Source organism: Thioalkalivibrio sp. ALE11, assembly GCF_000381205.1.
In the GTDB taxonomy this organism is placed as follows: Bacteria; Pseudomonadota; Gammaproteobacteria; order Ectothiorhodospirales; family Ectothiorhodospiraceae; genus Thioalkalivibrio.
Window position 1 is genome coordinate 1 of sequence record NZ_KB906167.1, and the last position, 55833, is coordinate 55833.

Below are 55833 nucleotides of genomic sequence, written 5' to 3' on the forward strand. Positions count from 1 at the left end.
CGAGACCTCCCCCGGCCGTAGGAGGCCAGCCCTCTGGCCGATCGGGCCAGCCCCGGCGCCGGATCGCGCAGAGGGCTGCGCTCCTGCGGGGCACACGGGGCAGCGGCGCCGGGGGAAAGCGCGCACAAAAAAGCCGCATCGACACCCAGCCAAGAAAAAGCGTCGATGCGGCGGGGGACTCCCTTCCAGCGGCGTGTCGGGACACCACCCCGACGTGCCGGTCCAACGGAGATGTCACGCAGATACAGCAGCATGTCAGCCGCGTGGCAGGCTCTGCCGCCCCGGGGCCTCGATGAAGGCACCACGGCGGGTGAGCACGAGGGTTAGTTTCCACCCTGTCCACGCATGAGTAAAACAAGTTTTTGTCACGTAGTATGTGAGACAGGCTCATGAAGGAGGGCGGCATGCTGGAGATCCGGCATTTGCGGGCACTGCACGAGATCGTGCGCCTGGGCAGCGTGACGGCGGCGGCCGAGTCGCTGTGCGTCACCCAGTCGGCGCTGTCGCATCAGCTGCGGCAGCTGGAAGAGCGCATGGACGTGGTGCTGTTCGAACGGCGCAGCTCGCCGGTACGGCTGTCGCCGGCGGGCACGCGCCTGCTGCAGGCCGCCGAGCGCGTGCTGCCGGAGGTGGCCGCGGCCGAGCGCGACATCGCCCGCATCCGCGACGGCCGTGGCGGGCGGCTGTACCTCGCGCTGGAATGCCACAGTTGCTTCCAGTGGCTGATGCCCTCGCTGGCGGCCTTCCGCGAACACTGGCCCGAGGTAGAGCTGGACCTGAGCCTGAGCCATGGTTTCGATGCCCTGAATGCCCTGCGCGAACGCGAGGTCGATGCGGCGGTATCGCCCGATCCGGTGGAAGACCCGGAGCTGATCGCGCTGGACCTGCTGGAGTACGAGAACCTGCTGATCGTGCCGCGCGGCCATCGTCTGGAGGGGGCCAACTACGTGGAGCCCGCCGACCTCGAGGGCGAGACCCTGATCACCTACCCGGTGGCGGAGGAGCGCCTGGATATCTGCCGGCATTTCCTGCACCCGGCGGGCATCTCGCTGCCCCGGCGCACCACCGAGGTCACCGCCATGCTGCTGCAGCTGGTCGCCAGCGGGCGCGGCGTGGCCTCGCTGCCGGAATGGGCCCTGCCGGAACTGGAGGCACAGATGCAGGGCGCCGGCACCGGTTCGCGTGGCCCCGGGCGTTCCGCCATCGCGCGTCTGCGCATGGGCCCCGACGGCCTGTGGAGTACCCTGCGCCTGGCCATCCGCCGCGAGGACGAAGGCCTCGCCTTCATGCAGGACTTCGTCGGCATCGCCCGTGACGAACTCCACCAGGCCTCCGTGCGTCGCGGCTGATCGGCGCGGGGTCAGCAGCCGCCACCACCGCCACCACCGCCTCCGGCGGCCCCTCCGGCGGCGACGCTCGAGTCGCCGGTGCTTTGTTCCAGCCACATGGCCATATGGCAGGCAATGGCGATGGCTCCGACCGGACGCGGATGGATGACCTCGACGAACCAGCCGCCGGTCAGGCCGGTTTCCTGCTTGGGGCGGAAGGTGGCGACCATGTCGCGGTTGTCGCGCAGGGTGTAGCTGAACAGCCCGCGCCGGTCAGTGCGTTCGCCGTTGAGCTGGTAGTGATCGTCGCGATAGCTGAACAGCCCGCTGAGCGTCTTGCGGTCGGTGCTGGTCTCCTCGATCTGCGTGACCGTGCCCGCGCCGGCACGCCAGACCTCCTGGCGCTGCGGCATCCCGAAGAAGCCGACATTGCGCTGAAGCTGCTGGAAGAACCCCGCGTCCGGCGGGTCGGCCAGGCGCATGCGCGTGGTGGCGAAATGCAGCTCCGGCTTGCCGAACCACGCCGCGAGCCCGCCCGAAGGGCGGCGCAGCCGGGCGATCGGCGTGCCGGCCTGGCGCAGTTCCGCGATGCTGCGGGTCTTTTCGCCAAAAAACGGCAAGCGCTTGAGCGGGGAGATCTTCACGAACTCGAGCTGGCCTTCCACCGGGCTTTCCTCTCCCGGCGGCGGGGACCCGGGGCCCGAGGAGGCTTGGGCAACCCCGCTAGCGGCGCTCGGGGAGGGTTCGTTCGGTTGCCACTGGGCCGCCGGCCCGTAACCACGCCTGGCCATGCTGATCTCCTTCCCGGATTGCGGAGGGGTGTGATTCAGCCCGAGTATAGGCACGGCAGGCCTCGCCGCACCCCGCATGAATGCATGGGGTGCAATGCCGGTCCCTGGCTGCGAATCGTTCTCTCGGCCCCCGGGCTATACTCGAGGCCCATTCCTCGGGGAGGCGTCATGAGCCGGCTGTTCGAAAAGACCTACCTCGCGCCCGGGGCGGCGCCCGGCCACGGGGTCCATGCGCACCACCATGCAGGCAAGGGCGCCCGGGTTTGTGCGTGGCATTATGATCAGGAGTGCCTGACGGAGCTCGATGGCGACCGGATCCTGTACGAAGGCGCGGGCGATACCGGCAGGGGGTTCATGTGGCTGCACCTGCAGGGCACGCCCGGGCCCGAGCAGCTGTATGCCCTGGGGAGTGCGTTCGGCCTGCATCCGCTGGTACTGGAAGACATACGGCACCAGGGGCAGCGCCCCAAGGTCGATTTCTTCGACAACACGCTGATGGCCATCCTGAGCCACCCCCGGCACGAACAGGGCCGCATCGAAATCGACCAGTTCAACCTGTTCGTGGCCCCGGGCCTGATCATCAGCATCCACAGTGGCGAGCAGGACCCCTTCGAGCCCGTGCGCGACCGCATGCGCGGCGCCAACCGCAACTTCAACCGCCTGGGTGCCGCGTACCTGGCCTACGCACTGATGGACGCCGTGGTGGACCAGAGCTTCCCGGTGCTGGAAGAGATCAGCGAATGGCTGGAACGGCTGGAAGCGGCGGTGCTGGAGCGCCCCGACGCCACCACGCTCGCGGAAATCCACGGCCTGCGCCGCGAACTCCTGGTGCTGCGTCGCCAGCTCTGGCCGGCACGCGACGTGATCGCGCGGCTGATGCGCGACGACCTCGAACCCTTCACCGCCGAGCTGTTCCCGTACCTGCGCGACGTGCACGACCACGCGATCCAGACAGTGGACCTGCTGGAGTCCTACCGCGAAATGGCCGCCACGCTGATCGAGGCCTACATGTCCGCGATCAACCAGCGCTCCAACGACGTGATGCGCGTGCTCACCATCATCGCCACCATCTTCATCCCGCTCACATTCGTGGTGGGGATCTACGGCATGAACTTCGACCACCCCGACAGCCCGTGGTCGATGCCCGAGCTCTACACCTACTACGGTTACCCCGTGGTCTGGCTCGTCATGCTCGGCGTGGTCGCCGGCATGCTCTATTTCTTCCGCCGCCGCGGCTGGTTGTAACACCCGGCACGAATCGGCCGGAGGGCCGGCCTCCCACCGCCCCCGCGCGCAGGAGGCCAGCCCCCTGGCCGATCGGGCCCCGACAACCCACCGGGCCGGATCGGCCGGAGGGTCGCCCACCCTGCGTAGACATGATGGATTGACCTGCCCGACCTCGAGAGCGTGGGTTATGTTCTCGGGGTTGGGATAACCACCTTCAACACAGAGCCAATATTGAGGGGGCAGGAGGCCAGCCCTCTGGCCGATCGGGCGCTCCGTCAATGTTCCAGTTGGGCGACGTACTCGCCGACCACGACCAGCTCGGACAGGCTGTCCTCTTCCAGGATGATGGGCTCGTAGCCGGGGACGCTGGAATCCGGTTTCAGGATGATTCGCTGGTGGCGCCACTCAGTGTCCGGGTCCGCCGTCTTCTCGCTGTGATAGCGCTTGATGGTAAAGCTGGCGCCGGTGTCCGGGTCATTGATGTCGCGGTGCTGCACCAGCACGATCTTGCCTTCGCGCGTTCCGCCGCCCGGCGCCCGGAACAGACACCATGCCCCGTTCGCGATACGGCGGTTCATTGACTCGCCGACCACCTGGGCGATGAACATCCCCGGTTGGGGTGTAATGAAGTCCGGGGGCATGACCCAGTCGAATGCATCCGGGTTCTGGTCCACGGTCTGCAGGTCACTGAAACTGCCCGCCGCCGCCTTGATCGGCACCACCGGCAACGCATTCACGAATGGCTCGACCTCCTCCGGCGCCATCTTCTCGAACGGCAGGAGATCCGCCGGTGCGGGTTCGCCGGGGCAGACTGAGGTTCGGGCGTGTGCTGGTCGATCAGCGCGCGGAAGTAGGCGTGCGTCTCCGCATCCGCCGACCAGATGAGGCAGCCCTTCATCCCGCGACTCATCAGCGTGCGATAGGTGTTCTTGATGATCCGGTCGGCTTTCGCTCGCGCCGCATCCGGATCCTCCTTCAGCGCCTTCTTGTAGCCCTTGATGGAGGCGTCATTCTTCGAACGCGCTTCGGGCACCGTGATTACCTTGCCGTCCCGCACGATAAGGTCGGGCCCGATGATTACGCCCACATAGTCCAGCTCCAGCCCCTGACTGGTATGGATACAGCCGATCTGGTGGACCGAGTCCGGCTGGATCATCCAGGTGGAACCGTCCTTGTCGAGGTTCCACTGCATGGCGAAGTTGTGTTCGGGAAAGCGGATGTCCATGGCCTGTCCATCCTTCTTGCTCTCCCAGTCCCAGCAGTAGCCCGCGAGCATCCGTGCACGGTTGGCGTGCACGTTCAGCGCGAAGATCCGGTCGCGCATGGCGGTCGGCGAGTCGACTACCTCGACCGAATAATCCAGTTCATCCAGATCCTCGTTCGCCGTCTCGCGAATCTGCAGCGCCTGATCAAGCCAGGCCAGGTAGCCGTCGGAGCCGGCACAACGGAACTGCGAGCGCAGCTCGGCGTAGTGCACGGTAGCGCCCGCCGCCCGTGCCCAGCGCTCGATCTCCTCCCGTGACCCGGTGTCCTTCCAGTGAATCCGCTGATCCTCGTCCAGGAAGAACACCGCCGTACGCGCCGCGTTAATGATCTCCTTGGTCTGGTTCTCGCCCAGGTTCTGGAAGATCCCCGACTTCTCGTTCAGGCGGTGTGCCTCGTCCACCAGCAGGGTGTCGAAGGTGTTCGTGTCGGTTTCGTGAAATGCACCGGAGCTACGGAACAGGTTGCTGATCCGGCTCTTTTTCATGGTGCCGGTCAACCTGGCCTCATAGACCGCCCGTGGGGCTGCATTGCGGGTCACATACTGTGCAACCTTTTCGCGGCGGGTCAGCTCTCCAAGCAGGTTCACGGCCACTACCGATTTTCCGGTACCCGGCCCGCCCTCCACGATCAGCACCTGCTTGCCGTGTCCCTCGGCAATGTCGGAAAGCTCCAGCGCGCTTTCGAAGACCAGCTTCTGGTCGTCGACCATCACGAACTCGGCGTTCCCCTCGAGCAGCGATGCCAGATGGTCCGCGAGCGACTTCGAGGGGCGAATCCGGCCATGCTCGACCCGGTAGAGGATGTCGTTGGTATCCCCCTTGCGCACATGCTGGCCGAGAAAACGGGCGAGCTTTTCGGCATCCGCTTTCAGAAAGGCCGGCGCGCGCTCCAGGTGCTCGTGGTACCGCGCATCGGAAATCGCGCCCGACACGCTGTTGTGGAGATAGGCACAGGGGTGCAGCCCGATACCGTCGGTCTGCACGGTCTCGTTGTAGTCCTCCAGCAGCGCCGCATACGACCACGCCTGGTAGGAGGGATGCGTCACCTCGCGTTCCTTGCCGCCCACGAAGGTGCGCACGATCGCGTCCTTCTCGGTCGCCTCGACCTGCTCCCACTGCTTCAGTTCGACGATCACCGCCGTATCCCGGCCATCGTCATTGCGTCCGGTCAGGATGAAGTCCACCCGCTTGGAGGTCTGCGGGATCATGTACTCGATGGCGACACCGGCATCATCCGGGATCCCCGATGCGTTGAGCACGTTCTCCATGTACTGCATCGAGTTGCGCCACGAAGTGATCTCGTTGGACGAGGGCTTGCCCTTGCCGGCACCCAGCATCCCGGCGAGGATGCGATCCTCGATCTGGTTGTGCTGGACATGCTCGACGAAACGGCGCTTGTCAGCGGTATAGATCAGCATCGTGACTTGCCTTTTGGCTACAGATCCGTGTACTTGCGCGCACTGCCCCGCGCCTTGTCGACCGGATACTTCTGCTCGTTCACGGTCAGCTTTTCGTTCGCTGCCTGAACCACGTCGATTCCCAGCCCCCGCGCCAGCAACAGCAGATAGATCTGCACGTCCGCGATTTCCGCCTGAACGGCCTCCCGCTCCGCATCCGACAGCTCACGAGACCGTTCCTCCGTCAGCCACTGGAAGTGCTCGATCAATTCTCCCGCCTCGCCCGCAAGCGCCATCGACAGGTTCTTCGGCGAATGAAACTGCTCCCAGTCGCGCTCCCGAACGAACGCCTCCAGGCGGCCCGCCAGATCATCCAGCTCCGTTGAGGTTCGTGACTCCGTACTCATCGATCCCTCGCCTGTTCCGTTCTTGCCTGCCGGCATCGTACCGAACTCGGTCAGCCCCAAATACCGGCACAACGCCGGTCAAGGCCGCAGGATACGTGTCAGATCTCGATCGAACGGTACAGCCAACCGTTAACAGGTCGATCAAATCGGGAGCCAAGCCCTCTGGGCGATGGGGACCTGGACGCACCTGATCGGCCAGGGGGCTGGCCTCCTACTAAACCCGTGGGAGCCCAGCCCTCTGGGCGATGGGGACCTGGACGCACCTGATCGGCCAGGGGGCTGGCCTCCTACTAAACACGTGGGAGCCCAGCCCTCTGGGCGATGGGGACCTGGACGCGCCTGATCGGCCAGGGGGCTGGCCTCCTGCGGTGGTCGGGCCCCAAGCCCGCGGTGGGGAACGGGCGGTGGTGGAGGCCGGCGCGCTGCGCCTGCGTCCGATCCTGATGACCAACCTGACCACGGTGCTCGGCATGTTGCCGCTGGCGATCGGCCTCGGCGCAGGCGCGGAGATCAAGCGTACGGTTTACGGGACGTACGTCACGGCGTACTCTTAATCGGAGCCCACACACGCGCGAGGTGCGCCATGACGGGGATTACGGCTACAGAGGCGCGCAGCAACCTCTACCGGCTGATCGACGAAACGGCGGAATCCCATGAGCCGATTGTCATTACCGGCAAACGGAACAACGCAGTCCTGTTATCCGAGTCGGACTGGTCGGCCATTCAGGAGACCCTGTACCTGCTATCGGTGCCGGGTATGCGCGAGTCGATCCGCGAGGGGATGGAGACCCCGGCGGATGAATGCGACGAGGAGCTGGATTGGTGACATGGACGCTGGTCTACACCCGACAGGCTCAAAAGGATGCGAGGAAGCTGGCGGCGAGTGGCCTGAGGCCGGAGGCACGGGAACTGCTGACGCTGCTCGCGGAGGACCCGTATCGGAAGCCCCCGCCTTTCGAGAAGCTGGTGGGTGATCTCTCCGGCGCGTACTCGCGGCGCATCAATATTCAGCACCGGCTGGTGTACCAGGTGCTCGAGGACGAGAGGGTGGTCAAGGTGATCCGTTTATGGAGCCATTACGAGTAACCCGAGTGCACGATCCCGCATAACCGCTGCGCGGTTTACGGGATGATCGCCCATTCAGAACACCGAAAGCCCGCAGGCGCTTGCAAGCAGGATCCTGCGCGCGGGCTCCGGCGTCTGGTCTTGTCCCTTCGCATTGCCTACGACTCGTTTCCCTCCCAGTCTTCGTGCGCGTGGCGAACACGGATGATCAGGATTTCATCACCTTCGATCTGGAACAGCACGATGTTTGCGCCGACGGGGTGAACCCGAACGGGTGGTGAGATTTCCTTACGCTCACGCGCTGCACGAGGGTTTTCCGCCAGAAACTCGAAGGTTGCAGCCAGCAGGCTGTGGTAGCGCTCTGCCTGTTGCAGGCCGAATTGCTCGACGCTACTGCGGAAGATCTCGATGACGTCGTCTTCCGCCTTGCAGGTCAGGGCATATCGCATGCTGTTAGTCTTCGGGGTCGCTCCTGGCGGCTAACTTCAGCTCTTCCATCGTTCGCTCACCGCGGCCGCTTTCCAGGCCTTCCGTGGCGAGCGCCTGCAGGTGCGCGATCTTCAGCGCCCGCTCCCGGTCGCGGCGGATCAGGTCTCGCACGTAATCACTGCTGTTGCTGTACTGGCCGGTTTGCGCCTGTTCTTCTACCCAGGATTTCATGGGATCGGGTAGCGAAATGTTCATTGTGGCCATGGAGGCCTCCGCGTCTCGGGTTGGCAATCTTTGCCATAAGTATAGGCCAGCAACCCCGGATCGTCGATCATTGCGGTCGGTCACAAGGGCCACGAGCGGGACCGAGCGGCGGCCGATTGCCGCGGCCTCTGCGAGGCGTCGCAATGACGGAAGGTCCGTACGCTTTACGGAACGCAGGAGCTTCGCTTGCAAGCAAGCACCCACGGGTTTGGTTGTCTCGGGCTTTCCGGTTCCGAGCGCCGGTAGTATTTCCCGCAGGGCGCTCATCCCGAACCTGCGCGTCAGGCGGGAGCGGCAGCGGGTGAAATCAGCGGCTCCCTGGCGATCATGCGATCATGGGCGAGCACACGGATTCGAAGAAAATAAAGGGGTTCGATGGACTGGGTCTTTCCGCTAATCCTGATTGGCGCCGGGCTGCTGGTGTTCGCGGTATTGACCTCAGTGCTGTCGTTCCGCCTCGGGGCTCCGCTGCTGCTGGTCTTTCTGGCGGTGGGGCTGATGGCCGGCGAGGACGGGCTGGGCCTCAAGTTTGATGACCCGAATGCGGCATTCCTGATCGGGAGCCTGGCGCTGGCGGTCATCCTGTTCGATTCGGGCTTTAACACCCGGTTGCGGACGCTTCGGCGGGCGGCGGCTCCGGCCTTTGTGCTGGCGACCATTGGGGTGGCTCTGACCACCGTTGTATTGGGGGCTGCAGCCCACTGGCTGCTGGATCTGCCCTGGGCCTACGCGCTGCTTCTGGGAGCGTTGATCAGCTCCACGGATGCCGCGGCCGTGTTCTTCCTGCTGCGTGTGGGCGGGGTGCAGATCAACCGGCGGGTTCGTTCCATTCTGGAGGTCGAGTCGGGTTCCAACGATCCGATGGCGATCTTCCTGACCGTGGTCTTTATCGAGTGGATCCTGTCCGGCACCACGGCGGGTGGCCTGGCCACGCTGTTCGCCACGGAATTCCTGTGGCAGATGGGGCTGGGTCTCGCGCTGGGTGTGGCGGGGGGCTATCTGCTGGTGGAGATCGTGAACCGCATGCCGCTCGAGGAGGCGCTGTTTCCGATCGCGGTGATGGCCGGGGCCGTCAGTCTGTTTGCACTGACCGGATGGATGGGCGGCAGCGGGTTCCTGGCCGCCTATGTCGCGGGCATCGTCGCCGGGAACCGGCAGCTGCATGGCGCGAGCCGCCTGCGCCGGCAGCAGGAGGGACTGACCTGGCTGGCCCAGATCAGCATGTTCCTGACCCTCGGACTGCTGGCCACACCCTCGGAGTTTCCGTCGCTCGCATTGCCAGCCCTGGCGCTGGGGCTGTTCTTGATCCTGGTCGCGCGTCCGGTAGCGGTCTGGCTTTGCCTGCTGCCGTTTCGTCAGGACTGGAGGACCACGGCCTTCGTCTCCTGGGTCGGCCTGCGTGGGGCGGTCTCTATCCTGCTGGCCATATTGCCGTTGGTGGCTGGCATCGAAGGCGGCGAGATGTTCTTCAACATCGTGTTCATGATGGTGCTGGTTTCCCTGTTGGTGCAGGGCTGGACGATTCGACCGGTCGCGCGCTGGCTGGGGCTGGTGGTCCCGCCGAAACTGGGCCCGGTGGAGCGCGTGCAACTGGAACTGCCCGGCAGTCCCCGCCACGAACTGGCGGTCTATCGCGTGATCGAGGATAGCCCGGTCCTGCGCGGCGCGCGCCTGCCGCGCTGGGCCCGGCCCTCGTTGGTAGTGCGCGACGGGCGGTCCATCCGCTATCAGCAGGCCCGCCACCTGGTCCCGGGCGATTATGTGTACATCTTTGTTGTGCCCGAATACGTGTCCCTGCTGGACCGACTGTTTGCCAGCCCAAGAATCCCGGGCAAGGACGATGCGGAGTTCTTCGGCGAGTTGCCATTGAATCCGGAAAAGCCGCTGGCGGCCCTGTGCGCGATGTATGGCGTCAGCTGTGATGTCGACGATCCGGAGCTCAGCATCGGCGCATTCCTCGAGCGCGAACTGGGTGGCCAGCCGATCGCCGGCGATCGGGTCAGTTTCGGTGCCGCCGATCTGATCGTGCGCGAGGTTGGCGAGGATGGGCGTGTGGCGCAGGCGGGGCTGGCCTTCATGCGCCGCGGGGCCGGGGGCGACGGGCTCACCCTGCCGTGGCACGGCTGGTGGCGGGCACTGCGCGGCCGGCGTGCCCGGAACCGTTAGCCCTGGAATGTTTCGTGGCGGGCAACTGGCAGGGGCAGCCTCAGCGGCGCACGCCGAAGATCGCCAGGACGAGGCCGACGACGGTCATTATCCCGCCAAGGATCAGGTACAGGCGCGTGTCATCGGTGTAGCGGCCGGTGAATTCCTGGTGCAGCTCCTCGGTCAGGCTTTCGGTGGCGTTGAAGCCCATGACCAGGAGGATAATCCCTCCTGCCAGAAGGGCGAGCCCCAGAATCCGGGTCCAGTGCATGTTGCATGCCTCGGTTGGCGAGTGATCCCCTGACGCTAGCACGGATTGGCGCGTTCGCAGCGTGCGGTAGGCCGCATCGGGGCTACACTGGGCACGTGTTCCACGCCCGTGGCGTATCCATCATGTTGCTGACGTTGCTGTTCATGTTCGCCGTGCTGGCCCTGGGGGTCGCGCTGATGCTGTGGCACGCACGGCTGGTGTTTACGGTGGAGCTGCGTGACGGAACGGCCCGGGTGCGGCGCGGCAAGCCGCCGAGGGCGTTCCTGCGCGGCTGCGAGGACGTGGCCCGCCAGTACCGTCTCAAGCGCGGGCGGATCCATGCGGTGCGCACGGACGGCGGCGTTCAGCTGCGTTTCTCCCGGGATCTCCCGCAGAACACCCACCAGGCCTTTCGCAACGTCTGGCCCCCGCCACCGGGCGGTGGCGGGGGCGGCGGCATGCGCGCGACGGGGTAGGGTCCCGGGCTACTGCGCGCAGAGGCCGCCGTCGACGACGTAGGTGTTGCCGGTGCAGCCGGAGGCGGCGTCGGACAGCAGGAACGCGGCCATGCCGGCGCATTCCTCGTTGTTGACGTAGCGCCCCAGCGGGATGCGCGCCTCGAACGACTGGTGCACCTCGTCGGCGTGGCCGGGGTTCGCCTGTTCCTCGATGGATTCCATCATGCGGTTGGCGACCGGACCCGGGTTGAGCGTGTTGACGCGGATGTTTTCCGGCCCGAGTTCGGCGGCCAGGCACTTCATCATGCCCACCACCGCGTGCTTGCTGGATACGTACGGCGAGAGGCCGCCGAAGCCGCGCAGCCCGGCCACGCTGGAGGTGATGACGATGCTGCCGCCGTTGCCCCGGCGCAGTGCCGGCAGGGCCGCCTCCGCACCCAGGCGCACGCCCTGCACGTTGACGGCGAAGACCTTGTCCCAGGCGGCATCGGTGCGGCTGTCGAACGGGCCGATCTCGCCCTCGATCCCGGCGTTGAGGAACACGCCATCAAGGCGGCCGAAACGATCCAGGGCGGTGGCGACCATGCGCTCGTTGTCCTCGCGCCGGGTCACGTCCACTGCCAGGCCCACCGCGCGCTCGCCGAGCGAGCGGGCGATGTCTTCCACCGGGCCCGCCTCGCGGTCGGTGATGACCAGGCTGGCGCCCTGTTCGTACAGCTTGCGCGCCGTGCTCTCGCCGATGCCCCCGGCGCCGCCGGTGATGGCGATGACCTTGCCTTCCAGACCACTCATGTCGCTTCTCCGTGTCGTTGACCGTGTGGTGAATTCGATGGGACCAACGTATCAGTTTCCGCCGCGGGTTCGCAGATGGAGCAGCCGGCCGATGAATGCGATCCCGAGGATGATCCAGCCGACGGGATACGGCAGCACGCCGGCGAAGAAGGCGGCGAGGGTGGCGAGCAGCAGCAGGCCGATGATCAGCAGCGGGATGTCCATGTACGTTCGAGCCGTGGGTCAGGCGAAGGTTCGTTGTGCCATCGTCCATAATGAGGGGTGTGGCAACGGACGGACGTGACAGGTCGCGGACTCGGGAGGGGAGCTTGGCGGAGCCGCTGCGGGTGGTGGTGTGCCCGGACAGTTTCAAGGGCAGTCTGGCGGCGGAGGAGGTGGCCGCGGCGATGGTGCGCGGCGTGCTTGCGGCGCGGCCGGATGCCCGGGTGCAAGCCCTGCCGATGGCCGATGGCGGCGAGGGCACCGCATGGCGTGTAAGCCGGGCGGCGGGCTGGGAATGGCGCCAGGCGCGGGTCACCGGCCCCGACGGAACGGCGCTGCAGGCCGGCTGGGGACTGGACCCGCAGGGTCGCCGGGCGGTGCTGGACGTCGCCGCGGCCTGCGGTCTCGACCGGATCCCCGCGGGGCGCCGCGATCCCTGGCAGCTGGATACCCGGGGCGTGGGCGAACTGATGCGCGCGGCGCTGGATGCGGGGGCCCGGCATCTGCTGGTGGGCCTGGGCGGCAGTGGCACGGTGGACGGGGGCGCGGGCCTGCTGGCAGCACTGGGCGTGCGGTTCCGGGATGCGGACGGATGTGCGCTGGCGCCGCATCCGGCGGCGCTGGGGGCCCTCGTGCAGGCCGATTTCGCGGAGCTGGATCCTTGCCTGGGCGAGGTCGATATCACGCTGCTGAGCGACGTGGACAACCCGCTGATCGGCCCGCAGGGGGCGGCGGCGGTGTTCGGACCGCAGAAGGGCCTGGCGGTGGACGACGTCGCGGCGATGGATGCGTGCATGCAGCGGCTGGCAGGGGCCATCGAAGCGGCCGGGTGGCTGCGGCGGCCGGTGGATGCCCCGGGCGCCGGGGCGGCCGGCGGGCTGGGCTTCGCACTGGGCTGCGTGCTGGGCGGGACCGCGCGCATGGGGGCGATGTACGTGGCCGACCTGATCGGTCTGGATGCGGCGATGCGTGGGGCGGACCGGGTGATCACCGGCGAGGGCCGGCTGGATGGCCAGACCGCGCATGGCAAGGTGGTGGCCGAGGTGTTGCGTCGCGCCGGGGGGCTGGGCGTGCCGGTAGCGGCGGTGGCCGGTTCCGTGGACGCCGATGCGGACGAACTGGCCGCGCTGGGCCTGACCGATGCGCGCGCCCTGTGTGACGGGAGCCTGTCTCTGGAGGAGGCCATGGCGCATCCGGCCGATGCCATCGCGGCGCGCACCTGTTCCCTGATCGAAGAGGCATGACCCCATGGATCTCGACTCCGTCATCCGGAACTGGCTGGAGCTTGCCGCGCAGGCCCCGTCGTCGCACAACAGCCAGCCGTGGCGGTTCCGCGTGGCGCGTGATGGGGTGGAGGTCTGGACCGACCCGGAGCGGGTCCTGCCGGTCTCCGACCCCGGCGGGCGCGAGCGGGTGATCAGCGTGGGCTGCGCGGTGATGAACCTGCGGGTGGCCGCGGCGGCTGACGGCCGGGGCCTGAACGTGCGTCCGGAACAGGCCGGTCCCGGACCGTACGTGCGCCTGCTGAACACGACCCACGCAGGCGCCGATCTGCAGACGCTGCCGTCGCTGAAGGAGTGGATCCCGCAACGGCGTTCGTGGCGCGGGCGTTTCCGTCCGGACCCGGTGCCGCCGGAGGTGGTGGATGCGCTGGTCGCCGTGGCGCGCCAGGAGGGCGTCTGGCTGCGGCCGGTGACCGGGACGGAGTCGCGCCGCGAGGTCGTGCGGCTGGTGCGGGAGGCGACGCGCGAGCAGTGGCGCAACCCGGCCTGGCGTGCCGAGCTGGCGCACTGGATGCGCCCGGCGGCTGCAGGCGACGGGCTGCCGGTGGGCCGTCTGACCGGCGGTCTGACCCGCTGGGCGGTGCGCCGGTTGGTGTCGCCCCGGCGGATGGCCCGTGCCGAGGCTCGGGTGGCGAGCCGGGCGCCGGTCCTGCTGGCGCTGGGGACGGGGATCGACGGGCCGATGCAGTCGCTGGCGGCCGGGCAGGGGCTGCAGCGGGTGCTGCTGGAGGCCGCGCGTCACGGGTTCTGCGCGCGCTACCTGAATCAGCCGCTGCAGCTGCCGGAGCGACGCGCGGAGCTGGCAGAGCCGCTGGGTGGCGGGCATCCGCAGCTGCTGTTCGCACTGGGGTGCCCGGACGGGACGCCGCGGGCGACGCCCCGGCGGTCGGTGGAATCGTTGCTCCGGACATGACGCCGGATCGGCCAGGGGGCTGGCCTCCTGCGGGGTGTCGGGTCGGCCAGGGGGCTGGCCTCCTACTTGCCCCCGTGGGAGCCGGCCCTCCGGCCGATTGTGCGTGCGGGCAATCGCCCGTGGAGGAATCAGGCCTCCGGCCGACCGTGGTGCAGCCGGAGGCGGGCCGGATGGTTTCAGGGCCGGCTGTAGGTATAGCCGTTGTTCTGCAGGTGCGAGATGTGGGCAACACCGCTCGGAATGATATCCGCCTCGCGAGCATCGTACAGATCTTCGTGGAGATCGATATTGCGCCCGGCCAGCGTGTTGGCGCAGACCTGGAACTCGACATCCTGGAGTTTCAGGTTGTCCACACGGGCACGCAGGTCATCGTGGTTCCGGGCCGTGTCGAGCAGGCCGAGGCCGTCCCCGTGCATGACTACTTTGATCTCCATGTTGTCTGCGCCGACAGCATTGATGTGATTCTGAATGTTGCCCATCGCCCCCATATACCGGTCGGTGTCGTCGTAATTGACGTGATAGACGACCTTTTGCGTGCCATAACCGTTGTCGTTCGCGAGCGCCGTACCAGACATTGCGAGAGCGGCGGCTGCGGACAGAGCCAGCGGGATCATCATCCGGTTTTTCATGAGCGTACCTCTTCTTGTCATTTTTCTTTTGCACCCACGGGTGCCTGTCGCGTTTGCCAGGGGCTGTTTATGTTGGCGCCCCTGGTACAGGAAGGGACGGGGTGAAAAAAAGTTATATTCCTCATGCATGAAAGATTAGAATTTTAGCTCATGACGATGAAGGCCGTGGTCTGGACGGATCGGCCAGGGGCTGGCCTCCTGTGGGACCGGGACGGCGTGTACGGCGCCGGTCGACTAGCCTATGCTTGAGACGGAAATGATCAGGGAAAGACGGGGGAAGAATGATGCAGGTTGTGGTCCGGGGAGTGAAGATCGAGTGCGTGACCGGCAACATCGTCGAGCAGCACGACATGGACGCCATCGTCAACGCGGCCAATGCCTGGCTGCGCCCGGGCGGGGGCGTGGCCGGGGCCATCCACCATGCGGCGGGGCCGGAGCTGGAGCGTGAATGCCAGGCGCTGGCCCCCATCGAACCGGGTCAGGCCGTGCTGACGGACGGGCACCGGCTGCGCAACCGTTACGTGATCCATTGCCTCGGGCCGGTGTACGGGCGTGACGAACCGGCCAGTCGCCTGCTGGCCTCGTGCTATCGCGAGGCCCTGGCGCGCGCCGAGGAGGCGGGGATCTTCAGCATCGCGTTCCCGGCGCTGTCCACTGGGGCGTTCGGCTACCCCATCGAGGACGCGGCGCGGGTGGCCCTGGAGACGGTGGTGCACCGGACCCCGCATCTGGAATCGGTGCGCTACATCCGCTTCGTGCTGAGCAAGGACGAGGACCGCGACATCCACGCACGCATCCTCAAGGAACTGACGGAGTAATACGGGCTCCGCGGTTCCCCGCTCAGGCGGTCAGGTCGATCTGCTGGACGCTGCCGGTTTCCCCGTCTTCGTTGATCCACAGTCCGGTGGACTCGACCTGGCCGAGCAGGGTGTTGTCTCCGCTGTGCCGCAGGTCGAACGGGGTGCTGACGTGGCCCAGGTAGATGGCGCCGACCCCGACCTCTCCCAGGGCGAGTAGCTGGTCGCGCCCCTGTTCGTCGCGCGTCCACACGCGCAGGCGGTCGTAGACCGGGTCGTCCGCGTCGATCCAGCCGTTGCCGTCGTGGTCGTGGCGGCGCAGCTCGGCAAAGCCGTCGCCGGTGAGCGGGCCGAACAGCTCCGAGCCGTCGTCCACCTTGCCGCTGCCGGAGCGATCGATGGCCAGGAACCCGCTGCCGGGCTGGAGAAAGGCCACCTGCTGTTCGTGGCCGTCGGCATCCAGGTCGAACTCGAAACGGGTGTCGGTGAGGGCGGCCGCCGGTGCATCGAAGTTGATGACCAGCGGATCGTGCAGCTCGGCGTCCATGCCGGCGCTGACGCGGGTGTGCTGCATGAACTCGCGGCTCATGCTGACGGAGAGGTCGATGTCGATCGCCTGGCCGTCGGCGGTGCGCACCATGCCCCGGGCCTCGAAGGACGTGTGCTCGACCTCGATCCGGGTTTCCTCCACCGACCAGGCGATGCCGGCACGGGCCACCGGGGCGGGTCCCCGTGCGTGAGCAGCGGGCGGCGAGAATTCGACCGCCTCGGCATCCTCGGCCGGGTCCGGGCGCAGCTCGGAGGGATCCAGGACCTCGATCTCCCGGCCGGTCAGGCGTTCCACGATCAGGCGCAGCAACTCCATGCGCATGTTGTCCAGCGGGGTGAGCTCGGCATCCGCGGGTGCGGCGCCGACCGTGGAGCGGGCTTCGGTGTGCGGGGTGGCGGCCGGGGCTGACAACGATGGCAGGGCCCTGGGGGATTCGCCGGTTGCCGCGACTGCCGCCGGGGCTGCCGGCGGTGCTGGCAGGTTCGCCGCGTCGGCGCGGGTGGCGGTGACACGTGCCGAGCGGTGCGTGGCCTCGAAGGCGACGCGCTGGCTTGAAAGTTCCAGGGAATGTTCTGCGATGCGCATGGGCGGTGGCCCTCCGGGTACACAACTTCCCGGAGGTAACGGCTGGCGGGCGGCAAACTTTAGCCGCATGGCGGCAAATGGTTGCCGCCATGCCAGGTCAGGCGTGTCGGTCAGGCGGGCGAGTGGTCCGTCTCCCCGGCGGCGAGGCGGTCGGCGTAGTGGTCCCGCGCGAGGTAGGTGTAGATCGCCGGGACCACGAACAGGGTGAACAGCGTGCCGATGGCCATGCCGGCGGCGATGACCAGACCCATGGCGAAGCGCGAGCCGGCGCCGGCGCCGGTGGACATCAGCAGCGGCACCATGGCCACCACGGTGGCGGTGGTGGTCATCAGGATCGGCCGCAGGCGCAGGCTGGCGGCCTCCTCGATCGCGTCGCGCAGCGGGTGCCCCTGGCGCTGCAGCTGGTTGGCGAACTCCACGATCAGGATGCCGTGCTTGGCGATCAGGCCGATCAGCGTCAGCAGGCCCACCTGGGTGTAGATGTTCAGCGAGGTCACGCCCAGGCTGATGAAGATCAGCGCGCCGGCGATGGACATCGGCACGGTGGTCAGGATGATCAGCGGGTCGCGGAACGACTCGAACTGCGCGGCCAGCACCAGGAAGATCACGAGCAGGGCGAAGAAGAACGTCACCACCAGGTCGCCGCCCTCGGCCTTCAGCTGGCGGGATTCACCTGCGTAGTCCACGTTTACGTCCGGCGGCAGTACTTCGGCGGCGATCTCGTCGATCAGCTCCAGCGCCTCGCCGAGGGTCACGCCCGGGGCCGGCACGCCCTGCAGGGTCACCGCGTTGAGCTGCTGGAAGCGGTTCAGCTCTCGTGGCGTGACGGTTTCCTCCAGGGTCACGATGCTGGACAGCGGCACCGGTGTGCCGTCGGCGGTGCGGGTGAACAGCTCCTCCAGCTGCTCCGGGGTCAGGCGGTCGGTGCGCTGCACCTGGGGGATCACGCGGTAGCTGCGGTTCTCCATCGCGAAGCGGCCGGTGTAGCCCCCGGAGAGGAACGTGGCGAGGTCGGCGTTCAGCGTGGTCATGTCGATGCCCAGCTGGGCCGCGCGCTCGCGGTCGATCTTCAGGTCCACCCGCGGCTTGTCGAAGTCGAGATCGGTATCCAGGAAGATGAAGCGCCCGGTGTCCATCGCGCGTTCGGTGATCTCGTCACTGAAGGTCTCCAGCTCCTCGAACGAGGCCGTGGAGTTGAACACCACGCTGACCGGGGCGCCGTCGCCCGGGGTCGGCAGCTGCGGTGGCTGGACCGCGAACACCTCCAGTCCCGGGATGCGGTCCAGTGCCGGCTGCAGGTCTTCTTCCAGGATCGTGTCGGTGTCGCGCTCGCGTTCCTCCCATGGGCTCATCACGAAGCCGCCCAGCGCCTGGTTGGTCGCGCCGGCCATGCCCGGACCGCCGCCGAAGCCGTTGACGATGAAGATGTTGTCCATCTCCGGGATCTCGTCGAACAGGCGGTCGGTCAGGGCCGTGTTCCGTTCCAGGTGGTCGATGCCCATGTGCGGGTCGCCCTCCATGATGGAGAAGGCGAAGCCCTGGTCCTCGGGCGGTTCCAGTTCCGACTGCGAGGTGACGAACAGGAAATAGCACGAGACCAGCACGATCGCGCCGAACATCGCGATGGTGAAGCGGTCGTTGAGGGCCCCGTGCAGGCGCCGCCGGTAGCGCCGGCGCAGACCGTCGAAGCGGTCGTCCAGCCAGGTCTCGATGCGTCCGCGCTGCTGGCCGTCGCCGTGGCGCAGGATCTTCGAACACATCATCGGCGACAGGGTGATGGCGACGATCCCCGAGATCACCACGGTGGCCGCCAGGGTGAAGGCGAACTCGATGAACAGCGTGCCGGTCAGCCCGCCGATGAAGCCCAGCGGCAGGAACACCGCGACCAGCGTGGTGGACATCGCCACGATCGGCCAGGCCAGCTCGCGCGCGCCCTGCAGCGCGGCCTCCATGCGCGACATCCCCTCCTCGATATGCCGCGAGATGTTCTCCAGCATGATGATCGCGTCGTCCACCACGATGCCGATCGCCAGCACCATCGCGAGCAGGGTCAGGAGGTTGAGCGAGAAGCCCATCAGCAGCATCAGCATGAAGGTGCCGACCAGCGACAGCGGCACCGCCACCGCGGGGATGATGACGCTGCGCAGCGAGCCCAGGAAGAGGTAGATCACCACCAGCACGATCAGCAGCGCGAGGGCGATGGTGATCAGCACCTCGTTGATCGCGCTCTCGATGTAGTCGGTGGAGTCGTAGACGATCTCGCCGTTCAGCCCCGACGGCAGCCGTGGTTCCACGCGCTCGTCGAAGACCTCGCGCACCTCGGCGATCACGTCCAGGGCGTTGGCGTCCGGCGCCAGCTCGATCCCCATGAAGGTGGCTGCCTGACCGTTGAAGCGCACCGAGGAGTCGTAGCTCTCCGAGCCCAGTTCCACCTCGGCCACGTCGGCCAGGCGCACCAGGTCGCCATCGGCCTCGAACAGCACCAGCTGCTCGAATTCCTCGACACTCTGCAGGTCGGTGTCGGCGGTGAGGTCGAGGCTGACCATCGAACCCCGGGTCTGGCCGACCGCGGAGAGCACGTTGTTGCCCTCCAGCGCCTGGCGCACGTCGCGCCCGCTGACCCCGTACGAGGCCATGCGGTCGGCGTCCAGCCAGGCCCGCATGGCAAACGCCTCGCCACCGAGGATCTCGGCGCGCTGCACGCCGTTGACGGTGGACAGCTCCGGCTGCACCTCGCGCACGAGGTAGTCGGTGATCTGGTTGTTGTCGAGCTGTTCGGAATAGAACGACAGGTACATCGCCGCGACGTCGTCGCCCACCGACAGGTCCACCACCGGGTCCTCGGCCTCGGCCGGGAGCTCGGAGCGGATCTTGTCGACCTGTGCGGAGATCTGGGTCAGCGCCTCGTTGGGGTCGTAGTCCAGTTCCAGATGCGCCTGCACGGTGCTGGTACCCGCCATGCTGGAGGAGACGATGTAGTCGATGCCCTCGGCCTCGGCGACCTCGCGCTCCATCGGGGTGGTGATGAAGCCCTCGACCAGATCGGCTTCCGCCCCGATATACGAGGTGCTGACGGTCACCACCGCGTTCTGCACCTCGGGGAACTGGCGGACGTTCAGGTCCACCACCGCGCGGATGCCGAACAGCAGGATGAACAGGCTGACCACCGTGGCCAGCACCGGTTTCTGAATGAAGACGTCGGTGAAACGCATGCTCGTGGCCCGGGTCAGCGAGTGTCCGGGTGCGGGTCGCGCTCGGCATCCGGCCGGGCGTCTTCGGTGATGTTCACCGGGGTGTCGTTCTGCAGCTTGAGCAGGCCGCTGGCGGCCACGGTGTCGCCTTCCTCCAGCCCGTCGCGGATGCGGATCAGGTCGCCGCGCCGTTCGCCGGTCTCGACCAGACGCTGTTCCACCCGCTTCTGCCCGTCATCGTCCTCGAACACCACGAACGCCGACTGGCCCCACGGGGCGTGGCGGATAGCGGTCTGCGGCACCACCAGTCCTTCCTCGGCCTCGCCGCGTTCCAGCGTCACGCGGGCGAACTGTCCCGGGCGCAGGCGGTGGTCCTCGTTGTCGAGGGTGGCCTGCACGCGGAACATGCGCGACGCGGGACGCACCCGCGGCTCGATGGCGGTGATGACACCGGTGACAACGGCGTCGTGCGCATCGGTGCGGATACGCACTTCCTGGCCCGGTTCGACTTCGCTCAGGCGTCGTTCGGGCAGGGTGAAGTTGAGGTGGATCGGGTCCAGGGTCTGCAGTTCGACCACCGGATCGCCGGGGCCGACGAACTGCCCCTCGTCGATCTGGCGGATGCTCAGCTGGCCGTCGAACGGCGCGCGCAGGCGCTTCTGCCGGATGCGCTCTTCCTGCGAGCGCACGGCGGCGCGCGCCTGTTCCGCTTCGGTCTGCCGGCGCTGCAGTTCGGAGTCGGAGATGCTGTCGCGCTCGGCCAGCCCGCGGGCGCGCTGCAGCTCGCTTTCGGCCAGCATGGCCGCGGCCTGCAGGCTCTCCAGCTCGGCGCGGTCGAGGGCGGTGTCCAGCTCCACCAGGGTCTCGCCTTCGACTACTTCGGTGCCACTGGAGAACAGGATACGATCCACCAGGCCCTGGCTCTGGAAGCTCAGGGTCGCGCCGCGCACCGCCTCGAGACTGCCGATGGCGCGGGTCTCGGGCGTCCAAGCGTCGGTCTCGACGGTGGCCGCGTTGATGGTCGCCTCGGGTTCGGGCATCTCTTCGAAATATTCGGCGATCTGCTGGTCCATGAAGGCCTTGAACCCGAAGATCCCGCCCAGTACCACGGCCACGCCGAACAGCATGTAGAAGAAACGGCGGCTCACTGGAAGGTCTCCTGCAGCACGGCGCGCACGCGCTCGGTCTCCGCGCGCACCACCGAGGGTTCGTCGGGGTCCACGCGCGGTTCCCAGCGCCAGCCGGTCATCAGGGCGTGGAAGTGCCGGATCAGGTGATCCAGCGGCTGGCCGATGTCATAGGCCTCCAGCAGGCCGCGCGCATTCGCGAGGTTCTGCATGCCCAGGTTCAGGGCCCAGGGGCCGAGCCCCATCTCTTCGGCGGAGATCTCCTTGGGCGGGGGCAGGTCGCCGTTTTCGCGGGCCCTTTCCACCACGCCACTCACGGCATCGCTGATGGGCTGGGCGGCCGTGAGCAGGGCCTCCCGGCGTTCCTGCGAGATCTGCGCCCAGACCGCTTCGGTGAGCAGGTACTGCATCAGGCGGTAGTGGTCCGGGTTGGCGGCGGCAAAATCGAGATCCGTCAGTACGATCGCCAGCATCTGCGAGCGCGTGCCCAGGGGCAGCTCCGGCAGCCGGCGGAAGCGTTCGGCGTGCTGGATGGTGGTGCGTGTCGCCACCGCGGCCAGCAGATCCTCCTTGGAGGCGAAGTGCTGGTACAGCGTGCCAGTGGCGTATTCGCAGGCGGCCGCCAGCTTCGACATCTGCAGGGCCAGCAGGCCGTCCGTGCGGATCAGCTCGTGGGCCTTGTCGATGAACAGCTGTTCGCGTGCCTGGCGCTCGCGTTGCTTGCGGTCTTCGGTTCCCATGAGGCGGCAGGCTAGCGAACCCGGAACGGTTTGTGAACCAGGTTCATGGATTGTGTCGGGTTCGTTCTGTCGACTGGAACACGCTGCGGCTGCTCGACGTCTGCCGGGGGACCGGTTCCATATCCCTGCCGGCCAGCGGGAAAGTATCCTTGAGGGGAAGGCAGGCCACGAGGAAGGCCCATGAAGACGCTGCGCGAACGGATGGCCGACAACGGCTTCGAATCGAATATCGACTATGCCCATCATGTGGACTGTGTGCTGGCCCAGGCGGGCGGTTCGATCCCCACGCTGAACGTGGAGGGGGACTCGGGGCGGCGCAAGACCGCTTTCGCCAACGCCCTGGCCGCGGCACTGGAAGTCCCGCACGTGCTGTATCACGACTTCACCCAGGCGCATGATCCGGCACCGACGGCGCAGCCGCCGTCCAACCCGGAGGAGGACGGAGTCGAGGAACCGCCGATCCCGGCCTTCGACCGCGAGGTCTCCAGTGCCTGTGCGTACTCCGAGGGCGAACGCACCATCCTGATCCTGGATCAGCTGCAGGCGGCGGACTTCCGCGAGCACCTGCGGCTGTACCGCTTCGTGGTGGATGGCGAGTGGTCCATGGGCGGGGCGTCGTTCGTGGCCAGTCGGGAGCGGCTGATGCTGGTCCTGATCTCCGAGGAACCGGTCTATCATTCGTTGAAGAAGGTCGGTTTCAGCGTGTGGGTGCCGCGTGCCTCGGTGGGCGAGTCGGATTATCGCCCGGAGGACTTTGGCCTGGGGCCGGAGGCCGAAGGGCTGATGAACGGGCTCGGGGAGCTGTTCCGGGCGCTGGGTGTGCAGCCCACGCCATCGGAGTTCCAGCGGCTGCTGGACGACATCCGCAACCGCGTGCGGACCCGCGAGGAGCTGACCCATTCGATCTTCGGCCGGACCGAGGGGATCGACCACACGCTGCTGGTGTCCGATGCGATCCAGCAGCGCATAGAGCGGCTGATGCCGGAGCTGTGGGAGTTCGTGGGGTCGGAGCACGTGGAACTTTCCGGCGTGCCCCCGGATCCCGAGTAGACGGATACCGGGCCGCAGGGCCCGGGTCGCACGCAGGGGAGGATGGCCATGGTACGGACGGGACGGACAGTGGCCGCGGGCTGGCGGCTTGCGGGTGTGGCGGGACTGATCCTGTTGCTGGCGGGCTGCGGACGGGCCTTTCCCGAGCCCGCTCCCGAGCGCGAGTTTGCCGACGGGCTGTCGGCGCAGACCCTGTTCGACCGCACGCTGGAGGCGCACGGGGGCGATCTACGCGAGGATCCGCGCGATTTCAACATGGCCACCGACGGCGAGTGGGGACGCATGATCCAGCGCGTGCAGCCGCTGGTGGCGGATACCGGTTTCCGCGGACGCTCGGAAGAACGCTATCGCCCGGCGGATTCGCTGTATGTGCGCGAGTACACCGGGCCCGAGGGCGTAAAGCACGTGTTCCGCCACGAGGGCACGATCAGCGTGTACTACAACGGGGAGTTCGAGACCGATCCGGACCGGGTCGCCGCCACCGCAATGACCATCGACGCCGGCGAGCTGTTCCATTTCGGCCCCAGTTTCGTGAAGCACCGCGCCACCGATCTGCAGCGCCTGCCGGACCGTCGCGAGGACGGGGTGGATTATCACCGCGTGCTGGCGACCATCGAACCGGGCTTCGGCTTTGCCGAACGCGACGAAGTGGTGATGTGGATCCATCCGGAGACCGACCGGCTGTACCGCGTGCACATCACGCTGGAGGGCTTCGAACGCACGCAGGGGGCGCACGTGGACACCACGTTCCTGGAGTACGAGGAAGTCGGACCGTATGTCCTGCCGTCGCGCTTCGAGGAACGGGTGCGTGGCCCGCTGCGCCTGCACGTCCACGACTGGTGGGTGACCGGACGCGACATGGACCGTGGCTGGGACATCGAGGACGTGCGCGGACCGGGGTTCTCGGGCGCGGCCGAGCCGCCGGCCGCCGAGGAATAAGCCGTTCGCTGATAGACTGGCGCCTTTTCCGGATACGGATAACCGCAAGAGGGCGTGATGGCGCAGGGTTTCTGGGCACGACTGGGGCGGCAGATGCCGCTGATCCTGGCGGTGGCAACGGTGATCTCGCTGCTGGGGGCCATGCTGGTGCGTGGCGGGAGTTCACTCGGGTTCGTGGCGGCGTTCGTGGTGCTGCTGCCGCTGACACTGGCGGCGGCGCTGATCCGCTGGTGGCCGGGCGGGCGTTCGGCCCGCGAGGTCTGTCGTGGCGAGCGCGTGCGCCGCGCCCTGTGGATGCTGGCGGTGGCGCTGATGCTCTCCGCGGTCATCACCCTGGTGGCGGGTGTGGCCTGGTCCGGGGCGCGCGTCGGCAACATGCTGCTGGTGGCGGGCATCCTGCTGTTGCCGCCGGCGGTGCTGATCAGCCTGCTGGTGATCCTGGGGCGGCGTTCCATCGAACTGCGCGAAGAGCTGGAGCCCGGGGCGCATGTGGAGCTGGAGACCAATGCCCACTGGGCGGTGTTTCTGCCGGCGTTGGGGGTGCTGGGGCTCACGGCGCTGCTGGCCATCGGCCCGCTCGGGGTGTGGGGGCTGGGCGCGGCCGCGGTGCTCTACCTGGTGGTCCTGCCGGGGCTGGCGATTCGGGGGCTGGCCAGTTTCGTCAACTCCGAGGCGGTGCTGACCGATCGTTACCTCCACGTTGCGAGCGGGCTCCTGTGGCAGCGCGCGGTGCGCTTCGATCTCAAGAGAGTCGGCGACATCGGCGTGAAGCAGCACTGGCTGGGTCGGCGCCTGGGCTTCGGCAAGGTCACGGTGGTGGATGCCGACGGGCACGCGAAGGTGGTGCCCGGCCTGCGCGACCCGGCCGGTCTGGTGCAGCGGGCCCGGGCCCGGCTCTAACTTTTCGATTGCCCAATAGGTGAGATCTATCAAAGTCATGTGAACTCGATAATGGCTTTTATGGCTGCTCCTGCTATACCTCAGGACAGGGATACGCATGGATCGAACGAGATCGCTTGCGTGCGTGTCCACGAATACAACGCAAGAAGGAGAGAGAGATGGCAGGAGACAAAGCGAACGCCGAAGGCAAGTGCCCGGTGATGCACGGAAGCCGTACCCGCAACGATGCCGGCGGCGGTGGCCCGCGTGACTGGTGGCCCCACCAGCTGAATCTGGGCATCCTGCACCAGCACGGGATCGAGTCCGACCCGCTGGGGCCGGAGTTTGACTACGCCGAGGCGTTCAGCCAGCTGGACCTGAAGGCGGTCAAACAGGATCTGGCCGATCTGATGACCGACTCGCAGGACTGGTGGCCGGCCGACTACGGCCATTACGGCCCGTTGCTGATCCGCATGGCCTGGCACGCCGCCGGGACCTATCGCACCGCCGACGGCCGGGGCGGGGCGTCCACGGGCAACCAGCGGTTCGCCCCCATCAACAGCTGGCCGGACAACGCCAACCTCGACAAGGCGCGGCGTCTGCTGTGGCCGATCAAGCAGAAATACGGCAACAAGATCTCCTGGGCCGACCTGTACATCCTGGCCGGCAACGTGGCGCTGGAGTCCATGGGCTTCGAGACCTTCGGCTTCGGTGGCGGTCGCGAGGACATCTGGGCGCCGGAAGAGGACATCTACTGGGGTGCCGAGGACGAGTGGCTGGCGACCAGCGATCACGCGAAGAGCCGCTACTCCGGCGAGCGTGAACTCGAGAATCCGCTGGCCGCGGTACAGATGGGCCTGATCTACGTGAACCCCGAGGGTCCGGACGGCAACCCCGATCCGCTCAAGTCGGCGCACGACATCCGCGAGACCTTCGAGCGCATGGCGATGAACGACTACGAGACGGTGGCGCTGACCGCCGGCGGGCACACCTTTGGCAAGGTGCATGGCGCGGGGGATGCCGCCCACGTGGGACCGGAGCCGGAGGCCGCGCCGCTGGAGGAGATGGGTCTGGGCTGGAAGAGCAGCTATGGTTCCGGCAAGGGCCGCGACACCATCACCAGCGGGCTGGAGGGATCCTGGACCCCGACCCCGCGCCAGTGGGACATGAGCTACCTGGAGGTGCTGTTCAAGTACGACTGGGAGCTGTCGAAGAGCCCGGCCGGGGCCTCGCAGTGGGTGCCGAAGAACCTCGCCGACGAGGACCACGCCCCGGACGCTGAGGACCCGTCGCAGAAGGTGGGCATCATGATGACCACCGCCGACATGGCGATGCGCGAGGATCCCGAGTACCGCAAGATCGCCCTGCACTTCAAGGAGAACCCGGAGGAGTTCGCCGACGCCTTCGCGCGCGCCTGGTTCAAGCTGACGCACCGTGACATGGGGCCGAAGGATCGCTATCTCGGACCGGAAGTCCCCGCCGAGGACCTGATCTGGCAGGACCCGGTGCCGCCGGTGGATCACGTGCTGATCGACGAGCAGGACGCCGAACGGCTGAAGGCCGGGATCCTCGCGACCGGGCTGACGGTGCAGGAGCTGGTGGCCACGGCGTGGAACTCGGCCTGCACCTTCCGTCAGTCGGACAAGCGTGGCGGGGCCAACGGGGCCCGCATCCGCCTGGCGCCGCAGAAGGACTGGGAGGCGTTCGAGCCGCAGCAGCTGGCGAAGGTGCTGGACCGGCTGGAGGGCGTGCGCAAGGCCTTCAACGACGAGCAGTATGGCGACAAGCGCATCTCCCTGGCCGACATGATCGTGCTGGGCGGGGCGGCCGCCATCGAGAAGGCCGCGGCGGATGCCGGGCATACGGTGTACGTACCGTTCGTCCCCGGACGCACGGATGCGACCGAGGAGCAAACCGACGCCGAGTCCTTCGAGCCGATGAAGCCCGAAGCCGACGGTTTCCGCAACTACCGCCGGGCGCGCTTCACCGTGGCCGAAGAGGAGATGTTGCTGGACCGTGCCCAGCTGCTGGGCCTGACGGCCCCCGAGATGACGGTGCTGGTGGGCGGCATGCGGGCACTGGATGCCAACCACGGCGGCTCGAAGGACGGCGTGCTGACCGAGCGTCCCGGGCAGCTGACCAACGACTTCTTCGTGAACCTGGTCGACATGGGCATCGAATGGCAGCCCGTGGGCGAGGAGGCCGATCGCTTCGAGGGGCGTGACCGCGCCACCGGCGAGGTGAAGTGGACCGGGACCCGCGTGGACCTGGTGTTCGGCTCCAACTCGCAGCTGCGGGCCCTGGCCGAGGCCTATGCCCAGGACGACGCGGCGGAGAAATTCGTCTGGGACTTCGTCGATGCCTGGAACAAGGTGATGAACGCGGATCGCTTCGATCTGATGTAAGACGAGTGCCGTAAAACCGGAGCCCGCCCCGCTTTGTTCGCCTGTGGGAACCTGCTTGCAGGCGAACAGGGGGCGGGCCCCGGTTCCTTTTTCCCGGCCCTACTCCTGTTCGGGCAGGGTGGTGTCGAACTCCACCTCCACCGAGCGCGTGCGCGACGGATCCGTCTCCTCGCTCAGCGGATTCTCCCGGTGGTGCAACTCGCCCGAAACCCGGCCGCTGATGCGGGCGGTGTCCCCGTCGACCTCCAGGCGGTCGAATTCGTACTCCACATTCTCGAGCTGGTCGTTGCCCACGAAATCGGGGCCGCCGGCCTGTTCGTGGTAGTAGCTGATCTCCACCCTGCCCACGTTGTCGTTGAAGGTCGTTACGCTGACGATCAGTGAACCCAGGGGGTTGGGCGTGCTGCCGTCGCGCAGCCCGTGCAGGTTGAACAGGCGGGCCCCCGCCGGCAGGTCGGTGAAGAAGGCCGGTCCTCCGTCATCCGTGTCGAAACGCTCCCAGGTCCGTTCGTCGCCATCGATCGTGCCGCTCATCACCACCTCGCCGGCGAGGGCCTGTCCGCCGGCCAGCGCGAGGGCGGCACCGGCCGCCAGACCCGTCAGAAGGGTCGCTCGGGTGCGGGTATTCGGTTTCGTCGGCTGCATGCTGCCTCCAGTGGAAGGGATATTGCGAACAGCCTAAACTGCGCCCCTCCCGCCGTCGCCCCTCAAACGCAGGGGACATCGATCTTCGCCGGCTGCGTGGCGCTGCTCTACTGGATCAAGGGCACCCAGACATCCGCAACGCCCTCGATCGGGCTGCCTGACGCGGGGCTGCCCGGCGCGCATCACTCGCAGGTGCCGACGGCTTCGGGCGGACAGCGCGAGCCGTCCGGCCACAGCGCACGGCCCAGGCGGGCCCCGCTCAGTTCGGCGTCCTGCGGGTTGGCTTCGCGAAAGTCCACGTGGCGCAGGTCGGCGCCCGAGAAGTCCGCACCGGCCAGCTCCGCGCCACGCAGGGTGGCGCCCCGCAGCCGGGCGTCCGTCAGGCGTGCGTCGGCCAGGCTTGCGTGGGTCAGGTCGGCGAATTCCAGCAGGGCCCCGTCCAGTCGGGCCCCCTGCAGGCGGGCGCCGGGCAGTCGGGCCTCGCGCAGGCTGGCCCGCGTCAGATCCGCCTCGCGCAGGTCGGCCACCGGTATCTCGCAGCGATTCCAGTTGACCTCCGGAGCGGGCGCGGCCGAGCAGTCGCGGCCGGTGGTCTCCGGCGGCGGTTCGCGCAGCAGCCACAGCAGGAGGATCGCCACCGCCAGCGTCGCCCCCAGCGTGGCCCAGCGGCGAGGCCCGCGGAGGATCGCGGGCACGTGCCGTGCCGGGAGGGTCAGCAGTTCCGCCCACTGCTGACGATGGGTCACGGTCTCGGGCGATTCGGGCCGGCGCCGCTCGCCCTCACGACGTTCAAGGAGTTCCGGCGGGGTGTCTTCGTCCGGGGCCCGGCGTTCGCGCAGGCGCTCGTCCTCGCGCAGTCGGGCCTGCTGCAGCCGTTCCAGCCCCTCCGGGGTGTCGGCATGCAGCAGTTCCTCCGGGATCAGCCCGGGCACCTCGCGCAGCGGGTACCACAGGTGCGGCGTCGGCCCGACTTCGTCGTCCGGAGTGAGCCGACCGAGGATCAGGTAGCGCCGGATCAGGTGGGCAGGAAACGGCCCGTGCACCTCGCCGTCGCGCCGGGTGTACCACAGCTCGTAGCCCTCGCTGTCCCGTTCCGGCGTCTCGTCCGGCTCCCCGCTCATGGCTGTCTCCGTGCTCGTCTGTCTGCAGTGTAGTGGCCGCCCGCCCGGGTGGCGACACCGGGGCAATGTCGTGGTGGCAAGGCCGGGGCCCGCAAGACCACCCGGTTTGCGCGGTTGTGTTGCCGGGGGTGTGATGGCGTTCGCATAGTGCATTTCGCGCGTCGTTCGTGGGGGATGCATGCAGTTTTCGCAACGGGTGCAGCGGATCAGCGGGCGCCTGGTGAATGCGATCACCCTGGCGTTCGTGATCCTGCTGGCGGGGATGCTGGTGGTGGTGGCCAACAGCGTCTGGCAGAACCAGCGGCTGCTGGACGAGCTCCACCACATGACCGAGGAACGGGCCCAGCGGATCCAGCTGGCGTCCGATCTGCTCGAGGCGGCCTACAACCGGCACCAGACGATGGTGAATCAGGTGCTGACGGATGATCCGTTCGAGCGCGACGATCTGTTGATGGAGTATCACCGCTGGGGTCACCACGTCGGCGAGGTCCGCGAGGCCCTGGACGAGCGCGTGACCGAGGCGGTGGCCCGCGAGCGGCTGGAGGAGCAGGATGCCCTGATCCCGGAGATCGTGGAGCTGCAGGACGAGGTGGTGGATCTCGCAGCGCGCGACGAGATCGAGCCGGCGATGGCGATCCTGAGCGACCGTCTGTTCGATCTGGACCGGGAGTTCGACATCTCGATCGAGGAGCTGCGGGCCCACGAGCGGGCGCAGATGGAGGCCGCGGCCGAACGTGCGCGCGAGGTCGGGGCCAATACGCAGCGGTTCATGCTGGTGTTCGGGGGAGGCGCCGTGCTGTTTGCCCTGGCCCTGACGCTGGTGACCCGCCGGACGCTGGTGGCGATGCATCATGACCTGCGGGAACAGGCCTCCCGGCTGGAGGAGGCCGGCCGTCGGCTGGAGCACGAGGCCACGCACGACGCCCTGACCGGCCTGCCCAACCGGCGTGCCTTCTATCGACAGCTGGAGGACGCGATCGAGCGCGGCCGCGAGACCGGCGAAACGTTCTCGGTGGCCTTCATCGATCTGGACCAGTTCAAGCCGGTGAATGACCGCCTGGGGCATGCCGCGGGGGACGAGCTGCTGGGCGTTGTGGCCCGGCGGCTGCAGGAGGCGGTTCCGGAGGCCGCGTATGTGGCGCGGGTGGGCGGCGACGAATTCGCCGTGCTGCTGGCGGGCGAGGGGGCGTCGGAGACGGCCGGCGAGCGGCTGAAGGCCGCGGTGAGCCGGCCGGCGCAGCTGGCCGCAGGCGAGGTGACGCCCGCGATGACCCTGGGCTGGGCCTGCGGCCCGGGAGACGGTGATCCGGATACGCTGCTGGGGCGCGCCGATCGCGAGATGTACGCCCGCAAGGCGGGGCGTACCCCGGCGCCGTCCTTGTAGCGACGGGTCACCGTGCGAAGAGGTCCACCAGAGCCCGGCCGGACCTTGCGGACGCACTTTCCCGGAGGTTTCCATTTCCTTTGACCTTCGGGGGCGCCTACCATATGCGCTCCGAAGTACCGAGAACCGGGGCCGGTGGAAGGCCACGGCGCGCAACGATGAACGATCCCTATACTGTCCCGCCACGACCCCGTCTGGGGGTCTCGCGCTGCCTGCTGGGCGAGCGGGTGCGCTACGATGGCGGCCACCGCCGCGACGACTGGCTGACGCAGGTGCTGCTCCCGCATGTGGAGCCCGTGGCGCTGTGTCCGGAGGCCGAGGCCGGTCTGGGAACGCCGCGCGAGCCGATGCAGCTGGAGCGCGGCCCCGGCGAACGGCTGCGTCTGCGCGGACGCGAGAGCGGGCAGGACCATGCGCCGGCCCTGAAGGCCTGGATCGACCGGCGGCTGTCGGAGTTGGAGGGCGCGGACGGGCCCGACGGGTATCTGCTGAAGGCACGTTCGCCCAGTTGCGGGCGCGCCGTGCCGGTCAACGGTCAGCGCGAGCCGCGTCCGGGACTGTTCGCCGCGGCGCTGGACACGGCCGACCCGTCACGGCTGCTGGTGGACGAGAGCGTGCTGCACGATGCGCCGGCGCGCGAGGCGTTCGTGATCCGGCTGTTCGCGCTGTCGCGGCTGCGCGAGCGCCTGGCTGGCGAGTGGAGCGCCGGTGACCTGTCGGCCTTCCATGCGCGCGAGAAGATGCTGCTGCTGGCCCATGGCCGGCCGGACTACGATCGCCTGGGTCGCCTGGCGGCGGCCGCCGGGACGCGTCCGCGCGCGGAGCTGGCGGCCGAATATGCAGAGGTGTTTGCCCGGGCGCTGGCGCGCGGGACCACGCGCGGCGCGCACGTGAACGTGCTGCAGCATCTGCTGGGGCATTTCCGCGAATATCTGCCCGCGGACGAACGCGCGGACCTGCAGGCCGCCATCGAGGACTTCGGTGCGGGCCGCCGGGACCGCATGTCGGTGGTACGCCGGCTGCGGGAGCACGCGGATGCGCTGCAACTGGACTGGGTGCGCCGGCAGAGCTATCTGCGGCCGGCGCCGGATGAACTGCTGACGGGTGAAGACCCCGCGAACGAATGACTGCCGAATCCGATCTGATCATTCTCCGCCAGGCGCCGGAGATTCACCTGAAGGCGCCCGGCACGCGGCGCCATTTCACCCGCATCCTGCAGCGCAACCTGCGCCGGGCACTGGAGGACGTGCCGCACCGTCTGGCCACCGCACAGGGGCGCCTGCTGCTGCGCACGGCGGAGCGCGAGCGGGCGCTGGAGATCCTGCCGCGGGTGTTCGGCCTGAGCACCTTTTCGCCGGTGGTGGCCGAGGTCGAGCCGGAGCTGGAGGCCATTGTCGACGGCGTGCGGCGGCATTTCACCGAGGTGGTGCGCGGCCGGACCTATGCGGTGCGCTGCAAGCGCCAGGGCACCAAGCGCGTGTCGGCCACCCGCATCGAGCGCGAGGCCGGTGCGGTGCTCAACGGTCCCGGGCAGGTGAACCTGGATGCGCCCGACGTCACCGTGCGCATCGATCTGCAGGAGGACCGGGCCTGGCTGTTCAGTGAGCGGCGGCGCGGGGCCGGCGGGCTGCCGCTGGGAGTGCAGGGGCGCACCCTGGTGCTGCTGTCCGGGGGCTTCGATTCGGCGGTGGCCGCCTGGTACATGATGCGTCGTGGCACCACGGCGGATTTCGTGTTCTGCAACCTCGGCGGGGCCACGCACGAGGCGATGGTGGCGGCGATCGCGCGGCGTCTGGCGGGCGACTGGGCGCATGGCACCCGTCCGCGGCTGTACGTGGTCGATTTCGAGGCGGTAGTGGAGGACCTGCGCGCCAGCCTTCCGGGCGACATGTGGCAGATCGTGCTCAAACGGCTGATGTACCGTGCGGCTGAGGCGGTGGCGGCGCGCAGCGGGGCCGAGGCCCTGGTCACCGGCGAGGCGCTGAGTCAGGTGTCCTCGCAGACCCTGTCCAATCTGCAGACCATCGACGCGGTGGCCACGCTGCCGGTGCTGCGGCCGTTGATCGGTTTCGACAAGCAGGAGATCACCGACCGTGCGCGGGCGATCGGCACCTTCGAGCTGAGCGAGCGGGTGCCGGAGTTCTGCGCGCTGACGGAGCAGCCGCCGCTGGTCGAGAGCCGGACCTCGCGCATCGAACGGGCGGAAGAAGCGCTGGATCCGGCCATTCTGCAGCAGGCGATCGACTCGGTGTGCGAGCGCGATCCGCTGGCGGCGGATGACGGACCGGACGGGGTCGCGGGCGAGGGCGAAGGGATCTTCGTGGACCGCATCCCCGAGGGGGCCACGGTGATCGACTGCCAGCCACCGGAGGCCTACCGGCAATGGCACTGGCCGGGGGCGGAAAACCACCCGGCCGACACCCTGCTGCACACGTTCGCCGACTGGCCCGCCGACCGCGAATACGTGCTCTACTGCCAGCGCGGCAGCAATTCGGCGGTGATCGCCGAGCGCATGCAGCGGGCCGGGTTCCGCGCGCGGGCCTTCCGCGGCGGGCTGAACCGCCTGAAAAGGCAGGAGGCCAGCCCCCTGGCCGATTCGGCGCAAGGGGTTACCCGGACGTAGGATCGGCCGGAGGGCCGGCCTCCTACGCGGCCGGGTCCAACCGTAGGAGGCCAGCCTCTGGCCGATTCGGCGCAGGGGGTTACCCCCGGACGTGAAATCGGCCGGAGGGCCGGCCTCCTGCCGGGGCAGGGTTTGACCGTAGGAGGCCAGCCTCTGGCCGATTCGGCGCAGGGGGTTGCCCGGACGTGAAATCGGCCGGAGGGCCGGCCTCCTACGTGGCCGGGTGCAACCGTAGGAGACCAGCCCCCTGGCCGATTCAAGGCCCGATCGGGGAGGGCGCCGGATACAAAAAAGGCCCGACCAGAAGGCCGGGCCCGGGGGCAGCGCGAGGCTGCCGGTGCGTTCCCTGGACGGGATCAGTTACGGGCGCAGGCCACCCATTCGTCGACCAGCCCGGCCTCGTCATTGAAGAACTTGTCCACCGCGTGGCCGGTGGACTCCTCGTCGGCCAGGTACATGTACTCGTTGAGCAGGTCGATGTCGATGTTCATGCAGCCGGCAAAGGCGGCGACCTCGGGATGGTCGTCGGCAAAGCCGGTGCGCGACATGGCGTGGATGGATTCGGCACCGCCCAGGGCACCCTTCGGATCCTCGAGGTATTCAAGCTCGTAGGCACCCAGCTTCCAGTGCGGGCTCCAGCCGGTGACCACGATGGCGTCGTCACGACGGATGGCGCGGTCGAGCGCGGCGGTCATGGCGGCGTCGGAGGCCTCGATCAGGGTGTAATCCAGCTCGTATTCCTCGATGGTGTCGTGCGACAGACGGGTCAGACCGGCGCCCGGGTCGATGCCCTGGATCTCGCCGTTCAGGCGATCGCGCCATTCGTCATCGCGCAGGTCTTCGATGGAGGTCAGGCCTTCGGCGTGCAGCGAGGCGGGCACCAGCCAGCCCAGCTTGGCATTGTCGTACAGCACGCCCAGGTCAACGATGTCATCGCCGAACTGGTCGATGTAGTCCTCGTGGGTTATCGGCTGCCAGGACATCAGCATCAGGTCGAGGTCGCCCCCGGCCAGACCGGCGTACTGCGGGGCGATGTCGGTCTGCACCAGCTCCACGCCGGTGTCCAGGCGTTCCTGGATCACGCGGTCGGCGACCTGGGTGATGAACTCGGCATCGGCCCAGGCGGTCCAGCCGATGCGCACGTCGTCCGCCTGTGCGGCGGAGGTCGCCATGCCCAGGGACAGGGCGGCGGCCGTGGCGGTCGTCAGCAGTTTCTTCTTCATCATGGTTACGGTTCTCCTTGTTGCTTCTTGAGCATCCGGCCGCCGGGATTCGGGGCGGCCGCGTGGATGAACGGATGATCAGGCATCGGCCTTCTGCCGGCCGCTGAAGAACCAGCGCAGCAGATTGCCGTAGGCATTGCCCTCGCGCCGGCGCTGGCCAAAACTCTGACTGATACGGTCGAGCAGGATCGCGAGGAACACCACGGCCAGACCGCCCTCGAAGCCGACGCCGACCTGCAGACGCTGGATGCCGGTGAGCACGGTGCCGCCGAGGCCGCCGGCGCCGATCATCGACGCGATCACCACCATGGACAGCGCCAGCATGATGGTCTGGTTGATGCCGGCCATGATCGACGGCATCGCCAGCGGCAGCTGGATCTTGAACAATAGCTGACGCGGGGTGCAGCCGAAAGCCTGTCCCGCCTCCACGTGCTCGCGGCTGACCTGGCGGATGCCGAGGTTGGTCAGACGCACCGCCGGCGGCATGGCGAAGATCAGCGTGGCGATCGCGCCGGGCACGGTCCCCAGACCGAAGAAGATCGCCGCCGGGATCAGATACACGAACGGTGGCATGGTCTGCATCAGATCCAGCACCGGGCGTACCAGCATCTCCACGGTGTCGTTGCGCGACATCGCGATGCCGATCGGCAGGCCGATGATCAGGGCGGCGATGGACGAGGCGACCACCAGCGACAGGGTGCGGATGGTCTCCGGCCACAGCTCCATCGAGAAGATCAGCAGCAGCGCCACCGCCGCGAACAGGCCGAAACGCCAGCCGACCCGCCAGATCCCGCCAAGAACAATCAATACGGCGAGTACCCAGGGTGGCGGGAACCACAGCAGCGCCTGAACGGTTTCCGAGAACACCCCGAGGCCAAAGGCCACGAGCAGCGCGCCGGTGGTGATGGCTCCGATCTTGTGTCCGAAGCGCATCCATACGCCTCCGGCAATCAGGAAGGCGGTCAGCCACAGCGGGTAAAGCAGGAGGAACTCGGTCGCGTCCACCAGGGCGCGGATGACCGCCTCGATCCCGTCCAGCAGCCCCTCGAGGTTGTCGCTGATCCAGTCGACCCCGTCCTCGATCCAGTCACCGATGGTGATCGGTTCCAGTACGGTCTCGCTGAACCACTCGGCCAGTGATTCGAGCGGTCCGACGGTTTCGTGGTCCTGGATGTCCGGTTCGTCTTGCGTCATGGGGGATGGGCCTACTGATGGGTCCGGTCGAGGGTTTGCAGGAGGTCGCGCTGCGACAGGGTCCCGATGAAACGGCCGTCTTCCACCACGACCAGCGGCCAGTCACTGGCGGCGGCGCGGCCGAGGACATCGGACATGGCGGTAGAGGCCTCCACCGTGTCGATGCCGTCGATGCGTGCGGCGTCGAGATCGGCGGCGTCCGTCAGGCTGTGTGCGGAGACCAGGCCGCGGAAGCGTGCCCCTTCGTCCAGCAGCACGGCACAGCCATCGGCACCCAGCTGTTGCCGGGCCCCGGCGGCGTCCGCCTGCCCGGTCTGCAGCAGTGGCATGGCATCGTGGCGGGCGATGTCGCCGGCGGAGTACACCTGGCTCACGTCCACGCCGTAGAAGAACGAGCGGACGTAGTCGTTGGCCGGGTTCGACACGATCTCCTGCGGCGTGCCGATCTGGACCACCTGCCCGCCCTGCATGATCGCGATGCGGTCGCCGATGCGCATGGCCTCGTCGAGGTCGTGCGAGATGAATACCACCGTCCGGCTCCGCTGTTCCTGCAGACGCATGAGCTCGTCCTGCATCTCGGTGCGGATCAGCGGGTCCAGCGCGGAGAAAGCCTCGTCCATCAGCAGGATGGTGGGGTCGGTGGCCAGGGCGCGGGCCAGGCCGACACGCTGCTGCATGCCGCCGGAGAGTTCGTCGGGGTAGCTGTTGGCGTGCGCGCCGAGCCCCACGGCCTCCAGGGCCTGCAGGGCCCGTTCGTGCTGGCGGACACGATCGAAACCGGAGACGTCCAGGCCCAGCGAGGCGTTCTCGATGACGGTCTTGTGCGGGAGCAGGGCGAACGACTGGAACACCATCGACATGTCGCGCCGGCGCAGGTCGATCAACTGCCTGCGGCTCATGCGGGTGATGTCCTCGCCGTTCACGTACAGGTGGCCGGCGGTGGGCTCGATCAGGCGGTTGAACATCCGGACCATGGTCGACTTGCCCGAGCCGGACAGACCCATGATTACGAAGACCTCGCCCTCGCGGATGCTGAAACTGGCCTCGCGCACGCCCACGGTATTGCCGGTGCGGGCGAAGATCGCATCCTTGTCCAGACCCTGCTCCATCAGTTCCAGGGCGCGGTGCGGGCGCGGCCCGAAAATCTTGTAGAGATCTTCTACGACGAGCTTGTCACTCATGCGCGTACCGTTCGGGGTTCGGGTGGGGCGTTGTGGTGCGGCTCGCGGACCGGGTGCTTCCGGCGGTTCCGCATATACCAATACAGAAGTTGTCGCTTTCCTGCAACGTGTTCCCCGTATTTGCAGGGAAGTGCATGGATCTGTGGTGCCCGTCCCGGTCTTTTCGGCGCCGGACTGCTATACAGAGAAGAACGCTCGGTATCTCGAGGCAAGTATGAATGAATTGCTGCATGTCGTCTGCCCGCATTGTGATTCGGTGAACCGGATTCCGTCCGGCCGCATTGCCGAGGCGCCGGGCTGTGGCCGATGCCACGGGGCGCTGTTCATCGCGCGCCCTGCGGAGCTCAACGGACACAATGTCGACCGTCACCTGGAGCGCAGCGACATCCCGGTAGTGATCGATTTCTGGGCGCCGTGGTGCGGGCCGTGCAAGATGATGGGCCCCGAATTCGAGCTCGCGGCCGCCGAGCTGGAGCCGCGGGTGCGGCTGGTGCGGATCAACACGGACGCCCAGGAAACCCTCGGCAAACGGTTCGGGATCCGGAGTATCCCGACCCTCGCCCTGTTCGAACAGGGCCGGGAGGTGGCCCGGCAGCCGGGGGCGATGCGCGCCCCCGACATCATCCGCTGGGTCCGCGACGAACTCTGACGCGTCCCGGCCTACTCGGGGCGGCAGATCTCTCCGGCGCGGGCCGCCTTCAGGGTGCGCAGCGCCAGGCCGACGATCAGGATGGTGGTCAGGGCCAGCAGGATCACGCCCAGGGTTTCCATCAGCGGCAGGGCCGCATGCCTGCCGAATTCCATGGTGGCAATGCTGAACGCCGCGACCGGGAACGAATAGGCCCACCAGGAGAGGAAGAAGGGCAGGCGGAAGAACGCCGGCAGCCGCACCAGCAGGAGCAGGAACAGGAACGCGCCGGTGTAGTAGAGGATGCGCGCGAAGGCGTCCACCTCGCCGGTCAGTTCGATCCACGCGAGAAAGCCCACCGCCGGGGGTGCCAGCAGGATGGCCAGGGTCGGCATCATGCGCTCGGGCAGCGGATCGTGGAAGATGAAGCGATAGAACACCAGCGTCATCAGCACGATCCAGAACACCAGGCCGATGCTGAAGAAGAACCACGACAGCTCGATCAGGCCGAAGGCCACGCCGGGCAGCGGGATCAGGATGTTCCCCACCACCGGAATGAACCAGGCCGGGTTGATCGACTCGATCGGCATCGGCTGGGCGCCGGTCCAGCGCGCCATCGCGACCAGTGTCAGCAGCAGATGGCCAATGATGCCGACGATCCACAGGGCCAGGGCCGCGCCTTCGGCCACCGGCAGCCACAGCATGGACAGCAGGATTACCGAGATCGAGGTGGCGGCGAAGAAGTTGAGCTTCACCGGATGGTTGAACTCCTCCTTCACCTTCTGCGGCCAGCCCTGCAGCTTCGACAGGTAGGCGATCGCGAGGAAGATGAACAGCACCGTGGTCAGTCCGGTCAGTGCCGCACTGATCGTGGACGGGCCGTCCCAGACGATTTCGCCGGTGCGCCAGGCCAGGGTCAGGCCCGCCATGCCCATCACGGTTGCGAACAGGGGTACGGGCAGGTTGGGGAGTCGTCCCTCGGTGTTTTCCGTCATGATCGTCCTCGCTTCCATTGTGGTGCCCGTATCCTAGGGAAACGCCGATCAATGTGCACGTTCGCGCCCGGCGTTTGCCGGCTACTCCTCCAGCAGGCCGCGGATCTGTTCGATGACTCCGGGCTCCATCCATTCGATGGCCCCGTACAGGGCGTAGCGCACACGCCCCTCGCGGTCGATGACGTAGCTCGTGGGGAAGGCCAGGGCGCGCCAGTCTTCCAGCGATTCCTGCTGCGGGTCGAGCAGGATGGTGAAGTCGGTCTGCACCTCGTCCTCGATGAATGCGCGGATGGTGTCTTCCGGTTCGCCCAGGTTCACCGCGAGGATGCGAAAGCCCTCGTCGCGCAGTTCGTCTTCCAGGCGCTGCATCGATGGCATCTCGTGCACGCAGGGCGGGCACCAGCTGGCCCAGAAGTTGATGAGAATGACCTCGCCGCGGTAGTCGCGCAGGTCGTGTTCCTCACCGGCCAGATCGGGACGGATCAGTTCCGGCGCGTCCGGTTGCTCTTCCACCGGATTCAGGCGGGCGTCGGTGCCCGACGGGGTGCGCACCGCGAGATCGACATCCGCCGCGGGCACGCGCGGCTCGCGTGCCGAGGGCGTGCGGGCCAGCAGGTCCATGCCGCGCAGCAGTTCGCCCGGCAGTGCCTCGCGTGCGAGGCGTTCGCCGGCGGTGGCGTCCGGCCGGAAGAAATAGCGGTCGCGCAGCTCGGGGAGCAGCCTCACGCCCACCGAACTGCCGGCATCGGCCAGCGCCGCGCGCACGCGGCCCAGGTGCTGGAACTGCGGAGACTGTACGGGCTGCAGGATGAAGACCGGCAGGTTGCTGTAGTGGACGATCGGCTGGAGCTCGGGCTCGGCGGCGTCCGCCCCGGTATGCAGGAACGGGCTGAGCATCAGCACGCCGGCGAGATCTTCCGAGTCGGGGTTGGCCTGCTGCCACTGGTGCAGCCCGGTGAGCAGCCAGGGCCAGGCGCGGTCGCTGGCGAAGACGAACACCGGGCGTTCGGTCTCCTCGCGTGCGGCGTCCAGCAGATCCGGGACGGTGGCCAGCGGCATGTCGTCGAACGACGAGGCGGCCTCCGGCAGGAAATGCCCGGTGAACGGATCCGCCAGCCAGACTTCGACGCCGCGTGCCTGCAGGGCCAGGGCCTGTTGGCGGTGCTCGTCCTGCAGGCCATGCTCGGAGGGAAACCACAGCAGGACGGGACCGTGTTCGGCAGGGTAGCGCTGCACCGGGACGGGCTCACCCCCGGCGGTGACGGTGGTGGCGGCCGGGGAATCGGCAAGGGCCGTTCCCGACCCGGTCATGCCGGCCGTCAGCAACAGCAGGCACAGCGCCGGCAGCAGCCGAAGGACGGGCAGGCGAACGCCTCGGGGCCTCATCCGGGCTTGCGGAGAGGAAGATCAGTCGGCGGGTGTGCGCTCGACGCGGTCACGCGAGCGCAGGTCGCCGGAGGTGCGCTCCAGCTCGCGATCCAGGGTCAGCACCATGGTGTCGTCGCTCTCTTCCATGGTGACCTGATCGGCATCCACGCCCGGCGGCGGGAGCTGCGGGCGGAATTCCGTGACTTCGGCCGAACCCGGCGCTTCGCTGCCCGGCCAGTCCAGTTGAGACCAGTCCGCCTGGGTCACCGTGGCCACCGGGGAGTCGTAGCCCGGCGGGGCCCAGAACGCCAGCACCGCGGCGGTGGCTGCCACCAGCAGGTTGAGCGAACGGCGCCGGGCGCGCAGCTCGCGTTCCTGTTGCCGGGGATCTTCCTGGATGGCGTGCATGGATCGAGGCCTCGAAAACGTTGTTCTCACGGACTCAAACGTTACGCCGGCGGCGTCCGTGCTGCAACATGCCCCCGCGCTATACGGATTTCATGACCCAGTCGGTCAGGTGCCGGAAACCGCGCTTGCGCATGGCCTTCTGGATCGCCTGATAGCCGGCCTGGACCTGTTCTTCCCTGGGATATTTCTGTTCCACGGCGAGGATGTCGGCATAGATCTTCGACCATTCCTCGACGGCCTCGCGTTTGGGGCGGATGCGCACCGAGCTGTAGCCGGTGATCTCGCCGCTGGCCGAGGTGCGCGGGGCCACCCGCACGAAGACCCAGTAGTTGTCGCCGCTCTTTGCGCGGTTGTTGACGAAACCGAAGAACTCGTCGCCTCCCTGGATGATCTGCCACATCGCATAGAAGGCGGAGCGCGGCATGTGCGGGTGGCGCAGGATGCTGTGGGGGGCGCCGATCAGTTCCTCGCGGCTGTACTGCGAGATGCGCACCATGGTGTGGTTGGCCAGGTCGATGACGCCGCGGGTGTCGGTGCGGGACTGGATGGTGTCGTGCGGTTCGAGAATGATTTCGTGCCCGGTCAGGCTGCGGTCGACCATGCTGGCCCCCTCGTTCTGTTGAGTGAAAAGAATCACAACCATCAGGTATCGGTCAAACCGGAAGCCGGCGCGGGCGGGTATCCGGGCGCTCGGGGAGCCGGTCTATACTGGGGCCTGTTTTCCACAACCAGGAGCGCTCATGGCGGGGAAGCGGAATCCGACGGTGGAACGGATCCTGCGCGGGCTGCGTTCGCGCTATCCCATTATCTACCTGCAGGGCTGGGACGAGGACCGCATCGAGCGGCTGCTGCAGCAGGTGGCCCGCAAGTACTACGGCGAGGAGGGACGGCTGCAGGTGTGGTCCGCCGCGCGCGGCTTTGCCGCCCCGGAGGAGGCGGCTTCCGGCGCGGCGGTGGAGGCCGAGCCGGCCGTCCGCGATCCGGAGGACGCGCTTGCGCGGATCGCGGGGCATCGTGATCCGCCGCGCATGAGCCTGTTCAAGGATCTGCCGGTGTGGTTCGACCAGCGCCCCGGGCTGGTGCGCGGGCTGCGCGATCTTTACTACGAGCTGAAAGGCACCAGCAATGTGGTGTTCGTCAGCTGCCCGCAGCTGCATCTGCCGGACATCATCAAGAAGGAGATCTTCCTGGTCGACGTGGATCTGCCCACCGAAGAGGAACTGCTGGAGTTCCTCGAGGGGCGTCGCGGCGCCGAGGCCCATTCGCGCGAGCTGCTGTTCCGTCTGGCGGCGGGCATGCGCGGGCTGTCGCTCAACGAGGCCGGCCACCTCGCCTCGCGCCTGCTGCGCATGCAGGACGTCGACGAGGATACCCTGCTGCACGAGGTGCAGGAGGAGAAGGGCCAGATCCTGCGCAAGGAGAGCGTGCTGCAGTTCTACCCGCCGCAGCGCTCGCTGGAGGATATCGGCGGTCTGGATGTGCTCAAGGAATGGGTCACCACGCGCGCCGATCTGTTCTCGGAGAAGGCCTACGAGGACGGCGTGCCGCTGCCCGCCGGAGTGCTGTTCATGGGGGTCTCGGGCTGCGGCAAGAGCATGGCGGCCAAGGCCATCGCGGCGGCCTGGGACCTGCCGCTGGCGCGCCTGGACATGAGCCTGGTGCTGTCGGGCAGCTTCGGTACGCCGGAATACGCGTTCGCCCGGGCGACCCGCATCGCCGACGAGATCGCGCCGGTGGTGCTGTGGATCGACGAGCTGGAGAACGCCTTCGGCTTCGATTCCACCGGCAGCGGCGGCAACGTGAACATCTTTTCCAGCTTCCTGACCTGGCTGCAGGAGAAGTCGCCCAAGGTGTTCGTGGCGGCCACCGCCAACCGCATCGAGCTGATGCCGGCGGAGCTGATGCGCAAGGGGCGCTTCGACCAGCTGTTCTTCCTCGACCTGCCCAATGCCGACGAGCGCCGCGAGATCCTGGAGCTGCACATCCGCCGTCATGGCGGCGATCCGGGCCAGTTCGACCTGGGGTATCTGACCGCCACTACCAAGGAGTGGAGCGGTGCCGAGATCGAGCAGGTGGTGCGTTCGGCGCGCATCGAGGCCTATCGCGAAGACCGCGCCTTCAACCAGAAGGACATCATCCGCGCGGCCATCAACACGGTGCCGCTGTCGAAGACCATGGTCGAGCAGATCCGCGAGCTGCGGAACTGGAGCTTCAAGCGCGCGGTGAATGCCTCGAAGTCCGAGAGCAAGAAGAAACCCGCCGGTTCCTGAGCCGGTTCCTGAGCTGGTTCCCGAGGCTGGCTCCGGCCACCGGCGCCCGGGTCAGTCGGTCGGTGTCAGGGGCTCCACCGATACCTCCATGCGCGTCGGGATCGCCGGCGGTCCGAACAGGTGATAAAGCGGGACGTCGGCGGCATCGCGGCCGTAGGCCACGCGCACCCGGCCGTTGCCCGGCTGCGCCTGGGTCGGGTCGAAGGTGTGCCAGCGTCCGCCGACCCAGGCCTCGAACCAGGCGTGCAGATCCATCGGTTCCAGCCCGTGCACGTAGCCCACGGTCAGCCGCGCGGGGATGCTGAGGCTGCGGCAGAGCGCCATGCCGAGATGGGCCAGATCGCGGCAGACGCCACTGCCCCGGTTCAGCACCTCGCTGGCGGAGATCGGTGCCGGGTCGGTTTCCGGGCAGTAGCGGATGTGCTCATGGATCCAGCGCGAGATCGCGGTCACCTGCTCGTGGCCGGGCCGTCGCCCGTCCACGATCTCCCATGCCCGGGCGCCCAGCCGGTCCGCTTCGCAGAAGCGGCTGGGCAGGAGATAGACCAGGACCTCGTCGGGCAGTTGTTCCACCGGCACGAACGGGGCGTCGGTGACGTCGATGTCCTCCGGGCGGATCCGGACATCCGCGCTGACGTGCACCGCGAAGGGGCCGGCGGGCGCCATCAGCCGCTGGCACAGGTTGCCGTGACGGTCGGTGTATTCGGCGACGTGGATGTCGGGGGTGACCCGGTAGCGGTCGCTGGCCACCCATTGGTGGGCGTCGCTGTGCGGCCGCAGAAGCAGCAGCATCGGGCTGGCCACCTGCAGGTTCATCTCGAGTTCGGTGGTGACCCTCAGCCACATGATGATTCCGGCCCCTTGCCCGCGGTTGTGGTGACAGTTCGCCGCAGTGTAACCCGGGTGGCGACCTCCCGGTGGAGGGGCCCGGTAGAGGGACACACGACGCTGTGGCATGATCCCGCGTCGACGGCATGCCCTTTCGGGCTGTCGACAGGGGGAACAGGGGGAGAGGCGATGCGGGCAGTGCTGCCCACGGAAGCGGATGACGCCGAGCGTTGCGGGTGCGCCGCGCGGCGGTTCCCTGCGGAGTGGGAACCGCGGGCCGGAACGCTGCTGGCCTGGCCGTCGGCCGAGCAGGCCTGGCGCGGGCAGTACGCCGGCGTGCTGGCGGCCTTTCGCGCGCTGGTCGCCGAGTTACGCCAGGTGGAACCCGTCTGCGTGCTGGTATCGCCCGAGGAACGCGAAGATGCGGCTGCGTTGCTGGGGGGCGAGGACGGGATCTCGCTGCGGCTGGAGCCGCTGCCGGTCAACGATATCTGGATGCGCGATGCCGGTCCCCTGTGGGTCCGCGAGGGTTCACGGATGTTGCTGGTCGACGGTGGCTTCAACGGCTGGGGCAACAAGCACCCCTGCGAACTGGATGCGCTGGTCCCGCTGCTGCTGGCGCGTCGCTGGGGGCAGCGGCGCGAGCGTCTGCCGCTGACGCTGGAGGGCGGGGCCCTGGAATCCAGCGGGGCCGGAGATCTGCTGACCACCGAATCGGTGCTGGGCGCGCCCGCGCGTGACAATCCCGACATGCCGGAGATGGAACGGGCCCTGCGCACGACCCTGGGCGTGCGGCGTGTGCACTGGCTGCCGCGTGGCCTGAGCGGGGATGATACCGACGGTCATATCGACAACCTGGCCCGTTTCGTGGCCCCGGATCGCATCGTGTCGATGCGTTCGGCGGACGGGGCGCATCCGGACGCGGCGATGCTGGAGGACATGCATCGGCGTCTGAGCGCGCTGGACCTGGTGACCGGCCCGCCCGAGGTCGTGAGTCTGCCGGCCCCCGTGCTGCAGGGTCCCGATGATGAATGGCTGCCGGCGAGTTACGCCAATTTCTACATCGCCCCCGGGCGCGTGATCGTGCCGCAGTTCGGCGTGCCCGAGGATGCGGTCGCGCTGGGAGTGCTGGCCGACTGCCTGCCGGGCCACCGGCCGGTGGGGCTGGATGCCCGCGCGCTGGTGCATCTGGGCGGTGCCTTTCATTGTCTGGCCCAGCCGCTGGGCGTGTTTCCGGATGGGGCGCGAGATGTACACGGATCATAAAGTCTATCTGTTGCAGAAGATGGTCGGGCCCCTGATGATCGGGGTGTGGGTCGGCGCCCTGTCTGCGGTCTTTTTTTATGAGGCCGACATCTTCTGGCCGGACACCGGTGTGGTGTTCGGGATGGCGCTGGTCATCTCCTTCTTTGGCCTGCTCTGGAACCGTGCCTCGCGCCTGCACCCGTTGTATCGGCGGGGCAATGCGGCGATCGGCGCGGTGCGTCTCGGGATCATCCTCGGTTTTGCCTGGTGCCTGTGGGTGCTGGTGCATCACGCCGACCCGACCATCGAGGGGTTCTGGTTCGTGCTCTACGCCCTGATGGCGTTCGCCGCGATCAAAGTCTTCGGCCAGGTGGCCGGGCAGCTGTTCGGCCCGCGCCTGCAGGTGGACGTGTTCGAGCGTGGCAATCTCGCCGCCGGGGTCTTCCTCGGTGCGTTCGTGCTGGCGACCGGGATGATCTTCGGCGGCGCGAGCTGGGGCGATCTGGAGGCCGGCGGGCTGGAGTACGGCTGGATTTTCGAGGTCCTGCCGGGCTACGAGGATGGCTGGTGGATCACCCCGTGGTTCTTCGGCATGGGCTGGCTGATCCTGGTCGTCACGCTGGGGCTGTGGATCCGGCGGGAGAAGACCGATTTCTACCGCCGCGTGGTGCGTGACCGCAACATGGAGGACGCCAAGGCAGCCGCGTATTTCATGGTCGCCTGTGCCATCACCCTGACCTACGCGGTGCACGGCGACTATCGCGGATTCGGCGATGCGCTGATCGGCTTCAGCGTGATCGCGCTGCCGGTGCTGGGCCATGAGGTCATGCGCCCGCCCGCGCCGCTCCATACCGGCAATCAGGCCGGTGATCAAACCGGAGACGAGGGCGTGCCGGCGGTCCGGTCGCGCGATCGCGAGGGCGTGGTCTACATCCTGCTGGCGCTGGGCGGGGTCGTGCTGGCACCGCTGGTCTCGACCCTGCTGGGACTGCGCGGGTGAGGACCGAGCCCTGGCCGCTGGAGCCGCCGCAGGCGAGCCGCCTGCTGGATCGGCTGTCGCTGCAGCTGGGCAAGTGGGACATGCACCAGGCCGGCGATCCCACGGTGCTGCCGGATTTTCTGGTGCTGGGCGCCGAAGAGCACCGGGCGCTGGTGCGGCGTGCGCAGACCGCCTGGGCGGCACAGTGCGAGATGGAGGAGGCGGTGCGCGCGCAGCCTGCCTGTCTCGAGGCGGTGGGCGTGCCGGCCGAACTGTGCGAGGTCGTGGCCACGGCGCCCGCGCCCGGACCGCGGCTGACGCGCTGCGACTTCCACTGGAGCACCGACGAATGCTGGCGGATCAGCGAGTTCAACCAGGACGTGCCCGGCGGGCTGGCCGAGACCGCGGAGCTGGACGCCACCGTTGCCGCGGCCACGGGCGTGCGCGGGATGCGGCCGGCCGGGGATCTGGCCGCCGCGATCACCGCCGCGCTGGCGCCGTGGCCGTGTATCGGCCTGGTCCACGCGACCGCATGGTCGGTGGATCTGCAGCAGGTCGCCGCGGTGGCGCGGTGGCTGGAGGCGGCAGGGCATGCGACGGTCATCGGCTCGCCGGCCAATCTGCAGTGGCGTGATGGCCGTCCGCACCTGTTCGATCGGCCGGTGGATGCGCTGTTCCGACATTACCCCGCGGAATGGATTCCCGGGCTGCCCGACCCGCAGGCGTGGCTGCGGGTTGCGCAGGAGGTGCCCTGCATGAACCCGCTGACCGTCGTGGTGGCGGAGAGCAAGCGCTTTCACGCGGCTCCGGCCGAACATGCGCTGGGCCTGTCCGAGGCCACGCAGGCCACGCTGGCGCGTGACTTCACCCGTTCGTGCTATCCCCGGGCGGAGGGGCGTGACGCCTGGCTGGCCGAGCGTGAGGAATGGGTGCTGAAACGCAGCTACGGACGCATGGGCGAGGGCATCCGGATCGGCGCCGCGCTGTCGGCGCAGGCCTGGGAAGAGGCCCTGGATACCGCGCTGCAGGACCCGCAGGGCTTCGTCCTGCAGGAATTCTTCGAACCCGCACCGCTGTGGTTTTCCCATGGCATGGGCTACCCGGTGGTGGGGGTCTTTCTCGTGGACGGCGAATTCGCCGGGTATCACACCCGGGTCAGCCGCCACCCCGTCATCCGGCACGATGCGAATTATGTCCCAACGATGGTTGAAACTGCTTGAGCGCCTCGGGTCCCCGCTGGGGGCCGGCACCGAAGACCCCGATGCCGCACCGCCGGTGGAGGGGCAGACGGTCTCCGAAGACTGGCGTGACTACATGCACCATGAACGGCTGTACCGCCTGTACGGGCCGCATCCGGAGGGGCCGTGGCGGCCGTATCACTGCCCCACGCTGTTCGCCGGGATCGATCGCCTCAAGCTGCAGCCACACGAGCAGCAGCTGCACGAGCGGATTGCCGCCGAGCGTCCCCCGGGCACCTGGGACTGGCTGCGTCCGGATACCCTGACGGTGGTGGACCTGCCGGGCGGTCTGAGCGTGCAGATGGCGGCGACGCTGTTTGCCGAAGGGACCTGTCAGCTCATCGCGACCTTTGATCACTGGCCGCGGGCCAACTCCGAGCCCGCGGGCATGATACGCCGGCTGGACGCGGAACCCACGGCCGCGCCGCCGCACGCGGGGGATCCCCGCATCATGGTCGACTCGCGTGAAGTCGTGAACGCGATGGTGACCATGGCGCCGCGGGTGGCGGCGCGCTGGGCGCGCGGCGTGCCCGCGGACGCGCCGCCGGTGTGGGTCTGCGATGCGCGACGACTGACGCACGCGGAGCCGGAGGCGGGCGATTACGACAACCGCTATTTCATCGATGACTCCATTCTCCCCGGGCCGGAGCGCCTGCGCTCCGCCGGTATCGCGCGGGTCGTGCACGTGGCCGCGGACGCCGATGCCACGCCCGAGGACGATCTGGCCAACTGGCTGCACGAGCTCTACACCGCCGGATTCGACACCGCCCGCATGACCCTGGGCGAGCCCGAGACCTGGGTGATCCCGATGCCGATCATCCCGGCGCCGGGCGGGTCCATCGCCGGCCGGGTGAACAACCGCTCCGATCGCGGGGGGTTCGGTCAGACCATCTCCGAGCGGGGCAGCTCGGGCGGCGTCTACTCGGGCGCCGGGGCCGGGGGCTGAGCGAATGCAGGTCGCGGAGTTCATCGAACGCCATTACGGGCATTTCAACGCCCGCGAGCTGCGCGCCGCCGCGCGCGCCTGGCGCGACCACGCCGACGCCGGCGGGCGCATGTTCCTGTCGATGTCGGGAGCGATGTCCACCGCCGGGTTCGGTCGCATCCTCGCGCGCGCGATCCGCGCCGGCCTGATCCACGGGATCGCCTGCACGGGCGCGAATCTCGAGGAGGACGCCTTTCGCCTGATCGGCGCCGACACCTACGAGACCCTGCCGGACTGGCGCACTCTGGGGCCGCAGCGCGAGGCCGAACTGTACGCCCGCGGGGTCAGCCGGGTGACGGACACCGGGATCCCCGAGACGGCGATGCAGCCGATAGAGTCGCTGCTGATCCGGCGCTGGGAGGCGGCGGCGCGATCCGGGCGCCAGGTCTCGCCCGCCGATTTCCTGCAGGACGTGCTGCGCGACGCGTGGCTGCGCGAGCGATTCATCGAGCCCGAGGCCAGCTGGCTGCTGGCCGCCGATGAATGCGGCGTCCCGATCTGGACCCCCGGCTGGGAGGACTCCTCCACCGGCAATGCGTTTTCCGCCGCGGTCATGCGCGGTGACGTGGCCCGCCACGACTGCGTGGAGCCGGGTACGGCACAGATGAACCGCCTGGTGCGCTGGTATCTGGAGAACTGCGACCCGGCCCCCGGGATTGGTTATTTCCAGATCGGCGGCGGGATCCCGGGCGACTTCGCGATCTGCGTGGTGCCGCTGATCACCCGCGAGCTGGGACTGGAAGACACCCCGACCTGGGGCTATTTCTGTCAGGTCACCGATGCCGAGACCACCTATGGCGGCTATTCCGGTGCGCCCCCGGACGAGAAGATCACCTGGGGCAAGCTGCGCCCCGGGACCCCGCGCTTCGATATCCATTCCGACGCGACCATCGTCGCGCCACTGATCCTGGCCTACATGCTGGAGGACTGACCTTGCGACGCCTGCCGATCCCGCGCCCGGCCGCATGGCCGGGCCTGTTGCCCATTGTGCTGCTGCTCCTCGTCAGCGGCTGTGCCACGCCCCCGTCGCCGGGTGAACGTCTGGTGGAGACGGTCAACGAACACCGCGAGGACCGGGGGCTGGAGCCGGTGGCCTGGTCACCCGCGCTGGCCGAGGTTGCGAAGACCCATCTGGAGGATCTGGAGTCCGCGGATGCCGCGGAGGGCGAACAGTGCAACCTGCACAGCTGGTCCGATGACGGGGACTGGACGGCCTGCTGCTATCGCCCTGGCGACAAGGCATCGGCGGAGTGCATGCGCCGCAAGCCGCGCGAGATTACCGGCGAGGACTATCCCCATGCCGGTTACGAGATCGCGGCCTGGCGCAGTTCCGGCATGGACCGCGAGGAGGCGCTGCGGATCTGGCGCGACAGCGACGCGCACCACGAGGTGATGGTCAATCGAGGCGTATGGTCCGGGGTCGAATGGGAGGCCATCGGCGCCGCGCTGTCGGAGGAATATGCCCTGGTGTGGTTCGGCGAGGAGCCCGAAGGTGAGTCGGGCGTTGCCGAATAGCGAACGGGAAGTCGTCCCGCATGTGCCGCTCGCGGGAATGCGTTCAGGTGGTCGTGCGCGGGGTCGTGCGCGGGGTCGTGCCGGAGTCCGGGCCCGGTAGCGGGTCGGGCGGGGGAACGACGCGATTGCGGCCCGCGGCCTTGCCGGCGTAGAGCTGTCGGTCGGCGCGGGCGAGGAGAGATTCGCGGTCGTCTTCCGGGGCGAATTCGGCTACGCCCAGGGTGGCCGTGATGCCGAGGCCCGCCACGGGCTCCTCGGCCAGGGCCCGCCGGCAGCGCTCGGCCAGCGCCGTGGCTTCCCGCAGGTAGATGCCGGGGGCGACCACCAGGAGTTCCTCGCCGCCCCAGCGGGCGGTCAGGTCGCTGTCGCGCACGCGTGCCTGCAGCCGGGCGGTGACCTCGCGCAGCACCCGATCGCCATGAGCATGGCCGTGGGTGTCGTTCACGTCCTTGAAATGGTCAAGATCGGCGATGATCACGCTCATTGGCTGCCCGTAGCGGCGCGCATAGGCAATCTCGCGTTCCAGACCGGCCTCGGCGGCGCGGCGGTTGGCCAGGCCGGTGAGCGGATCAGTGGTCGCCCAGTCGTGCAGGATCTCGGCGCGCAGCAGGGCGCGCTGCAGCTGGTCGCGCATCCCGGCGACCCCGGCCAGCAGGGCCAGCAGCAGGCCGAGGAACACATGTACGCGCACCAGGTACATCAGGGTCTCGGCCGCGGGCGGGGCGGCTGCCATGTATTCCCGCAGGACCCCGGTGACCGTCAGCAGGATCGAGATCCCGAGGATGGCGAGCCCGGCGATCACCCCGCGGCGCCGGTCGAGCATCACGAAGGCGCCGGCGACCAGCAGTCCCACGGCCCAGAAGTGGCCGCCGACCAGCACCATCAGTTGCTGCTCGATCCCGGCGGCGAAGTGCATGTGCCAGGCCAGCCGCCCGAGGATCAGCGCGGAGGCGACCAGTACCATCAGCCCTTCGATGTGTTCCAGCGTCAGCCATTGCCGCCACAGCACCACCAGCAGCCCGGCGAGGGCAGCCGCGAACGGCGGATAGACCCGGGTCAGGAAGGGATCGTCGGGACCGCGGAACCACCAGCTGAGAAGGGTGATCGTGATCCCGCCGACAAGCACCAGGGCATACACCAGGCGCTTGCGGGCCCGGAGTTCGCGGATCTCGGTGCTGGATTCGTCCGGTTGTTCGGTCATCGGGGTTCGGTCGCGTGCGGGCGCGGGGCCCGTTGCCGGGGTCCCGGCCGACAGGTGGCGGCCGCCCCGTTTATAGTGATGGGTCATAGTGACATTTCGAACGCGGGCGGGCCATGGCGAGAGGTGACCCTTGATGGCGGGATACGGACGGTGGATCGCGGCCGGGGGTATCGTGCTCCTGGCGGTGGCCTGGATCGCCTCGGGTGTGCTGACCCGCGAGCCGCCGGCGGAGCCGGAGCCCCGTGCGGCGCAGCCGATGGCGGTGGCGGTGGAAACCCGGGCGGCCGAACCGGTGGAGCGGATCCTGGTCCTGCAGGGACAGGTGGAACCCGACCAGCGGGTGCGGGTGCGCGCCGAGACCGCCGGGCAGGTGGCCGAATGGGCGGTGACACGGGGGGCCGAGGTGGTAGCGGAGGACCTGCTGGCCCGTCTGCGCATCGACGACCGCGAGGCACAGCGTCGCCAGGCCATTGCGCGCGAACGCGGCGCCGAGAGCGACTTCGAGGCGACCCGTCGTCTGCATCAGCAGGGGCACGCCTCGCGCACCGAGCTGGATGCGCGCGAGGCCGAACTGGAGGCGGCGCGTGCCGCGCGCGAGGCGGCCGAGCTGGATCTGCGCAACACGCGCATCCGCGCGCCGCTGGCAGGTATCGTGCATCAGCGGCTGGCGGAACCGGGGGATTTCGTCGGCCGCGGTGACCCGGTGGCCGAGATCATCGACAACGATCCTTTGCTGGCGGTGGTGCAGGTGCCGCAGCACCAGATCGGGCGGGTCGAACGCGGGCAGATGGCGCGTATCCGCTTCCTCGACGGGCGCACCGCGGAGGGCGAGGTGCGCTTCGTCGCACGAGTGGCCGAGCCGGGCACCCGCACCTTCCGCCTCGAGGTCGAGGTCCCCAATCCCGATGGCGCGTTGCCGTCGGGCCTCAGCGCCGGTGTGGAGATTCCCACCGACATCGTCCGCGCCCATCGCGTGTCGCCGGCGGTCATGTCCCTGGGCGATGACGGTCGCGTCGGGGTGAAGACCGTGGACGATGCCGATCGGGTGGCCTTCCACCCGGTGGAAGTCGTGCGGACCGCGGCGGATGGCGTGTGGGTGACCGGTCTTCCGGACGAGGCCCGGGTCATCACCGTGGGGCAGGGCTTCGTGACCGAGGGCGAGCGGGTGCGTCCGCAGGCGGCCGGGGAGACCGAGCGGTGAATGCGCTGATCGCCTGGGCGGTGACGCATGCCCGGACGGTCCTGCTGTTCCTGCTGCTGATCCTGGTCACCGGGTCCATGGCCTGGGTGGTGGCGCCGAAGGAGGCCGCTCCCGAGATCGACATCCCGATCTTCTTCGTGTCCGTGCCCTACCCGGGAATTTCGCCGGAGGATGCCGAACGCCTGATGGTGCAGCCGCTGGAGCGCGAGCTGCAGGGCATCCCCGGGGTCGATGAAATACAGTCCTGGGCCGGCGAGGGCTTTGCCCTGCTGCGCATCGATTTCGAACCCGGCTGGGACAACCGCGAGGCCCTGTCGGATCTGCGCGAGGAGGTCGATCTGGTTCGTCCGGAGCTTCCCGACGGGGCCCGGGAGCCGTCGGTATCGGAGGTGGACCTGTCGCTGTTCCCGGTGGTGACGGTGAATCTCTCGGGGCCGCTGGAGGAGCGCACGCTGGTGCGTCTGGCGCGTGAGCTGCGCGACCGCGTGGAGGCGCTGCCGGGCGTGCTGGAGGCGGACATCGGCGGCGATCGCGAGGAGCAGATGGAGGTGCTGGTCGATCCGCTGGTGCTGGAGACCTACGAGCTGTCCTTCGGCGATCTGAGTCGCGCGATCGAACGCAATAACCGGCTGGTGGCCGCCGGCGCGGTGGATACCGGGGTCGGACGCATCCCGTTGCGGGTGCCGGGCACCATCGACGACATCGATGACGTGCTGGACACCGCGGTGCGGGTGGAGAACGACACCGTGGTGCGCGTGCGCGACGTGGCCGAGGTGCGCCGCAGTTATCGCGATCCGGAGGGCTTCACCCGCATCGACGGGCAGCCGTCGGTGTCGCTGGAGATCCGCAAGCAGACGGACGCCAATATCCTTGAAGTGGTGGCGGCCGCGCGCGCGACCATCGAGGCCTCGCGCGCCGAATGGCCCGACTCGCTGGAGGTGACGTATACCCAGGATCAGGCGAAGGACGTCGCCGATCTGCTGGGTGATCTGGAGAACAACGTGATCACCGCGGTGCTGATCGTGGCCCTGGTGATCCTGGTGATGATGGGCGCGCGCGCCGCGCTGCTGGTGGGGCTGGCGATCCCGGGGGCGTTCCTCGGCGGGATCCTGGCCATTCATCTGCTGGGCTTCACGCTCAACATCGTCGTGCTGTTCGCGCTGATCCTGGTGGTGGGGATGCTGGTGGACGGCGCGGTGGTGGTCGTGGAACTGGCGGACCGCTATATCGCGGAGGGGCGCGGGCGGGTCGAGGCCTTCCGCGCCGCGGCGCAGCGCATGGCCTGGCCGATCACCGCCGCCATCGGCACTACCCTGGCGGTGTTCGCGCCGATGCTGTTCTGGCCGGGGATGGTGGGCGAGTTCATCGTCTATCTGCCGGCCACGGTGATCGTGACCCTGATCGCGTCGCTGGCGATGGCGCTGGTGTTCATCCCGGTGCTGGGTTCGGTGATCGGCCCGTCGCGGCCGATCAACGCGGAACAGACGCGTTTCGTGCGCGCGGCGGAGGAGGGCCGCTTCGCCGAACTGCACGGCATCACCGCCCGGTACATTCGGATCCTGCGGCCGCTGGTGGACCGGCCGGGGCTGACCCTGGCGGCCACGGTCGGGTTGCTGGTCCTCGCCTACGCCGCCTATGCGAGTTTCGGTCGCGGGGTGGAGTTCTTCCCGTCGATCGAGCCGGAGAACGTCCAGGTCCAGGTGCAGGCGCGCGGCGATCTTTCGGTGCGCGAGGCGGACGCGCTGGTGCGCCAGGTGGAGGGTCGCCTGATGGCCTCCCCCGAGGTGAAACACGCCTATGCCCGCACCCTCGGGACCCAGCTCGCGCGTCTGCAGGGCGATTATCCGGAGGACGTGGTCGGGGTCATCCAGCTGGAGCTGACGCACTGGCGCACGCGCCCGCCGGCGGAGGCGGTGATCGCTGAATTGCGCGAGCGCACCGCCGATCTGCCCGGGCTGCGGTTGCAGTTCCGGGCCCAGGAACACGGACCGGGCGAGGGCCGGCCGATCCGCATCGTCGCCTCCGGCGAGCAGCCCGGCCGCATCCCGCCGGTGATTCGCGAGATCCGCGCGCAAATGGACGATCTGGGGGGCTTCGAGGACATCGGCGACGACCTGCCGCTGCCCGGGGTGGAGCTGGAGGTGCGCTTCGACCGCGAGCAGGCGGCGCGTTTCGGTGTGGACGTGCCGCTGCTGGGGGACGGCGTGCAGCTGCTGACCGACGGGATCCTGCTGGGGAGCTGGCGCCCCGATTTCACCGACGAGGAGGTGGACATCCGCCTGCGGCTGCCGGCCGAGCAGCGCCACCTGCAGCAGCTCGCCAATCTCAACCTGCCGGCGCCGGGCGGACTGGTGCCGCTGGCGAATTTCGCCGAGCTGGTGCCGGTCCCCGCGACCGGTCTGGTCAAGCGCCTCGACGGCCAGCGCGCCTACACCATCGAGGCGGATGCCGCGCCCGGTTACCTGGTGGACGAACGGGTGCGGGCGCTGCAGGCACGGCTGGACACCCTCGAGCTGGATGACGCGGTGGAGATCCGGTTCCGCGGCGAGGCCGAGGAGCAGGAGGAGGCGGCTCGCTTCCTGCTGGGGGCCTTCGCGATGTCGCTGTTCCTGATGCTGGCGATGATGGTCACCCAGTTCAATCGGTTCTCCCAGGCGCTGCTGGTGATGTCCGCCATCGTGTTCTCCACCGCCGGAGTGCTGCTGGCGCTGCTGGCGCGCGGCGAGCCGTTCGGCATCGTGATGAGCGGGATCGGCGTGCTGGCGCTGGCGGGGATCGTGGTCAACAACAACATCGTGCTGATCGACAACTACAACGAACAGCGCGGTCGCGGCCTGACGGCGCACGAGGCGGCCCTGCGGGCGGCGGCCCAGCGCATGCGGCCGGTACTTTTGACCGCGATCACCACCATCCTCGGCCTGCTGCCGATGGTGCTGGCCTGGACGGTGGATTTCGCCGGGCGGGATTTCTACATCGGCGCCCCGGTCACCGGCTTCTGGGTCCAGCTGGCCACGGCCATCGCCGGCGGGCTGCTGTTCGCCACCCCGCTGACCCTGCTGTTCACCCCCGCGATGCTGGTGCTGCTGGATCGCATGCGCGGGCGCTATGAGTCATTGCGCGTATCCATGCGTCCGGGGAGCTCCAGCGAGCCGTAGCGCCAGGCCTGCAGGCCCTCGGGCCACGGATGGCGCGGCAGCCCGGCCTTGCGCAGCAGGGCGTCGACGAAGGCCTCCGGATCGGGCAGGGATTCCCAGACCGCCGGGAGGAAGGTGGCGCGCCGCGGCCCCGCCTGCAGGATCAGCCCGTCCTCGCGCGGACGCAGCCGGTCCAGCAGGGTGTCGCGGTGGTCGGCCTCCAGCGGCTCGGAGGGTCCCAGCAGGGTCACCGAATACGCCAGTCCCTCCAGCTCGCCGGCGTCCAGAGGGGCGAAGCGCGGGTCGCGCGTGGCCGCGGCGACCGCGTTGTGCAGCACATCCTCCGCCAGCGGACGGCGTGCCTCCAGCGAGCCGATGCAGCCGCGCAGTTCGCCCTCGCGTTTGAGGGTGACGAAACTGGCCCCGGGGCGGTCCAGCGGCGCGGGTTCGGCCCCGGGATCCACCATGGGCCGAGCGCCGTCGCCGGCGGCGTGACGGATGCCCGCGTCGGCGATTTCCGTCAGCCGCGCGCGGGCCGCGGGATCGGGTTCGAATGGCAGCGTCATTGCAGGGCCCAGGCGCCGTAACCCACCACCTGGTCGCGCGGGCCGGCGGTATCCGCCGAGGTGCGCCGGTCCAGGGTGGTGATGCGCAGTCCGCGGCGTCGCGCCGCCCGCAGCAGTCCGGCCAGCGGGCGGCAGCCGCAGGCGTCTTCCGGCCCCAGCGCGGTGTCGTCCATGCGCTCGATGACCTGCTGGGTCGCCGCGTCCAGGCGCTGTGCGGTGGCCTCGTCGTGGAAATGCGACAGGTCCGAACTCACCACCACCAGGGTCTCCGGGTCGTCCCACAGCCGGTCGAGTACCGCCTCGACCTGGTCCGGGGACGCATCGCCGACGACCAGCGGGACCAGGCGGAAGTCCTCGAGGGCGACCTGCAGGAACGGCAGCTGCGCCTCCAGGCTGTGTTCCGGGCCGTGGGCGGCGTCCAGGGACTGCACGCCGGGCAGCCCGGCGAGGGCATCCACGGCCTCGCGGTCCACGGGGATGTCGCCCAGCGGGCTGCGGTAATACGCGCTGTCGGTGGTGGCGATCCCGCGAAACGGCACGCGGTGCGAGGGCCCGAGCAGGACCACGCGCCGGATGCGGCCGGCCAGCGGACGCACCCGGGCGTAGGCTGCCGCCGCGACCGGACCGGAGAACGGGAAACCGGCGTGCGGGGCGACGATCGCCCGGGGCACCGGGGCATCCGTCTCCGGCGGCGACACCTCGGCGAGAAAGCGCTCCACCATCTGCCGCAGTGCGGCGGCCTCGGCGGGGTAGAAGCGCCCGGCGACGGCGGGTTCGCGGATGGCGGCGGTGGC

General features: G+C 68.4%; 51 protein-coding genes and 2 pseudogenes (1 of these 53 only partly in view). 27 read left to right on the plus strand and 26 right to left on the minus strand.

Going from position 1 to position 55833, the window contains the following annotated elements:
* Positions 1-404 precede the first annotated feature (404 nt).
* Entirely contained in the window at positions 405-1349 is a 945-nt protein-coding gene (locus tag F620_RS0105635) for a LysR substrate-binding domain-containing protein (RefSeq protein WP_026331327.1), read from the plus strand.
* An 11-nt stretch (positions 1350-1360) separates the two neighbouring features.
* Here the strand turns inward: F620_RS0105635 and F620_RS0105640 are convergent, their stop codons facing one another.
* Positions 1361-1993 carry a hypothetical protein gene (locus F620_RS0105640; protein ID WP_019569782.1) on the minus strand — a complete coding sequence of 211 codons (633 nt, stop codon included), beginning with the start codon at positions 1991-1993 and terminating at the stop codon, positions 1361-1363.
* A gap of 294 nt (positions 1994-2287) precedes the next feature.
* On the opposite strand from F620_RS0105640, the gene corA reads away from it, so the two are divergent.
* The gene (gene corA / locus F620_RS0105645; protein WP_019569783.1) at positions 2288-3364 is read left to right on the plus strand and encodes a magnesium/cobalt transporter CorA; all 1077 of its coding nucleotides are present in this window, start codon (positions 2288-2290) and stop codon (positions 3362-3364) included.
* Between the two features lie 257 nt (positions 3365-3621).
* Here the strand turns inward: corA and F620_RS14225 are convergent.
* A pseudogene (locus F620_RS14225) lies at positions 3622-6029 on the minus strand (DNA/RNA helicase domain-containing protein).
* A gap of 17 nt (positions 6030-6046) precedes the next feature.
* A complete protein-coding gene (locus F620_RS0105655) occupies positions 6047-6415 on the minus strand; it encodes a nucleotide pyrophosphohydrolase (RefSeq protein ID WP_019569784.1) in 369 nt (122 codons plus the stop codon).
* A 398-nt stretch (positions 6416-6813) separates the two neighbouring features.
* On the opposite strand from F620_RS0105655, the pseudogene F620_RS15350 reads away from it, so the two are divergent.
* From F620_RS15350 to F620_RS0105670, 3 genes and pseudogenes are all read left to right on the plus strand, one after another.
* A pseudogene (locus tag F620_RS15350) lies at positions 6814-6954 on the plus strand (efflux RND transporter permease subunit); the annotation flags it as partial.
* A gap of 44 nt (positions 6955-6998) precedes the next feature.
* A complete protein-coding gene (locus F620_RS0105665; RefSeq protein ID WP_019569786.1) occupies positions 6999-7241 on the plus strand; it encodes a type II toxin-antitoxin system Phd/YefM family antitoxin in 243 nt (80 codons plus the stop codon).
* Positions 7238-7501, plus strand: a complete 264-nt coding sequence (locus F620_RS0105670; RefSeq protein WP_019569787.1) for a Txe/YoeB family addiction module toxin — start codon at positions 7238-7240, stop codon at positions 7499-7501. Before F620_RS0105665 ends, F620_RS0105670 begins: the two co-directional genes overlap by 4 nt.
* Positions 7502-7638: 137 nt before the next feature.
* Here the strand turns inward: F620_RS0105670 and F620_RS0105675 are convergent, their stop codons facing one another.
* Together F620_RS0105675 and F620_RS0105680 are read right to left on the minus strand one after the other, a co-directional pair.
* Positions 7639-7929: a type II toxin-antitoxin system RelE/ParE family toxin gene (locus tag F620_RS0105675; protein ID WP_019569788.1), complete on the minus strand. Its 291-nt coding sequence runs from the start codon at positions 7927-7929 to the stop codon at positions 7639-7641.
* A gap of 4 nt (positions 7930-7933) precedes the next feature.
* Positions 7934-8173, minus strand: a complete 240-nt coding sequence (locus tag F620_RS0105680; protein WP_019569789.1) for a type II toxin-antitoxin system ParD family antitoxin — start codon at positions 8171-8173, stop codon at positions 7934-7936.
* A 375-nt stretch (positions 8174-8548) separates the two neighbouring features.
* On the opposite strand from F620_RS0105680, the gene F620_RS0105685 reads away from it, so the two are divergent.
* Positions 8549-10339, plus strand: a complete 1791-nt coding sequence (locus F620_RS0105685) for a potassium/proton antiporter (RefSeq protein WP_019569790.1) — start codon at positions 8549-8551, stop codon at positions 10337-10339.
* Positions 10340-10379: 40 nt separating this feature from the next.
* On the opposite strand, the gene F620_RS0105690 is transcribed toward F620_RS0105685, so the two are convergent.
* A complete protein-coding gene (locus F620_RS0105690; RefSeq protein ID WP_018871071.1) occupies positions 10380-10589 on the minus strand; it encodes a DUF3185 family protein in 210 nt (69 codons plus the stop codon).
* 122 nt (positions 10590-10711) lie between these two features.
* On the opposite strand from F620_RS0105690, the gene F620_RS0105695 reads away from it, so the two are divergent.
* Positions 10712-11044: a DUF3634 family protein gene (locus F620_RS0105695; protein WP_019569791.1), complete on the plus strand. Its 333-nt coding sequence runs from the start codon at positions 10712-10714 to the stop codon at positions 11042-11044.
* 9 nt (positions 11045-11053) lie between these two features.
* Here the strand turns inward: F620_RS0105695 and F620_RS0105700 are convergent, their stop codons facing one another.
* On the minus strand, positions 11054-11818 hold the full coding sequence (locus tag F620_RS0105700; protein ID WP_019569792.1) for an SDR family NAD(P)-dependent oxidoreductase: 765 nt from the start codon (positions 11816-11818) through the stop codon (positions 11054-11056).
* Positions 11819-11869: 51 nt separating this feature from the next.
* Positions 11870-12022, minus strand: a complete 153-nt coding sequence (locus F620_RS15355; RefSeq protein ID WP_019569793.1) for a hypothetical protein — start codon at positions 12020-12022, stop codon at positions 11870-11872.
* A 104-nt stretch (positions 12023-12126) separates the two neighbouring features.
* Here F620_RS15355 and F620_RS0105710 point away from each other — a divergent pair, with 104 nt between their 5' ends.
* Both F620_RS0105710 and F620_RS0105715 read left to right on the plus strand, forming a co-directional pair.
* Complete coding sequence (locus F620_RS0105710) at positions 12127-13263, plus strand: glycerate kinase (RefSeq protein ID WP_019569794.1); 1137 nt, start codon at positions 12127-12129, stop codon at positions 13261-13263.
* Between the two features lie 4 nt (positions 13264-13267).
* The gene (locus F620_RS0105715; RefSeq protein ID WP_019569795.1) at positions 13268-14215 is read left to right on the plus strand and encodes a nitroreductase family protein; all 948 of its coding nucleotides are present in this window, start codon (positions 13268-13270) and stop codon (positions 14213-14215) included.
* A gap of 176 nt (positions 14216-14391) precedes the next feature.
* On the opposite strand, the gene F620_RS0105720 is transcribed toward F620_RS0105715, so the two are convergent.
* Positions 14392-14844 (minus strand): DsrE family protein, encoded by a 453-nt coding sequence (locus F620_RS0105720; RefSeq protein WP_026300869.1) that lies wholly within the window; start codon positions 14842-14844, stop codon positions 14392-14394.
* 284 nt (positions 14845-15128) lie between these two features.
* Between F620_RS0105720 and F620_RS0105725 the strand changes: the two genes are divergently transcribed.
* Positions 15129-15662: a macro domain-containing protein gene (locus F620_RS0105725; protein ID WP_019569796.1), complete on the plus strand. Its 534-nt coding sequence runs from the start codon at positions 15129-15131 to the stop codon at positions 15660-15662.
* Positions 15663-15684: 22 nt separating this feature from the next.
* Here the strand turns inward: F620_RS0105725 and F620_RS0105730 are convergent, their stop codons facing one another.
* The 4 genes from F620_RS0105730 to F620_RS0105745 form a co-directional block, all read right to left on the minus strand.
* Positions 15685-16776, minus strand: a complete 1092-nt coding sequence (locus F620_RS0105730) for a hypothetical protein (protein ID WP_019569797.1) — start codon at positions 16774-16776, stop codon at positions 15685-15687.
* Positions 16777-16886: 110 nt separating this feature from the next.
* Entirely contained in the window at positions 16887-19988 is a 3102-nt protein-coding gene (locus F620_RS0105735) for an efflux RND transporter permease subunit (protein ID WP_019569798.1), read from the minus strand.
* A gap of 14 nt (positions 19989-20002) precedes the next feature.
* On the minus strand, positions 20003-21115 hold the full coding sequence (locus F620_RS0105740; RefSeq protein WP_019569799.1) for an efflux RND transporter periplasmic adaptor subunit: 1113 nt from the start codon (positions 21113-21115) through the stop codon (positions 20003-20005).
* On the minus strand, positions 21112-21834 hold the full coding sequence (locus F620_RS0105745) for a TetR/AcrR family transcriptional regulator (RefSeq protein WP_019569800.1): 723 nt from the start codon (positions 21832-21834) through the stop codon (positions 21112-21114). Before F620_RS0105745 ends, F620_RS0105740 begins: the two co-directional genes overlap by 4 nt.
* Positions 21835-22014: 180 nt before the next feature.
* On the opposite strand from F620_RS0105745, the gene F620_RS0105750 reads away from it, so the two are divergent.
* From F620_RS0105750 to katG, 4 genes are all read left to right on the plus strand, one after another.
* On the plus strand, positions 22015-22884 hold the full coding sequence (locus F620_RS0105750) for a hypothetical protein (protein WP_019569801.1): 870 nt from the start codon (positions 22015-22017) through the stop codon (positions 22882-22884).
* A 48-nt stretch (positions 22885-22932) separates the two neighbouring features.
* Positions 22933-23823, plus strand: coding sequence for a hypothetical protein (locus F620_RS0105755; RefSeq protein WP_231373876.1), 891 nt, complete (start codon positions 22933-22935; stop codon positions 23821-23823).
* A gap of 57 nt (positions 23824-23880) precedes the next feature.
* Positions 23881-24723 carry a PH domain-containing protein gene (locus F620_RS0105760; protein ID WP_018871083.1) on the plus strand — a complete coding sequence of 281 codons (843 nt, stop codon included), beginning with the start codon at positions 23881-23883 and terminating at the stop codon, positions 24721-24723.
* Between the two features lie 158 nt (positions 24724-24881).
* Complete coding sequence (katG, locus tag F620_RS0105765) at positions 24882-27107, plus strand: catalase/peroxidase HPI (RefSeq protein ID WP_019569803.1); 2226 nt, start codon at positions 24882-24884, stop codon at positions 27105-27107.
* A gap of 99 nt (positions 27108-27206) precedes the next feature.
* Here katG and F620_RS0105770 read toward each other — a convergent pair whose 3' ends face one another.
* Both F620_RS0105770 and F620_RS0105775 read right to left on the minus strand, forming a co-directional pair.
* A complete protein-coding gene (locus F620_RS0105770) occupies positions 27207-27752 on the minus strand; it encodes a hypothetical protein (protein WP_019569804.1) in 546 nt (181 codons plus the stop codon).
* Positions 27753-27934: 182 nt separating this feature from the next.
* Positions 27935-28873 carry a pentapeptide repeat-containing protein gene (locus F620_RS0105775; protein WP_019569805.1) on the minus strand — a complete coding sequence of 313 codons (939 nt, stop codon included), beginning with the start codon at positions 28871-28873 and terminating at the stop codon, positions 27935-27937.
* A 178-nt stretch (positions 28874-29051) separates the two neighbouring features.
* Here F620_RS0105775 and F620_RS0105780 point away from each other — a divergent pair, with 178 nt between their 5' ends.
* The 3 genes from F620_RS0105780 (at position 29052) to thiI (ending at position 32880) form a co-directional block, all read left to right on the plus strand.
* Entirely contained in the window at positions 29052-30257 is a 1206-nt protein-coding gene (locus F620_RS0105780) for a diguanylate cyclase domain-containing protein (RefSeq protein ID WP_019569806.1), read from the plus strand.
* A 158-nt stretch (positions 30258-30415) separates the two neighbouring features.
* Positions 30416-31384: a DUF523 and DUF1722 domain-containing protein gene (locus F620_RS0105785; RefSeq protein ID WP_019569807.1), complete on the plus strand. Its 969-nt coding sequence runs from the start codon at positions 30416-30418 to the stop codon at positions 31382-31384.
* Positions 31381-32880 carry a tRNA uracil 4-sulfurtransferase ThiI gene (gene thiI / locus F620_RS0105790; protein ID WP_019569808.1) on the plus strand — a complete coding sequence of 500 codons (1500 nt, stop codon included), beginning with the start codon at positions 31381-31383 and terminating at the stop codon, positions 32878-32880. The genes F620_RS0105785 and thiI overlap by 4 nt, the downstream gene beginning before the upstream one ends.
* A gap of 356 nt (positions 32881-33236) precedes the next feature.
* Here thiI and F620_RS0105795 read toward each other — a convergent pair whose 3' ends face one another.
* The 3 genes from F620_RS0105795 to proV all read right to left on the minus strand — a co-directional run bounded on the left by F620_RS0105795 (position 33237) and on the right by proV (position 36478).
* Positions 33237-34106, minus strand: a complete 870-nt coding sequence (locus tag F620_RS0105795; RefSeq protein ID WP_018870509.1) for a glycine betaine ABC transporter substrate-binding protein — start codon at positions 34104-34106, stop codon at positions 33237-33239.
* A gap of 75 nt (positions 34107-34181) precedes the next feature.
* Positions 34182-35297: a proline/glycine betaine ABC transporter permease gene (locus F620_RS0105800; RefSeq protein ID WP_019569809.1), complete on the minus strand. Its 1116-nt coding sequence runs from the start codon at positions 35295-35297 to the stop codon at positions 34182-34184.
* Positions 35298-35308: 11 nt separating this feature from the next.
* A complete protein-coding gene (gene proV, locus F620_RS0105805) occupies positions 35309-36478 on the minus strand; it encodes a glycine betaine/L-proline ABC transporter ATP-binding protein ProV (RefSeq protein ID WP_019569810.1) in 1170 nt (389 codons plus the stop codon).
* Positions 36479-36692: 214 nt separating this feature from the next.
* On the opposite strand from proV, the gene trxC reads away from it, so the two are divergent.
* Positions 36693-37127, plus strand: coding sequence for a thioredoxin TrxC (trxC, locus tag F620_RS0105810; protein WP_019022305.1), 435 nt, complete (start codon positions 36693-36695; stop codon positions 37125-37127).
* An 11-nt stretch (positions 37128-37138) separates the two neighbouring features.
* Here the strand turns inward: trxC and F620_RS0105815 are convergent, their stop codons facing one another.
* The 4 genes from F620_RS0105815 to F620_RS0105830 form a co-directional block, all read right to left on the minus strand.
* Positions 37139-38101, minus strand: coding sequence for an SLAC1 anion channel family protein (locus F620_RS0105815; protein ID WP_019569811.1), 963 nt, complete (start codon positions 38099-38101; stop codon positions 37139-37141).
* An 81-nt stretch (positions 38102-38182) separates the two neighbouring features.
* Positions 38183-39487 (minus strand): peroxiredoxin, encoded by a 1305-nt coding sequence (locus F620_RS0105820; RefSeq protein WP_019569812.1) that lies wholly within the window; start codon positions 39485-39487, stop codon positions 38183-38185.
* A 21-nt stretch (positions 39488-39508) separates the two neighbouring features.
* The gene (locus F620_RS0105825; protein WP_019569813.1) at positions 39509-39877 is read right to left on the minus strand and encodes a hypothetical protein; all 369 of its coding nucleotides are present in this window, start codon (positions 39875-39877) and stop codon (positions 39509-39511) included.
* 79 nt (positions 39878-39956) lie between these two features.
* Positions 39957-40478, minus strand: coding sequence for a PAS domain-containing protein (locus F620_RS0105830; RefSeq protein WP_026331329.1), 522 nt, complete (start codon positions 40476-40478; stop codon positions 39957-39959).
* 139 nt (positions 40479-40617) lie between these two features.
* Between F620_RS0105830 and F620_RS0105835 the strand changes: the two genes are divergently transcribed.
* Positions 40618-42147, plus strand: a complete 1530-nt coding sequence (locus F620_RS0105835) for an AAA family ATPase (RefSeq protein WP_019569815.1) — start codon at positions 40618-40620, stop codon at positions 42145-42147.
* Positions 42148-42198: 51 nt separating this feature from the next.
* Here the strand turns inward: F620_RS0105835 and F620_RS0105840 are convergent, their stop codons facing one another.
* Positions 42199-42993 carry a transglutaminase family protein gene (locus tag F620_RS0105840; RefSeq protein WP_019569816.1) on the minus strand — a complete coding sequence of 265 codons (795 nt, stop codon included), beginning with the start codon at positions 42991-42993 and terminating at the stop codon, positions 42199-42201.
* Positions 42994-43164: 171 nt separating this feature from the next.
* Here F620_RS0105840 and F620_RS0105845 point away from each other — a divergent pair, with 171 nt between their 5' ends.
* The 6 genes from F620_RS0105845 to F620_RS0105870 are packed head-to-tail and all read left to right on the plus strand — an operon-like array spanning position 43165 to position 48937.
* Positions 43165-44241: an agmatine deiminase family protein gene (locus tag F620_RS0105845; RefSeq protein WP_019569817.1), complete on the plus strand. Its 1077-nt coding sequence runs from the start codon at positions 43165-43167 to the stop codon at positions 44239-44241.
* Positions 44225-45220, plus strand: a complete 996-nt coding sequence (locus F620_RS0105850; protein ID WP_019569818.1) for a hypothetical protein — start codon at positions 44225-44227, stop codon at positions 45218-45220. The genes F620_RS0105845 and F620_RS0105850 overlap by 17 nt, the downstream gene beginning before the upstream one ends.
* On the plus strand, positions 45217-46419 hold the full coding sequence (locus F620_RS0105855; RefSeq protein WP_019569819.1) for a glutathionylspermidine synthase family protein: 1203 nt from the start codon (positions 45217-45219) through the stop codon (positions 46417-46419). Before F620_RS0105850 ends, F620_RS0105855 begins: the two co-directional genes overlap by 4 nt.
* Positions 46406-47383, plus strand: a complete 978-nt coding sequence (locus F620_RS0105860) for a hypothetical protein (RefSeq protein WP_019569820.1) — start codon at positions 46406-46408, stop codon at positions 47381-47383. The genes F620_RS0105855 and F620_RS0105860 overlap by 14 nt, the downstream gene beginning before the upstream one ends.
* 4 nt (positions 47384-47387) lie before the next feature.
* On the plus strand, positions 47388-48353 hold the full coding sequence (locus tag F620_RS0105865; RefSeq protein WP_019569821.1) for a deoxyhypusine synthase family protein: 966 nt from the start codon (positions 47388-47390) through the stop codon (positions 48351-48353).
* Positions 48354-48355: 2 nt separating this feature from the next.
* Positions 48356-48937, plus strand: a complete 582-nt coding sequence (locus F620_RS0105870; RefSeq protein WP_019569822.1) for a CAP domain-containing protein — start codon at positions 48356-48358, stop codon at positions 48935-48937.
* 43 nt (positions 48938-48980) lie between these two features.
* Here F620_RS0105870 and F620_RS0105875 read toward each other — a convergent pair whose 3' ends face one another.
* The gene (locus tag F620_RS0105875; protein ID WP_019569823.1) at positions 48981-50138 is read right to left on the minus strand and encodes a diguanylate cyclase; all 1158 of its coding nucleotides are present in this window, start codon (positions 50136-50138) and stop codon (positions 48981-48983) included.
* Between the two features lie 133 nt (positions 50139-50271).
* Here F620_RS0105875 and F620_RS0105880 point away from each other — a divergent pair, with 133 nt between their 5' ends.
* Positions 50272-51339, plus strand: coding sequence for an efflux RND transporter periplasmic adaptor subunit (locus F620_RS0105880; protein ID WP_019569824.1), 1068 nt, complete (start codon positions 50272-50274; stop codon positions 51337-51339).
* Positions 51336-54494, plus strand: coding sequence for an efflux RND transporter permease subunit (locus F620_RS0105885; RefSeq protein WP_019569825.1), 3159 nt, complete (start codon positions 51336-51338; stop codon positions 54492-54494). Before F620_RS0105880 ends, F620_RS0105885 begins: the two co-directional genes overlap by 4 nt.
* Here the strand turns inward: F620_RS0105885 and amrA are convergent.
* A complete protein-coding gene (amrA, locus tag F620_RS0105890; protein WP_019569826.1) occupies positions 54443-55039 on the minus strand; it encodes an AmmeMemoRadiSam system protein A in 597 nt (198 codons plus the stop codon). The two genes, F620_RS0105885 and amrA, sit on opposite strands and share 52 nt — an antisense overlap.
* Positions 55036-55833, minus strand: the 3' portion of a protein-coding gene (gene amrB / locus F620_RS0105895; protein WP_019569827.1) for an AmmeMemoRadiSam system protein B. It continues 6 nt past the right edge of the window; only the last 798 of its 804 coding nucleotides appear in the window; its start codon lies beyond the right edge, outside the window; the stop codon is at positions 55036-55038. The genes amrA and amrB overlap by 4 nt, the downstream gene beginning before the upstream one ends.

Coding starts and splice junctions, on each gene's coding strand:
- F620_RS0105635 (WP_026331327.1), top strand. CDS start 405: ATGCTGGAGATCCGGCATTTGCGGGCACTGCACGAGATCGTGCGCCTG.
- corA (WP_019569783.1), top strand. CDS start 2,288: ATGAGCCGGCTGTTCGAAAAGACCTACCTCGCGCCCGGGGCGGCGCCC.
- F620_RS0105655 (WP_019569784.1), bottom strand. CDS start 6,415: ATGAGTACGGAGTCACGAACCTCAACGGAGCTGGATGATCTGGCGGGC.
- F620_RS0105665 (WP_019569786.1), top strand. CDS start 6,999: ATGACGGGGATTACGGCTACAGAGGCGCGCAGCAACCTCTACCGGCTG.
- F620_RS0105675 (WP_019569788.1), bottom strand. CDS start 7,929: ATGCGATATGCCCTGACCTGCAAGGCGGAAGACGACGTCATCGAGATC.
- F620_RS0105680 (WP_019569789.1), bottom strand. CDS start 8,173: ATGGCCACAATGAACATTTCGCTACCCGATCCCATGAAATCCTGGGTA.
- F620_RS0105685 (WP_019569790.1), top strand. CDS start 8,549: ATGGACTGGGTCTTTCCGCTAATCCTGATTGGCGCCGGGCTGCTGGTG.
- F620_RS0105690 (WP_018871071.1), bottom strand. CDS start 10,589: ATGCACTGGACCCGGATTCTGGGGCTCGCCCTTCTGGCAGGAGGGATT.
- F620_RS0105695 (WP_019569791.1), top strand. CDS start 10,712: ATGTTGCTGACGTTGCTGTTCATGTTCGCCGTGCTGGCCCTGGGGGTC.
- F620_RS0105700 (WP_019569792.1), bottom strand. CDS start 11,818: ATGAGTGGTCTGGAAGGCAAGGTCATCGCCATCACCGGCGGCGCCGGG.
- F620_RS15355 (WP_019569793.1), bottom strand. CDS start 12,022: ATGGACATCCCGCTGCTGATCATCGGCCTGCTGCTGCTCGCCACCCTC.
- F620_RS0105715 (WP_019569795.1), top strand. CDS start 13,268: ATGGATCTCGACTCCGTCATCCGGAACTGGCTGGAGCTTGCCGCGCAG.
- F620_RS0105720 (WP_026300869.1), bottom strand. CDS start 14,844: ATGAAAAACCGGATGATGATCCCGCTGGCTCTGTCCGCAGCCGCCGCT.
- F620_RS0105725 (WP_019569796.1), top strand. CDS start 15,129: ATGCAGGTTGTGGTCCGGGGAGTGAAGATCGAGTGCGTGACCGGCAAC.
- F620_RS0105730 (WP_019569797.1), bottom strand. CDS start 16,776: ATGCGCATCGCAGAACATTCCCTGGAACTTTCAAGCCAGCGCGTCGCC.
- F620_RS0105735 (WP_019569798.1), bottom strand. CDS start 19,988: ATGCGTTTCACCGACGTCTTCATTCAGAAACCGGTGCTGGCCACGGTG.
- F620_RS0105745 (WP_019569800.1), bottom strand. CDS start 21,834: ATGGGAACCGAAGACCGCAAGCAACGCGAGCGCCAGGCACGCGAACAG.
- F620_RS0105750 (WP_019569801.1), top strand. CDS start 22,015: ATGAAGACGCTGCGCGAACGGATGGCCGACAACGGCTTCGAATCGAAT.
- F620_RS0105755 (WP_231373876.1), top strand. CDS start 22,933: ATGGTACGGACGGGACGGACAGTGGCCGCGGGCTGGCGGCTTGCGGGT.
- F620_RS0105760 (WP_018871083.1), top strand. CDS start 23,881: ATGGCGCAGGGTTTCTGGGCACGACTGGGGCGGCAGATGCCGCTGATC.
- katG (WP_019569803.1), top strand. CDS start 24,882: ATGGCAGGAGACAAAGCGAACGCCGAAGGCAAGTGCCCGGTGATGCAC.
- F620_RS0105770 (WP_019569804.1), bottom strand. CDS start 27,752: ATGCAGCCGACGAAACCGAATACCCGCACCCGAGCGACCCTTCTGACG.
- F620_RS0105775 (WP_019569805.1), bottom strand. CDS start 28,873: ATGAGCGGGGAGCCGGACGAGACGCCGGAACGGGACAGCGAGGGCTAC.
- F620_RS0105780 (WP_019569806.1), top strand. CDS start 29,052: ATGCAGTTTTCGCAACGGGTGCAGCGGATCAGCGGGCGCCTGGTGAAT.
- F620_RS0105785 (WP_019569807.1), top strand. CDS start 30,416: ATGAACGATCCCTATACTGTCCCGCCACGACCCCGTCTGGGGGTCTCG.
- thiI (WP_019569808.1), top strand. CDS start 31,381: ATGACTGCCGAATCCGATCTGATCATTCTCCGCCAGGCGCCGGAGATT.
- F620_RS0105795 (WP_018870509.1), bottom strand. CDS start 34,106: ATGATGAAGAAGAAACTGCTGACGACCGCCACGGCCGCCGCCCTGTCC.
- F620_RS0105800 (WP_019569809.1), bottom strand. CDS start 35,297: ATGACGCAAGACGAACCGGACATCCAGGACCACGAAACCGTCGGACCG.
- proV (WP_019569810.1), bottom strand. CDS start 36,478: ATGAGTGACAAGCTCGTCGTAGAAGATCTCTACAAGATTTTCGGGCCG.
- trxC (WP_019022305.1), top strand. CDS start 36,693: ATGAATGAATTGCTGCATGTCGTCTGCCCGCATTGTGATTCGGTGAAC.
- F620_RS0105815 (WP_019569811.1), bottom strand. CDS start 38,101: ATGACGGAAAACACCGAGGGACGACTCCCCAACCTGCCCGTACCCCTG.
- F620_RS0105820 (WP_019569812.1), bottom strand. CDS start 39,487: ATGAGGCCCCGAGGCGTTCGCCTGCCCGTCCTTCGGCTGCTGCCGGCG.
- F620_RS0105825 (WP_019569813.1), bottom strand. CDS start 39,877: ATGCACGCCATCCAGGAAGATCCCCGGCAACAGGAACGCGAGCTGCGC.
- F620_RS0105830 (WP_026331329.1), bottom strand. CDS start 40,478: ATGGTCGACCGCAGCCTGACCGGGCACGAAATCATTCTCGAACCGCAC.
- F620_RS0105835 (WP_019569815.1), top strand. CDS start 40,618: ATGGCGGGGAAGCGGAATCCGACGGTGGAACGGATCCTGCGCGGGCTG.
- F620_RS0105840 (WP_019569816.1), bottom strand. CDS start 42,993: ATGTGGCTGAGGGTCACCACCGAACTCGAGATGAACCTGCAGGTGGCC.
- F620_RS0105845 (WP_019569817.1), top strand. CDS start 43,165: ATGCGGGCAGTGCTGCCCACGGAAGCGGATGACGCCGAGCGTTGCGGG.
- F620_RS0105850 (WP_019569818.1), top strand. CDS start 44,225: ATGTACACGGATCATAAAGTCTATCTGTTGCAGAAGATGGTCGGGCCC.
- F620_RS0105865 (WP_019569821.1), top strand. CDS start 47,388: ATGCAGGTCGCGGAGTTCATCGAACGCCATTACGGGCATTTCAACGCC.
- F620_RS0105875 (WP_019569823.1), bottom strand. CDS start 50,138: ATGACCGAACAACCGGACGAATCCAGCACCGAGATCCGCGAACTCCGG.
- F620_RS0105880 (WP_019569824.1), top strand. CDS start 50,272: ATGGCGGGATACGGACGGTGGATCGCGGCCGGGGGTATCGTGCTCCTG.
- amrA (WP_019569826.1), bottom strand. CDS start 55,039: ATGACGCTGCCATTCGAACCCGATCCCGCGGCCCGCGCGCGGCTGACG.